The 55,589-nt window shown below is 74.1% G+C and carries 53 protein-coding genes and 4 pseudogenes (1 of these 57 running past the window's edge); 29 read left to right on the top strand and 28 right to left on the bottom strand.

The window, feature by feature from the left end; all coding sequences use genetic code 11:
- Together ACGFYH_RS30915 and ACGFYH_RS30910 are read left to right on the top strand one after the other, a co-directional pair.
- Positions 1–287: the final stretch of an exonuclease domain-containing protein gene (locus ACGFYH_RS30915; RefSeq protein ID WP_393806482.1), read on the top strand. 340 nt of this gene lie to the left of the window's left edge; only the last 287 of its 627 coding nucleotides appear in the window; its start codon lies off the left edge, out of view; the stop codon is at positions 285–287.
- 572 nt (positions 288–859) lie between these two features.
- A complete protein-coding gene (locus tag ACGFYH_RS30910) occupies positions 860–2,197 on the top strand; it encodes a lipase family protein (RefSeq protein WP_393806481.1) in 1,338 nt (445 codons plus the stop codon).
- Positions 2,198–2,857: 660 nt separating this feature from the next.
- Here the strand turns inward: ACGFYH_RS30910 and ACGFYH_RS30905 are convergent.
- From ACGFYH_RS30905 to ACGFYH_RS30870, 8 genes and pseudogenes are all read right to left on the bottom strand, one after another.
- Positions 2,858–3,349 carry an MSMEG_6728 family protein gene (locus ACGFYH_RS30905; RefSeq protein WP_393806480.1) on the bottom strand — a complete coding sequence of 164 codons (492 nt, stop codon included), beginning with the start codon at positions 3,347–3,349 and terminating at the stop codon, positions 2,858–2,860.
- A 16-nt stretch (positions 3,350–3,365) separates the two neighbouring features.
- A complete protein-coding gene (locus tag ACGFYH_RS30900) occupies positions 3,366–4,412 on the bottom strand; it encodes a DUF5914 domain-containing protein (RefSeq protein WP_393806479.1) in 1,047 nt (348 codons plus the stop codon).
- Complete coding sequence (locus ACGFYH_RS30895) at positions 4,409–5,407, bottom strand: phytoene/squalene synthase family protein (protein WP_393806478.1); 999 nt, start codon at positions 5,405–5,407, stop codon at positions 4,409–4,411. Before ACGFYH_RS30895 ends, ACGFYH_RS30900 begins: the two co-directional genes overlap by 4 nt.
- Entirely contained in the window at positions 5,404–6,921 is a 1,518-nt protein-coding gene (crtI, locus tag ACGFYH_RS30890; protein WP_393806477.1) for a phytoene desaturase family protein, read from the bottom strand. The genes ACGFYH_RS30895 and crtI overlap by 4 nt, the downstream gene beginning before the upstream one ends.
- Before the next feature lie 561 nt (positions 6,922–7,482).
- Positions 7,483–7,688, bottom strand: a pseudogene (locus tag ACGFYH_RS30885) (hypothetical protein); the annotation flags it as partial.
- A 178-nt stretch (positions 7,689–7,866) separates the two neighbouring features.
- Entirely contained in the window at positions 7,867–8,745 is an 879-nt protein-coding gene (locus tag ACGFYH_RS30880; RefSeq protein WP_393806476.1) for an SDR family oxidoreductase, read from the bottom strand.
- Between the two features lie 43 nt (positions 8,746–8,788).
- Complete coding sequence (locus ACGFYH_RS30875) at positions 8,789–10,408, bottom strand: phytoene desaturase family protein (protein ID WP_393806475.1); 1,620 nt, start codon at positions 10,406–10,408, stop codon at positions 8,789–8,791.
- Entirely contained in the window at positions 10,401–10,907 is a 507-nt protein-coding gene (locus ACGFYH_RS30870) for an SRPBCC family protein (protein ID WP_393806474.1), read from the bottom strand. The genes ACGFYH_RS30875 and ACGFYH_RS30870 overlap by 8 nt, the downstream gene beginning before the upstream one ends.
- Positions 10,908–11,129: 222 nt before the next feature.
- Between ACGFYH_RS30870 and ACGFYH_RS30865 the strand changes: the two genes are divergently transcribed.
- The 3 genes from ACGFYH_RS30865 (at position 11,130) to ACGFYH_RS30855 (ending at position 13,010) form a co-directional block, all read left to right on the top strand.
- Positions 11,130–11,264, top strand: a complete 135-nt coding sequence (locus ACGFYH_RS30865) for a hypothetical protein (protein ID WP_393806473.1) — start codon at positions 11,130–11,132, stop codon at positions 11,262–11,264.
- 92 nt (positions 11,265–11,356) lie between these two features.
- Positions 11,357–11,578 (top strand): hypothetical protein, encoded by a 222-nt coding sequence (locus tag ACGFYH_RS30860; RefSeq protein WP_393806472.1) that lies wholly within the window; start codon positions 11,357–11,359, stop codon positions 11,576–11,578.
- A gap of 265 nt (positions 11,579–11,843) precedes the next feature.
- Entirely contained in the window at positions 11,844–13,010 is a 1,167-nt protein-coding gene (locus tag ACGFYH_RS30855; protein WP_393806471.1) for a S1 family peptidase, read from the top strand.
- A gap of 96 nt (positions 13,011–13,106) precedes the next feature.
- Here ACGFYH_RS30855 and ACGFYH_RS30850 read toward each other — a convergent pair whose 3' ends face one another.
- The 4 genes from ACGFYH_RS30850 to ACGFYH_RS30835 all read right to left on the bottom strand — a co-directional run bounded on the left by ACGFYH_RS30850 (position 13,107) and on the right by ACGFYH_RS30835 (position 18,049).
- Positions 13,107–13,550, bottom strand: a complete 444-nt coding sequence (locus tag ACGFYH_RS30850) for a hypothetical protein (RefSeq protein WP_393806470.1) — start codon at positions 13,548–13,550, stop codon at positions 13,107–13,109.
- A 690-nt stretch (positions 13,551–14,240) separates the two neighbouring features.
- Complete coding sequence (locus ACGFYH_RS30845; RefSeq protein WP_393806469.1) at positions 14,241–15,284, bottom strand: polyprenyl synthetase family protein; 1,044 nt, start codon at positions 15,282–15,284, stop codon at positions 14,241–14,243.
- 1,619 nt (positions 15,285–16,903) lie between these two features.
- Positions 16,904–17,533 (bottom strand): hypothetical protein, encoded by a 630-nt coding sequence (locus ACGFYH_RS30840; RefSeq protein WP_393806468.1) that lies wholly within the window; start codon positions 17,531–17,533, stop codon positions 16,904–16,906.
- Positions 17,534–17,635: 102 nt separating this feature from the next.
- Positions 17,636–18,049, bottom strand: coding sequence for an SRPBCC family protein (locus ACGFYH_RS30835; protein ID WP_393806467.1), 414 nt, complete (start codon positions 18,047–18,049; stop codon positions 17,636–17,638).
- A 220-nt stretch (positions 18,050–18,269) separates the two neighbouring features.
- Between ACGFYH_RS30835 and ACGFYH_RS30830 the strand changes: the two genes are divergently transcribed.
- Entirely contained in the window at positions 18,270–19,454 is a 1,185-nt protein-coding gene (locus ACGFYH_RS30830) for a PP2C family protein-serine/threonine phosphatase (protein WP_393806466.1), read from the top strand.
- Positions 19,455–19,480: 26 nt separating this feature from the next.
- On the opposite strand, the gene ACGFYH_RS30825 is transcribed toward ACGFYH_RS30830, so the two are convergent.
- Complete coding sequence (locus tag ACGFYH_RS30825) at positions 19,481–19,807, bottom strand: hypothetical protein (protein WP_393806465.1); 327 nt, start codon at positions 19,805–19,807, stop codon at positions 19,481–19,483.
- 153 nt (positions 19,808–19,960) lie between these two features.
- Between ACGFYH_RS30825 and ACGFYH_RS30820 the strand changes: the two genes are divergently transcribed.
- The 3 genes from ACGFYH_RS30820 to ACGFYH_RS30810 are packed head-to-tail and all read left to right on the top strand — an operon-like array spanning position 19,961 to position 21,710.
- On the top strand, positions 19,961–20,683 hold the full coding sequence (locus ACGFYH_RS30820) for a nucleotidyltransferase domain-containing protein (protein WP_393806464.1): 723 nt from the start codon (positions 19,961–19,963) through the stop codon (positions 20,681–20,683).
- The gene (locus ACGFYH_RS30815; protein WP_393806463.1) at positions 20,680–20,985 is read left to right on the top strand and encodes a BON domain-containing protein; all 306 of its coding nucleotides are present in this window, start codon (positions 20,680–20,682) and stop codon (positions 20,983–20,985) included. The genes ACGFYH_RS30820 and ACGFYH_RS30815 overlap by 4 nt, the downstream gene beginning before the upstream one ends.
- Entirely contained in the window at positions 20,985–21,710 is a 726-nt protein-coding gene (locus ACGFYH_RS30810; RefSeq protein WP_393806462.1) for a metallophosphoesterase, read from the top strand. Before ACGFYH_RS30815 ends, ACGFYH_RS30810 begins: the two co-directional genes overlap by 1 nt.
- A gap of 15 nt (positions 21,711–21,725) precedes the next feature.
- Here the strand turns inward: ACGFYH_RS30810 and ACGFYH_RS30805 are convergent, their stop codons facing one another.
- Positions 21,726–22,364 carry a GNAT family N-acetyltransferase gene (locus tag ACGFYH_RS30805; protein ID WP_393806461.1) on the bottom strand — a complete coding sequence of 213 codons (639 nt, stop codon included), beginning with the start codon at positions 22,362–22,364 and terminating at the stop codon, positions 21,726–21,728.
- A gap of 110 nt (positions 22,365–22,474) precedes the next feature.
- Here ACGFYH_RS30805 and ACGFYH_RS30800 point away from each other — a divergent pair, with 110 nt between their 5' ends.
- The 4 genes from ACGFYH_RS30800 (at position 22,475) to ACGFYH_RS30785 (ending at position 26,799) form a co-directional block, all read left to right on the top strand.
- Entirely contained in the window at positions 22,475–24,964 is a 2,490-nt protein-coding gene (locus tag ACGFYH_RS30800; RefSeq protein WP_393806460.1) for a molybdopterin-dependent oxidoreductase, read from the top strand.
- Positions 24,961–25,452 carry a hypothetical protein gene (locus tag ACGFYH_RS30795; RefSeq protein WP_393806459.1) on the top strand — a complete coding sequence of 164 codons (492 nt, stop codon included), beginning with the start codon at positions 24,961–24,963 and terminating at the stop codon, positions 25,450–25,452. Before ACGFYH_RS30800 ends, ACGFYH_RS30795 begins: the two co-directional genes overlap by 4 nt.
- Before the next feature lie 149 nt (positions 25,453–25,601).
- Complete coding sequence (locus ACGFYH_RS30790; RefSeq protein ID WP_393806458.1) at positions 25,602–26,135, top strand: DoxX family protein; 534 nt, start codon at positions 25,602–25,604, stop codon at positions 26,133–26,135.
- A 100-nt stretch (positions 26,136–26,235) separates the two neighbouring features.
- Positions 26,236–26,799 (top strand): hemerythrin domain-containing protein, encoded by a 564-nt coding sequence (locus tag ACGFYH_RS30785; RefSeq protein WP_393806457.1) that lies wholly within the window; start codon positions 26,236–26,238, stop codon positions 26,797–26,799.
- 132 nt (positions 26,800–26,931) lie between these two features.
- On the opposite strand, the gene ACGFYH_RS30780 is transcribed toward ACGFYH_RS30785, so the two are convergent.
- Positions 26,932–27,993 (bottom strand): NAD-dependent epimerase/dehydratase family protein, encoded by a 1,062-nt coding sequence (locus ACGFYH_RS30780; RefSeq protein WP_393806456.1) that lies wholly within the window; start codon positions 27,991–27,993, stop codon positions 26,932–26,934.
- Between the two features lie 149 nt (positions 27,994–28,142).
- On the opposite strand from ACGFYH_RS30780, the pseudogene ACGFYH_RS30775 reads away from it, so the two are divergent.
- A pseudogene (locus ACGFYH_RS30775) lies at positions 28,143–28,265 on the top strand (MFS transporter); the annotation flags it as partial.
- A gap of 15 nt (positions 28,266–28,280) precedes the next feature.
- Here ACGFYH_RS30775 and ACGFYH_RS30770 read toward each other — a convergent pair.
- Complete coding sequence (locus tag ACGFYH_RS30770; RefSeq protein ID WP_393806455.1) at positions 28,281–28,808, bottom strand: hypothetical protein; 528 nt, start codon at positions 28,806–28,808, stop codon at positions 28,281–28,283.
- Between the two features lie 325 nt (positions 28,809–29,133).
- Between ACGFYH_RS30770 and ACGFYH_RS30765 the strand changes: the two genes are divergently transcribed.
- Complete coding sequence (locus ACGFYH_RS30765) at positions 29,134–30,423, top strand: SLC13 family permease (protein ID WP_393806454.1); 1,290 nt, start codon at positions 29,134–29,136, stop codon at positions 30,421–30,423.
- 33 nt (positions 30,424–30,456) lie between these two features.
- On the opposite strand, the gene ACGFYH_RS30760 is transcribed toward ACGFYH_RS30765, so the two are convergent.
- Both ACGFYH_RS30760 and ACGFYH_RS30755 read right to left on the bottom strand, forming a co-directional pair.
- The gene (locus tag ACGFYH_RS30760) at positions 30,457–30,825 is read right to left on the bottom strand and encodes a hypothetical protein (RefSeq protein WP_393806453.1); all 369 of its coding nucleotides are present in this window, start codon (positions 30,823–30,825) and stop codon (positions 30,457–30,459) included.
- Positions 30,822–31,145: a hypothetical protein gene (locus ACGFYH_RS30755; RefSeq protein ID WP_393806452.1), complete on the bottom strand. Its 324-nt coding sequence runs from the start codon at positions 31,143–31,145 to the stop codon at positions 30,822–30,824. The genes ACGFYH_RS30760 and ACGFYH_RS30755 overlap by 4 nt, the downstream gene beginning before the upstream one ends.
- 308 nt (positions 31,146–31,453) lie before the next feature.
- Between ACGFYH_RS30755 and ACGFYH_RS30750 the strand changes: the two genes are divergently transcribed.
- Positions 31,454–32,323 (top strand): fructosamine kinase family protein, encoded by an 870-nt coding sequence (locus ACGFYH_RS30750; protein ID WP_393806451.1) that lies wholly within the window; start codon positions 31,454–31,456, stop codon positions 32,321–32,323.
- A gap of 663 nt (positions 32,324–32,986) precedes the next feature.
- Here the strand turns inward: ACGFYH_RS30750 and ACGFYH_RS30745 are convergent.
- Complete coding sequence (locus tag ACGFYH_RS30745; RefSeq protein ID WP_393806450.1) at positions 32,987–34,516, bottom strand: helix-turn-helix domain-containing protein; 1,530 nt, start codon at positions 34,514–34,516, stop codon at positions 32,987–32,989.
- Positions 34,517–34,723: 207 nt separating this feature from the next.
- Between ACGFYH_RS30745 and ACGFYH_RS30740 the strand changes: the two genes are divergently transcribed.
- The 3 genes and pseudogenes from ACGFYH_RS30740 to ACGFYH_RS30730 all read left to right on the top strand — a co-directional run bounded on the left by ACGFYH_RS30740 (position 34,724) and on the right by ACGFYH_RS30730 (position 37,038).
- Positions 34,724–35,344: an L-threonylcarbamoyladenylate synthase gene (locus ACGFYH_RS30740; RefSeq protein WP_393806449.1), complete on the top strand. Its 621-nt coding sequence runs from the start codon at positions 34,724–34,726 to the stop codon at positions 35,342–35,344.
- Between the two features lie 5 nt (positions 35,345–35,349).
- Positions 35,350–35,433, top strand: a pseudogene (locus ACGFYH_RS30735) (dienelactone hydrolase family protein); the annotation flags it as partial.
- Positions 35,434–35,535: 102 nt separating this feature from the next.
- Entirely contained in the window at positions 35,536–37,038 is a 1,503-nt protein-coding gene (locus tag ACGFYH_RS30730) for a metallophosphoesterase family protein (protein WP_393806448.1), read from the top strand.
- 201 nt (positions 37,039–37,239) lie between these two features.
- Here ACGFYH_RS30730 and ACGFYH_RS30725 read toward each other — a convergent pair whose 3' ends face one another.
- The gene (locus ACGFYH_RS30725) at positions 37,240–38,265 is read right to left on the bottom strand and encodes a TauD/TfdA dioxygenase family protein (protein WP_393806447.1); all 1,026 of its coding nucleotides are present in this window, start codon (positions 38,263–38,265) and stop codon (positions 37,240–37,242) included.
- A gap of 112 nt (positions 38,266–38,377) precedes the next feature.
- On the opposite strand from ACGFYH_RS30725, the gene ACGFYH_RS30720 reads away from it, so the two are divergent.
- Together ACGFYH_RS30720 and ACGFYH_RS30715 are read left to right on the top strand one after the other, a co-directional pair.
- On the top strand, positions 38,378–39,208 hold the full coding sequence (locus ACGFYH_RS30720; protein WP_393806446.1) for an aldo/keto reductase: 831 nt from the start codon (positions 38,378–38,380) through the stop codon (positions 39,206–39,208).
- Between the two features lie 50 nt (positions 39,209–39,258).
- Positions 39,259–39,882 (top strand): DNA polymerase ligase N-terminal domain-containing protein, encoded by a 624-nt coding sequence (locus ACGFYH_RS30715; protein WP_393806445.1) that lies wholly within the window; start codon positions 39,259–39,261, stop codon positions 39,880–39,882.
- Positions 39,883–39,919: 37 nt separating this feature from the next.
- Here the strand turns inward: ACGFYH_RS30715 and ACGFYH_RS30710 are convergent, their stop codons facing one another.
- The 4 genes from ACGFYH_RS30710 to ACGFYH_RS30695 form a co-directional block, all read right to left on the bottom strand.
- Positions 39,920–42,268, bottom strand: a complete 2,349-nt coding sequence (locus ACGFYH_RS30710) for a SpoIIE family protein phosphatase (protein ID WP_393806444.1) — start codon at positions 42,266–42,268, stop codon at positions 39,920–39,922.
- Between the two features lie 60 nt (positions 42,269–42,328).
- Positions 42,329–42,796, bottom strand: a complete 468-nt coding sequence (locus tag ACGFYH_RS30705; RefSeq protein WP_393806443.1) for a peroxiredoxin — start codon at positions 42,794–42,796, stop codon at positions 42,329–42,331.
- A complete protein-coding gene (locus ACGFYH_RS30700; RefSeq protein ID WP_393806442.1) occupies positions 42,793–43,173 on the bottom strand; it encodes a DoxX family protein in 381 nt (126 codons plus the stop codon). The genes ACGFYH_RS30705 and ACGFYH_RS30700 overlap by 4 nt, the downstream gene beginning before the upstream one ends.
- A 274-nt stretch (positions 43,174–43,447) precedes the next feature.
- The gene (locus ACGFYH_RS30695) at positions 43,448–44,104 is read right to left on the bottom strand and encodes a TetR/AcrR family transcriptional regulator (protein WP_393806498.1); all 657 of its coding nucleotides are present in this window, start codon (positions 44,102–44,104) and stop codon (positions 43,448–43,450) included.
- Positions 44,105–44,333: 229 nt separating this feature from the next.
- On the opposite strand from ACGFYH_RS30695, the gene ACGFYH_RS30690 reads away from it, so the two are divergent.
- From ACGFYH_RS30690 to hemC, 4 genes are all read left to right on the top strand, one after another.
- On the top strand, positions 44,334–45,788 hold the full coding sequence (locus tag ACGFYH_RS30690) for an MFS transporter (RefSeq protein ID WP_393806441.1): 1,455 nt from the start codon (positions 44,334–44,336) through the stop codon (positions 45,786–45,788).
- Between the two features lie 98 nt (positions 45,789–45,886).
- Positions 45,887–46,867 carry an ATP-dependent DNA ligase gene (locus ACGFYH_RS30685; RefSeq protein ID WP_393806440.1) on the top strand — a complete coding sequence of 327 codons (981 nt, stop codon included), beginning with the start codon at positions 45,887–45,889 and terminating at the stop codon, positions 46,865–46,867.
- A gap of 141 nt (positions 46,868–47,008) precedes the next feature.
- A complete protein-coding gene (locus tag ACGFYH_RS30680; RefSeq protein WP_393806439.1) occupies positions 47,009–47,785 on the top strand; it encodes an NPP1 family protein in 777 nt (258 codons plus the stop codon).
- A gap of 71 nt (positions 47,786–47,856) precedes the next feature.
- A complete protein-coding gene (hemC, locus tag ACGFYH_RS30675) occupies positions 47,857–48,792 on the top strand; it encodes a hydroxymethylbilane synthase (RefSeq protein WP_393806438.1) in 936 nt (311 codons plus the stop codon).
- Positions 48,793–48,810: 18 nt separating this feature from the next.
- On the opposite strand, the gene ACGFYH_RS30670 is transcribed toward hemC, so the two are convergent.
- Positions 48,811–49,335, bottom strand: a complete 525-nt coding sequence (locus ACGFYH_RS30670; protein WP_393806437.1) for a hypothetical protein — start codon at positions 49,333–49,335, stop codon at positions 48,811–48,813.
- 301 nt (positions 49,336–49,636) lie between these two features.
- Between ACGFYH_RS30670 and ACGFYH_RS30665 the strand changes: the two genes are divergently transcribed.
- Positions 49,637–50,425 carry a SigB/SigF/SigG family RNA polymerase sigma factor gene (locus ACGFYH_RS30665; RefSeq protein ID WP_393806497.1) on the top strand — a complete coding sequence of 263 codons (789 nt, stop codon included), beginning with the start codon at positions 49,637–49,639 and terminating at the stop codon, positions 50,423–50,425.
- A gap of 25 nt (positions 50,426–50,450) precedes the next feature.
- Here the strand turns inward: ACGFYH_RS30665 and ACGFYH_RS30660 are convergent.
- A pseudogene (locus tag ACGFYH_RS30660) lies at positions 50,451–50,768 on the bottom strand (ANTAR domain-containing protein); the annotation flags it as partial.
- Between the two features lie 173 nt (positions 50,769–50,941).
- Between ACGFYH_RS30660 and ACGFYH_RS30655 the strand changes: the two are divergent.
- Positions 50,942–51,745, top strand: a complete 804-nt coding sequence (locus tag ACGFYH_RS30655) for a VOC family protein (RefSeq protein ID WP_393806436.1) — start codon at positions 50,942–50,944, stop codon at positions 51,743–51,745.
- Between the two features lie 10 nt (positions 51,746–51,755).
- On the opposite strand, the gene glgX is transcribed toward ACGFYH_RS30655, so the two are convergent.
- Both glgX and ACGFYH_RS30645 read right to left on the bottom strand, forming a co-directional pair.
- The gene (glgX, locus tag ACGFYH_RS30650) at positions 51,756–53,903 is read right to left on the bottom strand and encodes a glycogen debranching protein GlgX (protein ID WP_393806435.1); all 2,148 of its coding nucleotides are present in this window, start codon (positions 53,901–53,903) and stop codon (positions 51,756–51,758) included.
- Positions 53,900–54,415, bottom strand: a complete 516-nt coding sequence (locus ACGFYH_RS30645) for a pep a2 (RefSeq protein WP_393806434.1) — start codon at positions 54,413–54,415, stop codon at positions 53,900–53,902. The genes glgX and ACGFYH_RS30645 overlap by 4 nt, the downstream gene beginning before the upstream one ends.
- A gap of 276 nt (positions 54,416–54,691) precedes the next feature.
- Between ACGFYH_RS30645 and ACGFYH_RS30640 the strand changes: the two genes are divergently transcribed.
- Entirely contained in the window at positions 54,692–54,964 is a 273-nt protein-coding gene (locus tag ACGFYH_RS30640) for a DUF5133 domain-containing protein (protein WP_393806433.1), read from the top strand.
- A gap of 52 nt (positions 54,965–55,016) precedes the next feature.
- The coding region (locus tag ACGFYH_RS30635; protein ID WP_393806432.1) for a maltotransferase domain-containing protein at positions 55,017–55,589 on the top strand (573 nt) is incomplete at its 3' end.

Genomic DNA, 55,589 nt, shown 5'->3' with positions numbered 1-55,589 from the left:
AGCAGTTCGTCCGCCAGTGCGCGGCCGACGGGGTGCCCTACCCCTTCGGCCACCCGGCCGAACGCGCGCACACCAACGCCAAGGCGGTCTTCACCGAGGCTTACGGACTGCGCCGGCGCCCCGGCATGGCGCAGGCGCTGGAGATCGCCGGGCTGCCCCTGGAGGGACGGCACCACCGGGGCGTGGACGACGCCTGGAACATCGCGGCGCTGGTGCTCCGGCCGGCCGTCCGCGCTGCCTGGCCCGCTGCCTGGCGTCCCCGCGGGTCCGGCCGGTCCGGTGGGTGAGGCCGGGGGTGCCTCCGGGACCGCTCCGTGCCCGGCGTCCCGGCGTCCCGGTGCACCCGGGTTGCCAGCGGCGTCTCCGGGGTTCTCCGGCACGGCGGTGATGTTGACGGTCCGGCAGGTCACGCCGACGGGTTCGGCGACGTGGGGGCCTGCCGGTGGGACCGGTAGGTCACGGTCCTGTCTCGCGGGCCGTGGGGACGGATGGCCCCGGTGAGCGCGGTGCGGTGCTCGCGGCCGCCCTCCCCGCTGCGGCGGTCGCGGCCGGCACCCGCACCGGCTTGCCCGCGCTTCACCCTGTCTCCCGTCGGCGGAACCGTTTCCGGCGCGGGCGCACGTACTGGCCGTTCCCATACGTCGTCAGCGATGCGTCCACTCTGCTCCGTGCCGTCCTTGTTAGACGTCGCGTCAAGTTACTGAACCGTAATGAGCCGGGTGCTACCCCTGGTAACCCCCGGGCGGATACGGTCCCGACACTCCCCAGGAACAGCGCGACCACGGCTCTGACCCACTGGACCGCGGACGGCCGGTTCCAGCCTTTCCCGGCCCTCCCCTGCCCTCCCCCAGGAGATCCCATGTCCCCACGCCCACGCATGCTCGCCGCGGCGATCGCCGCCGCGCTGGCCCTCGGCGCCCAGGCCGTCCCGGCCGCCGCAGGCGACGGCCCGGCCGCCGGCTCGGCGGCCACGACGTCCCGCGGCGTCGAGATACCCGCCTTCTACACCCCTCCGTCCGAACTCCCCCACGCCGACGGCACGCTGATCCGCAGTGAGCCGCTGCCCCTCGCGCTGAGCCTGCCGGGACTCGACGGCCCGCTCCCGGGACGGGCGACCCGGCTGATGTACAAGTCCACCGACGCGAACGGCGAAGCGGTCGCCGTGACCGGCGCCTACATCGAACCGGCCGCGAAGTGGCGCGGCGACGGGCCGCGGCCCCTGGTCGCGGTCGCCCCCGGCACCATGGGGCAGGGCGACCAGTGCGCCGCGTCGATGGCCCTGGAACACCCGCTGCGGCTCAACGGGCAGACGGTCTCGGTCGGTTACGAGGACCTGTCGGTCTACCGGCTGCTGGTGCGCGGCGTCGCCGTCGTCGTCACCGACTACGTGGGCCTGGGCACCACCGACCGGCTGCACACCTACGTCAACCGCGTCGACGGAGCCCACGCGGTGCTGGACGCCGTACGCGCCGCACGCTCCCTCGGCTCGGCCTCCGTCACCTCCGGCTCCCGGGTGGGTCTGTTCGGGTACAGCCAGGGCGGCGGCGCCACGGCGGCGGCGGCCGAACTCCAGCCCTCCTACGCCCCGGACGTCCAGCTGGCGGGCACCTACGCGGGCGCCCCGCCCGCCGACCTCACGGAGGTGACCCGGGCGATCGACGGTGGCGACCTGGCGGGGGCACTCGGCTGGTCGCTCAACGGCTTCCTGCAGACCGAGCCGGCCCTGCGGCCCATCGCCGACCGCTACATCAACGCGGCGGGCCAGGAGGCGCTGAAGGAGCTGTCGACCATGTGCGTCGGTGACGCTCTCTTCGGCTACGGCGGCGACAGCAGCACCGGCTGGACGAAGACCGGGCAGTCCCTCGGCGACGTCATCCGGGCCGAGCCCGCGCTCCAGGCCTTCCTCGCCAAGCAGCGCATCGGCTCGCTGAAGCCCGGCAGCCCGGTCCGCGTGGCCACGGGCGTCAGCGACGACCTGGTCCCCCACGGCCAGGCCCGCCGGCTGGCCGTCGACTGGTGCGACAAGGGCGCCGAGGTCACCTACGTTCCCGTGCTGCTGCCGGGCGTGGGCAGCGGCCTGCTCAACCACTTCGCCCCGTTGCTCACCGATCAGGGCAACGCCATCTCCTGGCTCACCGGCCGGCTCTCCGGCAAGCCGGCCGACTCCAACTGCTGGAGCATGCCCGTACAGCCCTGAGCCGCCCCGCTGCCCCGCTGCCCGGAGCCTCCGCCCAGCGACCAGGTCGGCCGACGCCCGGTCCACGCCGTCGGCGCCGCGGCGATGCTCGTCCTCGCCGTCCCGGCCCTCCCGCTGTCGAAGGCGGACGGCAGCCGGGCGCCGGGGCCCGGCTGCCGTGCACCCTGCCGGCCCGCTTCGCCACGCCGGGCGCCGGCAGCCCGCCCGCGCTGTTCCGACTGCCGCGCGCCACGCGGTCGTGGCCATCGGCCTCGACTTCGCCGTCGCGGCCTTCGGCGGCACCACGCCTCCGGCCACCGAGACACCGGTGAGCGTCACCGGCGGCGACTTGATGCCCGCCTACTGTCCGATGGCCGCCGGTGCCATCGGCCTGACGGCCGTGAAGTTCCCGCCGAGAGCGCCCAGAGGCCGCCGAACGGCTCGCAGCGCATGGCCGGCTGCCGGCAGGCAGGAGCGGCGTGAGCTGATCACGACCTCGGAGGACGAGCAAGCCGTTCGAGGGACGGAGCACCGACGCCATCGCCGCGAGGGCCGTGGAAGCCGTGGAAGCCGCGAGGGCCGTGGAGGCCATGGAGGCCGCGGAGGCCGCGGAGGCCGTGGAGGCCGTGGAGGCCGCCCGGCAGGCGAAGAACTCGCGGGCGACCGGCAGACCCGAACGTCCTAGGCGCTCCCGCTCCCCGCTCCCCCGCGCTCACGGTCCGAACCCGGCCACACATAGGGCAGGTCGTCCGGCACCCCCGGGAACAGCTCGGCGTACACGGCGGGCTCCTTGCGGACCAGCGCCGAACGGTGGCTGCGGTGGAAGGCCTCGTCGCCCAGCCAGGGCGGCAGCTCCCCGGCGGCCGCCAGTTCCGCCTGGTCGCGCACCGGCTCACCCGGACGGCACGCGGCGAGCCCCGCGACGAGTGAGGCCGCGCAGCTGTCCTGGTGGCCCTGCTCGCGCCAGACGCGGCAGACGTCCAGGCCGTACCGGACGAGCGCCTCCTCGTAGCCCGTCCACATCCGCACCGCCGGGTGCCGGCGCCAGCCGTAGCCGGGGACGGTCAGGCCGCGCAGCACCTGAAGCGCCTCCACCCGCTGTTTGCCCAGGCGGCGGCGGTCCAGGGCGAGTGCCGAGTCCCGGAAACCGGGGTGGGGAAGAAAGGTCTGCATACCGGTGCCGCTCCGTTCAGCCGGGGAACCGGCCGCGGGCGCGCAGGTACCCGCGGCGTTCGGCGTAGGCGAGGTCGTCGCGCCACAGGCGGCCGGCGGCGGCGCGCATCAACGGGCGCAGGGCCGGTGCCAGGCGGCGGACCAGGGGGAAGCCGGGGCGGTCCGAGGTGGCGAGCACCGCCTCGACGACCGCGGTACGCGGCCGGCCGCTCCCGTCCGGGCCGAGCGGCGTGGCGTGGCTCTCCACGACGGACCCGGCGCCCTCGCCGTCGGCGATGCGCATGACGACGGTGCGGGGCCCGGGCGCGGTGAACTCGGCCCGTACGGGGACGACCAGGCGACCGGTCAGCCGGAAGGACACGTCCACGACGAAGCGGTCGTCCTCTCCCGCTCCGTGCCCTTCGCCGCCCCCGTCGGCGTGCGGGGTCTCTCCGGGTGCCTCGAGGACGGTGAGGTCCACGAAGGAGTACGGGTGGAACCAGGCGCCGTGCCACGGGTCGAGCCGGTTGGCGATCACGTCCTCGGGCTCGCAGGTCCCGGCCCCGCGCCACACGGACGTCAAAGCCGTGGCCCCGGGCGGCCGGGCGGGTACGAGGGGAGCCGGGGTCGGTGCCTCCTGCCCCACGCCGTCCAGCCGCACCCACACCAGAACGCCGTCGTCGTGGACCGGCAGGGGTTCCCAGCCGGCGAACGGGGCGCCGTCCAGGGCGAGTCCGTGCCAGTGGCACACCAGCGTGCCGCACCGTACCGGGCTGTCGGCCAGCGGGGCGCCGAGGTGGGGGCAGGCGCCCGGGCCGCCGACCGGACGCCCCCGCGCGTCCCGCCAGACGACGACCTCGACGCCGGCGACGGTGCCGGACAGTGGGCGGGCGGCACGTAGGTCCGTGCTCGCGCCGAGGACGTACCAGTTGCCGGAGGGGCGTGCCAGGGCGCGCTCGAGGGCCGCGGCGATGACGGCGGGGCGTGCCTCGCGCCAGGTCGGCCGCTGCCGCTCCCAGGGGACGGCACGGCGCCGCAGCCGCAGGGGACTGCGTCCCCGGCGGGGACGGGGACCGGCACTCATCCGGCCTCCTCCACGTCGTGGGCGGCGCCGCGGCACGCCACCGGCCCGGCGGAGGCGCGACGCGCGCCGAGCCGGGCGGCCAGCACGCGCACGAGCCCGTCGGCCGCGACGGCCGCGCGCCGTCCGCGGGGGACCACCGCGCGCCGGTGCAGTACCGCGTACCCGCCGTCCGCGATCGCGTCGAGGATGTTCCGGTAGAGCCGGTACGCGGTGCGGACGCAGGGGCGCGCGACGGGGTCGAGCATGGCCAGCCCGGGTTCGGCCTGGCGGTAGACGGCCCGGGTGAGGTCCTCGGCGGCCCGCAGCGCGGCGGTGACGCGCGGGTCGTGGCGGCCGGTGTGCCTGCTCCAGAGCAGCAGGTCCCGCTGGACGCCGTGCGCGGCCAGCAGGTCGGCCGGGAGGTAGATCCGGCCGCGGTCCAGGTCCTCGCCCACGTCCCGCAGGAAGTTGGTCAGCTGGAAGGCGACGCCCAGCGCGGCGGCGTGCGGGGCGGCCTCGGCGCGGCCGGTCACGGTGCCGAGTACGGGGAGCATCTGGAGGCCGATGACGGCGGCCGATCCGTGCATGTAGGCGCGCAGATCGGCGTAGGTGGCGTAGTCGGTGACCGTGAGGTCGGCGCGCATCGAGGCCATGAAGTCGGTGAAGTGCGCCGGTTCGATGGCATACCGGGCGGCGGTGTCGGCCAGGGCGAGCACCACGGGTTCGGCGGTCGGCCGGCCGCCGGTGAGTGCCCGCCGCAGCAGTCGGTCGAGGCGGGTCAGGGCGGCGGCGCGGACGGCGGGCGTGGCGTCCGCTCCCGTGTCGTCGACGATGTCGTCGGCCCACCGCGCGAACCCGTAGAGGGCGTGCACGGCCGGTCTGCGGTCGGCGGGCAGGAGGCGGGTGGCCAGGAAGTAGGTGCGTCCGTGGCGGGCGTTGAGGTTCCGGCACCGGGTGTAGGCGGCGCGCAGGTCCGGGTCGGTGATGCCGGCGGCGTCGAGTTCGCGTACGGTCATCGGCCCCGCCTCCGTGCGGCCGCGGGGCGGGCCGGCGGTCCGGTGATGCGGGCGGCGGCCAGCTTCCCTGAGATCAGTACGGTCGGTACGCCGACGCCCGGGGTGGTCCCGCAGCCCGCGAGGACCGCGTTGTCCGTGCCGCGCACCAGGTTGCGGGGGCGGAACGGCCCGGTCTGCGCGAAGGTGTGGGCCACCGAGAACGGGGTGCCGGCGGCATGCCCCTGTGCGCTCCAGTCGGCGGGTGTCACCAGGCACTCCTCCTCGACGGCGGCGGCGATACCGGTCAGTCCCCGGCGTTCCAGGGTGGCGAGCAGGCGGTCGCGGTAGCGGGGCGCGAGGTCGCTCCAGGCCCCGGCGCCGGGGCCGATGTCGGTGTTGGGGCAGGGCGCGAGGACGTAGTGGAGGTGGCGGCCCTCGGGAGCGAGGGAGGGATCGCCGGCGGTGGGCCTGGTGATCAGCAGCGACGGGTCGGTCATGAGGGTGCCGGTCCTGGTGAGCTCGTCGAAGGTCCGCCCCCATTCGGCGCCGAAGGAGAGCGTGTGGTGGGCGAGGTGCGGCCAGGTGCGGGTGGTGCCGGCGTGCAGCACGACGGCGGAGGGCGCGTGCCGCAGTGCGACCGGCCGGCGCGGGCGGCGGCCCAGCAGCCGGTGGGCGACGGGCAGGTCGGGGGTGAGGACGACGGCGTCGCACGGGATGCGTTCGTGGTCGGTGACGACCGCGGTGACGCGGTTGCCGGACCGTTCCAGGCGGGTGACGTCCCGTCCGAGGCGCAGGTCGGCCCCGGCGTCGACGGCGGCGTCGGCCATGGCGCGGGGCAGTGCGTGCATGCCGCCGCGCGGGAAGTACACGCCGGCCACCGTGTCCATGTAGGCGATGACGGCGTAGGCGGCCAGCGCCCGGGACGGTGCGACACCGGCGTAGAGCGCCTGGAAGGAGAAGACCCGCTTGAGCCGCTCGTCCGTCAGGAACCGTCCGATGCGGGCGTCCAGCCGGCCGAAGCCGCCGAGCGCGGCGAGCCGGGCGAGGTCGGGGGTGAGCAGGCCGAGCGGTGAGTCGAAGTTGGCGTCGATGAAGCGGCGCATCTGCACGGCGTACAGCCGCCGGAGCCAGTCGCGCAGCCGCCGGTACCCGGCCGCCTCCCGGCCCCCGGCGAAGCGTTCCACCTCCGCCTCCATCGCCTCGGCCTCGGTGTGCACGTCCAGGGTGCCGCCGTCGGCGAAGCACGCCCGGTAGGCGGGGTGCAGCGGCACGAGTTCCACGCGGTCGCGCAGCCGCTCGCCGACCGCGGCGAAGGCCTCGTCGGCCAGGTCCGGCATGGTGAACACGGTCGGGCCCGTGTCGAGGTGGTATCCGCCGAGTTCGCGGCGCCCGGCCCGGCCGCCGGGCAGCGGGTCGCGCTCCACGACCGTCACCCGGCGTCCCGCGCCCAGCAGGTGCAGGGTGGCGGACAGCCCCGCGAGTCCGGCCCCGACGACCACGACGTGGTCGGTGCGGCCGGTCACCGTCCGCGTCATCGCGCGCTCCGGCCCGCGGGCGGGGGCAGGCCCTGCCGCCGGTTGTCGTCGACCGTGCTGGGGCGCATCGCGGGTCCTCTCGTCGTCGACTGCGGCGGTGAGCCGGGCCGGGCGCCTCGGCCGCGTTGCCGCCGCTTCGGCCGGGCGGGCGGTGTGGTGCGCCGTCCGGTCTCGGCCCGGGCCGGGGATGTGGTCGGCGTCATACCTTCCCCCTTCGCTTCCGGCGCGACGCGACAGTGGCCCGTTCCCGCCCGGCAGTCCACCCGCCCGGCGGTACGGCGGCACCGGGCGGGTGCCCGTCCCGGTTCCGTCCAGCGCGCCGTGCGTCCACGGCCGCCACGGGCGCCCGTGGCGGCCTGATCGCCCGCTGTTGTTCACCGTGGGAGCCACCACGACCGTCCCACGGTCCGCACGCCGGCCCGGCCGTCGTCGCCGGGAGCCTGGTGCGACAGGTCTGCCCGTGCCGTGGCGCTGATGGAGCGCGCCGCCACCTCGGGCCGCTCACCGCCAACGCCCTGCCGGAGCGAGGGGGCGCGGGGCGGGACGCTGTGCACGGTGCCCGGCGCTGGAGACGAGGTCCTTCGGGTCGGGCGGGGGCGGGGCGCTGGTCGGGGCGAAGACGGCTCGGTCGCCGTCGAGCCGGGAATGTCCGCCGTCGGGGGGAGCTGCGAGGAGGGGCCGTCGGAGGCCTGGCCGGAACCGTTCGCCGAGACCACGGCCACGGCGGCGGCACCGGCTATCGCCACCGCCGCCAGCGCGCCGCCGCCCGGCCCGGGGCCGGTCCGCACCGCTGCGTGCCCTGGCGCGGCGGTCGGGGGCGCGCTGACCCGCGCCCGCCGCATCGCCGACGCCTCGCGCGAGCCAGGGCCGGGCGGGCCCCGCCTCGACGAGCCGCGACAGGCACGACGTGGCCCTCGCCGCGTCACCGGCCGCACCGCTGCGCTGCTACGTCCCCGTCTCCGCCGCGCGGTCGGCCCGCCCGCCGGCGCCGAGCGGGCCGGTGCGGCCCAGTGAGCCATCGGCCTCCAGCCGGGGCAGCTCACGGCGCGACAGCCGTGCGACCACGGACGGCAGCGCCGTGCGCCCCAGCTGTGCCAGGCGCAGCCAGTGCGGCACGTACACGGCGGTACGGCGGCGTTCCATGGCGCGGACCAGCCGGACGGCGACGTCGTCCGGCGGGAAGGCGCGGCGGGCCGGGGGCGGCATGTGGGCGCGCAGTTCGCGCAGGACCGGGTACCGGTCGGCGTCCCGGATCATGTCGGTGTCGATCCAGTTGAGGTAGGCGATGCCCACCGCCACCCCGCGGTGGGCCACTTCGGCGCGCAGTGAGTGGTTGAAGGCCTCCACGCCCGCCTTGGAGGCGCAGTAGGCGCTCATCATGGGGGCGGCGCCGAGCGAGGCCAGTGAGGCGATCTGGAGGTGGTAGCCCGCGGTGTCGAGCAGGTCGGGCAGGAAGGCCCGGGCCGTGTGGGCGCTGCCGGTCAGGTTCACGTCGACCACGCGGCGCCACTCGGCGGGGTCCGACGTGGCGAACGGGCCGCCGTGTGCGACACCGGCGTTCGCCACCACGACCGACGGCGTGCCCAGGCGCCGGCGTATCTCACCGGCCGCTTCGGCCAGCGCGAGGGGGTCGGTGACGTCGGCTCCGACGGCGAGCGCCGGGGTCGGCAGGTCCGCCGCCAGGGCGTCCAGTCGCGGTTTCTCGAGGCCGAGCAGCGCGAGCCGGGCGCCGCGGTGGGCGCAGGCGCGGGCCAGGGCGGCGCCGAGTCCGCGTGCGGCTCCGGTCACCACGACGGTGCGGTCTTGGAGGGGGCTGTCTGTCACCGGTCGGCCCTTTCCTCGGGACTTGGCGGACGGTCGTGGCCGGTCAGTGGCGGTCGCCGGCGCGGTCGCGCCGGGTCAGCGCCCGCTGCGCCCGGGCGAGGCCCGCGAAGCGGTGCTGGCGCAGCGCGGCGCGCGCGGCGTTGGCGCCGGGCGCGCCGTGCACTCCGCCTCCCGGGTGGGCGCCCGCGGAGGCGAGGAAGAGACCGGCCACCGGTGTCTCGGGCCGTCCGGTGCCGGGCACGGGCCGGAAGACGAGTTGCTGGTGCATGGCGGTGGTGCCGCCGTTGATGGCACCGCCCTCCAGGTTGGCGTTCATGGCCTGGAGCGTCGGCGGGGCGAGCACGCGGCGGGCCCGGACCAGCGCGCGGAAACCGGGCGCGAAGCGTTCCACCTGGCGCTCGACACGGTCGGCCATCAGTTCCTGTTCCCTGGCGTCCCAGCTGCCGGTGATGCCCTCCTCGCCCGCGTCGGCGCGGATGTCGTGGGGGACGTGGGTGTAGGCCCAGGCGGACTCGGTGCCGCGCGGTGAGCGGGTCGGGTCCGTGGTCGTCATCTGGCCGAACAGTGAGAAGGGGCGGTCGGGGACCTGCCGCATGGCGATCTGGGCGGCGAACCGGGTCAGCTCGTCGAGTCCGTCGGCGAGGTGCACGGTGCCGGCCCGGGCCGCGTCCTCGCACCGCCAGGGCACGGGTCCGTCCAGCGCCCAGTCCACCTTGAAGGTGGCGAAGTCCCACTGGAAGCGCCGCACGTCGCTGAGGACCTGGTCCGGCAGGTCCACCGGGGCGACGAGCCCCCCGTAGAGGGCGGGTACGGAGACGTCCGCGAGGACGGCACGCCGGGCGCTGACCGTCTCGCCGCCGGCGGTGCGCACGGCGACCGCGCGCCGGTCGCGGACCAGGACCTGTTCGACGCGCCGCCCGCAGCGCAGGGTGCCGCCGCGGGCGCGCAGCCGGTGGACCAGGGCGTCGGTGAGGGCGCCCGAACCGCCGACCGGCACGGGGAAACCGTAGGTCTGTCCGAGCATCGACATCAGCCAGCCGAAGCCGCCGCTGCCGGCCGCCTCGGGCGCGAGGTCGGCGTGCAGGGCGTTGCCTGCCAGGAGCAGTTTGCCGCCCTCTCCGCGGAACTCCTCCTCACCCAGGCGGCGTACGGGCAGGACCAGGGTGCGGGCGAGCCTGAGCCCGCCCGCGCCGCGCAGCCGCAGGGCCAGCCGCGCGGAGGCGCGCACCGGCGGGAAGGGGGTGAACAGGGCGTCCACGATGTCGGCCCGGTAGCGGTCCCACACCTCGTGCAGCCGCTCCCAGGCGGCGCCGTCCCCGGACGCGAAGGCGTCGAGGGAGGCGGCGGTGGTCGTGACGTCGCGGTCGAGGACGGCACAGGTGCCGTCGGTCAGCGGGTGGGCCAGTACGTGGGGCGCGTGGGCCCAGCGCAGCCCGTGGTCCTCCAGCCTCAGCCCGCCGAGCACCGGGGAGGCGGCGGCGAGCGGGTAGAAGGAGCTGAACAGGTCGTTGACGAAGCCGGGGGCCACCTCGCCGTCGTGGCGCACCGCGCCGCCGGGCTCGGGCTGCTCCTCCAGGACCTCGACGCTCCAGCCCGCGTCGGCCAGGAGGTTCGCCGCCACCAGTCCGTTGGGCCCGGCCCCGATCACGACGGCGTCAGGCACGGCCGGTTCCCGGCCGGTACTCCACGGACCCCACCGAGTTCGACGGGTCCGGTCGGCCCCGTTCACCGGCCCGGGACTCGCACAGGTCGGCGAGCCTGGCGAGCATGGCACGGTGCCGCACCTGGATCAGCGCCTCCACACCGACGTTGTGCAGCAGGCCACCGGGACCGCGCAGGGGGTGTTCGTCCACGATCACCAGGCACTGCTCTCCCCAGGGCCGCAGCTCGACGGCGATCCGGGCCGTGCCGAGCCGGCCCGCCTTCGCCTCCAGCTCCAGCTCGGAGCCCGCCACGCAGTGTCTGACCACCGTCTCGTTGTTCAGCCGCAGTGGCCCGAGCCGCACCTCGTACGTGATCGTCGCGCCGACCTCCGGCCATCTGCCGGCCTTGGGCACGGCCTGGGAGGGCCCCACCACCCACTCCACGTACAGGTCGCCGTCCGCGAGGACGTCCCAGACCGCGTCCGGGGTCGCCTGGATCAACCTATGCCGAACCGCCACGCGTGCCTCCCACGTCCAGTGGCCGCCATGTGCCCGTCTTCGCGCGGACGCAGCACTGGGTTCCCCGTCCGCGACCGGCCAACCCAAGCGGAAGGACCCCTACCGCCCTGACATCTGCCAGATACCGGGCGTCCTCGTGCCCGCCCAGCGTCCCGAAGGGGGCCATCGCCCCCTCCGATCCACCACCGGCTCGGCTGTTGCCGGCACAGGAGAAGAGGGCTCATGAGCCGACGATCACTGACGACGCTGCTGGCCGCCGGGGGCGCCGCCGCCGTGCTGGCGCTGTCCACCGTCCCGGCCCGGGCGGCACCGTACTCGGGCGGAAACTACGGCGCCTACGGCATGGAGGGGCAGTAGCCCACCGTTTCCAGCTGTGCGGGGACGTTCGGGCAGGCGGGGGCGACCCGGTACGCGGAGGGGACGGCGCTGACGTACTTCTACTCCGGTACGTGCGGGTCCTTCGCCCGGATCGAGAACTCCCGGGCCAACTGTGCCGCCGTCGTGGAGCGCTCGACTCCGGCGCCGGGCGTGCCGACGGCTGGGCCCCGGAGACCGTCGACCCGGGTATCGACTACGCCTACACGAAGATCGCCAACAACCTGAACGGCCGGGTCTCGCGCACCCGGCTCACCTGTGACGGCCACGTCTGGGCGCAGACCGGCTGGTGCTGAGAGCCCCGCCGCGCCCGCCGCGCCGGCCGCCCGTGAGGGAGGGCCGGCGCGACGGTGCCGGTGTCCCCGCACCGGCACGACGGTCTCCCGTGGACGGGGCGACCGGCCCGGCGCGAAAGCCGCACGGAAAGACACCGCATTGGCATGGACCTGATGACGCGTGCTGGCTAAGCTCGAAACGACCCGTTGAGAGCGCTCTCAGAACGCGGTTGCTCCACCCATCTGTTCCACCCCCACCTTGCTGGAACGACGAAGGGCAACTCCCGTGCGACGCAGCAGACTCAGGCACCTCGGCCTGGCCGGACTCCTCGTGCTCGGCGGCCTCACCGCCGTCGGCACCCTGCCGGCCTCGGCGGCCGACGCCCCCTCCGCCTCCCCCTCCACCGAACAGCCGGCCTCCGCCGGTCTTCTGGACGCCATGCAGCGGGACTTCGGCCTCACCCGGGCCGAGGCCGAGGACCGGCTCGCGGCCGAACGCCGCGCGACCGGCATCGAGCCCGCGGCACGCCGGGCCGCCGGAAACGCCTTCGGCGGCTCCTGGTTCGACGCCGACACCGGACGGCTGACCGTGGCCGTGACCTCGGAGGCGGCACCCTCCACCCTGCGGGCCGTCCGCGCCACCGGTGCGCAGGTCCGCACCGTCGAGCACACCGCACGCCGGCTCGACGCCGCCAAGGCGCGCGTCGACCGCCTCGACGCACCCGCCGGCGTGAGCAGTTGGCGCGTCGACCAGACCGCCAACAAGGTGGTCGTCGACGTGGTCGCGAGCGAGCGTGCTGACAACGATGTCCAGCGCTTCGTGAAACAGGCCCGCGAGGCCGGACCTGTCACGGTGCGGACGGTGGCGTCGGCCCCGCAGACCTTCGCGGCGGGCACCGTCGGCGGCGACCCGTACTACACCGGCAACGTCCGCTGCTCCATCGGCTTCTCGGTGCACGGCGGGTTCGTCACCGCCGGGCACTGCGGGCGGGCAGGAGCGGGGGTCAGCGGCTGGGACCGCTCGTACATCGGCACGTTCCAGGGCTCGTCGTTCCCCGACAACGACTACGCCTGGGTCAACGTGGGCAGCGGCTGGTGGACGGTGCCGGTCGTACTCGGCTGGGGCACGGTCTCCGACCAGCTCGTGCGCGGTTCGAACGTGGCACCCGTCGGCGCCTCGATCTGCCGCTCCGGGTCCACCACGCACTGGCACTGCGGCACCGTCCTCGCCCAGAACGAGACGGTCAACTACAGCCAGGGCGCGGTGCACCAGATGACCAAGACCAGTGTGTGCGCCGAGGGCGGCGACTCCGGCGGCTCCTTCATCAGCGGTGACCAGGCGCAGGGCGTCACCTCGGGAGGCTGGGGCAACTGCTCGAGCGGCGGGGAGACCTGGTTCCAGCCGATCAACGAGATCCTGAACCGCTACGGTCTGACCCTGCACACGGCCTGATCCGGCAGCGGCGGGGAGGGCCGACCGGTCTCCGGCCCGGTCCTCCCCGGCCGCCCGCGACCGGGGTCCCCTCCACGACCACGCCCTTCGGGCGGTTCAGACGTCGCCGGGGCCGGTCCCCGGCTCCGGCGCGCCGAGGCCCGTAGCCGCGGTCAGCCGCCGGTAGGCGGCCCGCGCGTGGACGAGACGGGCCAGCGCGGTGCCGACGAGGGCGGCACCGAGCAGACACGCCAGCCAGACCGGGTCCCGTCGGCCGGTCCAGGTGAGGGTGCCGGCCGGCGGTATGGCGAAGCCGTTGAGGGACAGCCAGCACAGGACGGCCGTACCCGGGGCCGCCGTGAAGCGGGCACAGAGCCCGAGCAGGGCCGCCAGCAGGGAGAGCGCGACCAGGGCGAGGCCCGGACGGCCCGCGCCCACGGTGCCGTTGAGGAGCGCGACCAGGAGCTGCGCGCCGCCGAAGGCCCCCGCCCACACCAGAGGGTCCGCGACCGGCCGGGGAACGGGTCTGGCACCGCTGCCCAGGGGCACCCACTCGATCATGCTGACGGCTCCTTCCGGTCCCGGACCCGTCCGCCCATCTGGCGTCGGACGGCGGCCCTGTGGGCGGATTGTCCCACCGGGAAGCGCCGTGCCATGCCGTCCGGGGGCGAGGACCGGCCACCCACGGCATCACCCCGGCGATGAAGGAAACGAGCCGTGCGTCCAGTGCGGCGCCCGCGGCCTTGGCGTCCGGGATCAGTGCGAACTCCCCGCGGACGCCAGGACGGTGGCGACCTCCGCGGCGAACTCGGAGCCGTAGCGGCTCAGGAGGGGAGGCGCCGCGGCCGACTCGGGGATCCCGGCCGCGGCGCGCCCTGCCGCCCCGGGCGCGGGAGGAATGCGCGCGCCGGGGCCTGAGCGGCGACTTCCCCGGCTCCCCACCGTGACACTGCACCAACCGAGTGATCGTTCGGCTACCGCACCCGGACTGCTGGCCGGACGCCGCGGAGTCAACCGTGCGACCGGCGCACCCGTCCCGGCCGGCACCGGCCACGGACCGGCCGACCTGCCTGCCTGCCTGCCGCCATTCGGTCGGGCTGCCGCCCCTCCGGCGGATCGGGTCCGCGATGGCCACGGCGTGTCCGGGGCGGCGGAACGGTGCGGTCACCGCCAGGACAACGGTCCGCCCGGCCCCGGGGCACGCGCCGGTGACGTACCCGCCGCGGCCGGTGCGCGGGGCGCGGGACGGGCTCAGGACTCGCGGCGGGTCATCGCCCAGGCGATGTCGCGCAGTTGGCGGTAGGCCTCGGCGGCCGGCCGGGCCAGTGACAGGAACCGCAGCGCGACCGCCAGGTGGCGGCGTGCCTCCTCCTCGGCCGCCTGCCGTCCACCGGCCTCCTCCACCAGGTGACGGGCCAGGTCCACGTCGGTCTCCTCCGGCCGGTGCGGTGTGCGGTACAGCTCGCGCAGCCGCTCGGCCGCGGCGCCCGGAGCGGCGAGGGCCGCCACCACCGGCAGGGACTTCTTCCGCGCGGCGAGGTCGGCACCGACCGGCTTCCCGCTGTGCGCGCTCCGGCCCCAGATGCCGAGGATGTCGTCCGTGCACTGGAAGGCGACGCCGAGGTGCCGGCCGAACTCCCGCAGGCCGCCCACCCGGACGGTGTCCGCGCCGGCGAGTACGCCGCCCAGCGCACAGGCACAGCCGACCAGTGACCCGGTCTTGCCTGCGGCCATGGCCAGGTAGTCCGCGACCGAAACCTCGTGCGCCCGCTCGAAAGCGACGTCGTGGCTCTGCCCCTCCACCAGTTCCAGGAGGGTGCCCACGAGTTCCCGCACGGCCGTGCCGGACCGGCCCGTCGGCGCCTGGGCCAGGGTGCGCAGCGCCGCCACCAGCAGCGCGTCCCCGGTCAGTACGGCCGCCGGGGTCCCGAACAGGGACCAGGCGGCGGGCCGGTGGCGGCGCAGCTCGTCACCGTCGATGACGTCGTCGTGCAGGAGTGTGAAGTCGTGGACCAGCTCGACCGCGACGGCGCCGGGCACCGCGGCCGCCGGGTCCGCCCCCACGGCCACCGCCGACAGCAGGGCGAGCGCAGGCCGTACCGCCTTGCCGCCGCCGGACGTGGACGCGCGGGGCGCGCCGTCGGCTTCGCACCAGCCCCGGTGGTACCGGGCCACGAGGCTCTCCGCGGCCGGCAGCGACTCGACCGCGGACCGCAGGGCGGGGGACAGCACGTCCTCCACCCAGTCCAGCCGCGGGAAGGCACCTGTCGGTGCCGAGTCGGTGGTCTGCGACACGTGTTACTCCTCACGATGGCGGGTCACGGGGCTCGTCAGCGCAATCGGACGGCGCTCACGCGCAGGGCGCCGCGCAGGCCGTTCAGCCAGTCAATCGACTGCCGCACCGCGAGGAGCGGCCGGGGCGCCCCACTCGGCGAAAGATCACCGCAGCGGCCCAGCTCCAGGCCCGGGGCCCCGGGCCGGGGGTCACGCCGGTCTCGGGACACCGTCCGCCCCGCCGCGGAGGCGGCGGGGCGGACGGCTTGCGGACGGTCCGTCAGCACGGTGTGGTTGCCATCAACTTCTCGAAGGAAGCCATGCAGTCCGGGCAGTGACGCGCCCGTTCACCGTCGGTTGTCTCCATACGTTCGCGGAGCTGCTGTCCGCACAGTGTGGCCGCGGCCTGTTTGGCCAGCACGTGCCACACCAACGCTCCGCCCGCCTTCTCCGGGCCCACGCACATTTCGTACATGATCGGCCTCCCAGCCTGGACGCCGCTGACACCCTCCAGGAGACACCGGTTCGGCCGTGACCAGTAGCGTGCGGGGGCCATTCGGGTGACGGGTGCCCCGGCCGCCCGGGGCGGTCGCGTACCCGGACGGCTGCAATCGAGCAGCCAACCGGCCCTTCACCGGTGGCCGTGTGACGCGTCGTCGGCGCCGGTGACCGGGGCCGACACGACGGGCGACACGGGCGTCCACCGGGACGGCTCCGCTGACGTAGCGTCAGGTCGTGCGGCGCCGGTGACGGCGGAGCCGCTGTGCGGGCGGGCCGGGATGCGGCGCGGCGGGATGCGCGGGTCCCGCTCCCGGACCTGTTGCTCCAGGCGCGCCGGCCGCACCGCCGGTGCGGGACGGCGCGGTGGTGGACGCGCTCCCCGTCGCGGAGGAGGCGCACGGCCTCCGGGCCCCGGACGGCCGGCGCGGGCCTGCCGGGCAGCCGGGCGGGCGGCACGGAGCCGCCGGTGCTGTCGCGCGTGCTGTCGCGCGTGCGGTCGGGCAGCCGGGCGCAGCCCTCGGCGAGCGGCGCCGGGGTGCGGTCCGGCAGCTGGCGGCGGTGAGCGGCCATGGCGGGTGGGTGCCCCGGGCCCACGGGCGGACACCCGGACCGTCCGAGGGCACGGTCCGCTTGGTCCGCGGGCCCTGTTGACACTTGTCAGGTGCACCGGCGCTCAGGGCGTCCCTAGAGTGCCGAGTGCAGGCCGGTTCCGCCCGGCGGCACCAACGGCACAGCGGGAATCACCACAGGACCGTTCGCCCGTTCACAGGGGCGCGCTCATCGGGGCCAGGCCGCTCCCGCCGCTCCGAGCGGCGGGGGCCCGGCCCTCACCGACGTCTACGTCTGGGCGACGAACGTCAACCTGCGCCAGCAGCCCACCACCGACTCCAACGTGCTCGCGGTCCGCTCCGCCTACTGGCTGGACGCCGTCCGCCAGAAGCGGGGGCAGTACGTGAACGACCCGGCCGTCGGCGGGAACAGCTGGTGAACGCCGTGCAGGAGTTCTCGGGCAGTGACATCGCCCGGGTCAACAACCTGTACCTGAGGGGCGGTGAGAAGATCGCCGGTGTTCCGGACTGCTGACGGGCACCGGAGCACGGACAGGGGGCGGGCCGGGCCACCGGCCCGCCCCGGCGCGTTCAGTACAGCTTGTCGACGGCCGTGACCGTGGTGTCCCTGAAGCCGGCCACTCGGGCGTCCTGGAAGGTTCCCATCTGTCCCCACCGGACGACGGTGACGGTCCTGCCGTCCCGGCCGACCGAGAACAGGCCGATGTCCGAGGCACCCCACTCGGTGACCGTGTGGACGCCGTAGACGTGGGCGCCCTCCTCCACGTCCAGCCGGCCGTAGTACTTCTGCGTGGCGGTGACGCCGGGATTTCGCTCCATCACCTCGCGCGCGCAGCCGGCCAGGTCCGCACGCAGCAGGGCGGCGAACTCACCGGCCCGCCGGGTGCTGCGCTCGACGACCGTCACCTGGAGGGCACCGGTGTCGTACTCGGTCCAGTACCGGCGGTGGGTCGCGGTGGACGGCAGCGCCTCGCCGACACACATCGGCAGCGGGTCCGGCTGCCCGGCGGTGACCGGTCCGGCGTACCAGTCGGAGGCGGGGTGCGGCGGCAGTTCGGCCGGTTCCAGGAAGGCGGGCGGGTCGAAGGCGGGCGGGTCGTCGGACGGTGTCGCGGCGGTCGCCGGGACGGCGGCCAGGGCGACCGCGCCGGCCGTCAGCGCGGTCACGGCGGCGCGGGCTCCTCGGGCACGGACGGGCATGTCTCCCCCATGTCGGCTGGTCGGTGTCGGTCTCGGTGTCGGTGTCGGTCTCGGTGATGCTCTCCTGTACGACACGACACGGCCGCCATGGGTTGCCCTCGTCTAGCCGGCCGCGTTGCCGGTGCGTGTGCGCACCTGCTCCTCCAGGCGCCGCAGGCTGCCGTCGAGGGCGTCGGCCACCGCACGCTGTCCCGGGTCGTGGCCCTCGTCGAAGAACGACAGGTGGACCGTGACCTCGCTGGTCCCGCTGTCCAGTCCGGCGACCTGCAGCCAACCGGCGTAACTGCCCTGGTCGCGGGTGCCCCATTCGAGCCGCAGCTGTTCGGGCCTGGCACTCAGCAGCGCGGAGGTGTCCTGGTCGGTGCGGTCCTCGTGCACGGTGACGGCTGGCGGCTCCTCCGGCTCCACGTGCAGGTCCCGGGGCAGCCAGGTGTCCAGCTGCCCGACGTTCGCGGCCTGGTCGAAGACCTGCTCGGGCCGGGCGGGCATGGTGCGGGAACGCTCGTACTCGGTCATGTGGCACCACTCCTCGTCGTTCGGGTCCTACGGGACTCCTCGTCGTTCGGGTCCCACGGGTTCTGCTGGTCCTACGGCTTCTACGACGTGACGCGTGCCCTCTCCGCCCGGTCCGAAGCGCCTGGCGGCTGAGCGGCCCGGCGGGCGGGCCGGGGCGCGCGGTGCCAGACTGCTGGCAGCGTTCCCTGTCCCGGCGGGTTTCTCGACGAGGGGAGACGAGGTGTCCACGTCAGAGGCGAGCGACATGCTGCTGCTGGAGTTCCTCGCCGACCCGGAGCACCTGACCCTGGACCTGGCCACCGCGGTGGCCCGGTGCGCCAAGGCGCTGGATCTGCAGCACGCCGTGGTCTACCTCGTCGATCTGCAGCAGCGGCACCTCGTACCGCAGACCGACGTGGCGCCGCCCATCTCCGTCGACGGTTCACTCGCGGGCTGGGCCTACCGGACGCAGGCGCTGCGCGTCGAGGAGTCCGACACGGGCGGTATCACGGCGTGGCTGCCGCTGCTGGACGGTGCCGAACGGCTCGGTGTCCTGGGGGTGCACTCGTCGGCGCTCACCGCCGCCACACTGACCCGGGGCCGGGCGCTGGCCTCGCTCCTGGCCATGATGATCACGTCGAAGAGGGCGTTCGAGGACTCTTTCGTCCGGCACACCCGCACCGAGCCGATGCACCTCCCCTCCGAGATGCTCCGCGCCTTCCTGCCTCCTCGCACCATCGGCAACTCGCACGTGGTGTCGACGGCCGTCCTGGAACCCGCCTACGAACTCGGCGGCGACGCCTTCGACCACTCGCTCACCCAGACGACACTGCACGTGTCGGTCGTCGACGCCATGGGACACGACCTCGCCTCCGGGCTGACCAGCGCGGTGGCGCTGGCCGCCTGCCGCAACGCCCGGCGCAACGGGGCCGACCTGCCCGCGCTCGTGCAGAGCGTGGACGACGCGCTGGCCAGGTGGCTGCCGGAGCAGTACGGCACCGCGGTCCTCGCCCAGCTGGAGTTCGAGACCGGACTGCTGCGGTGGGCCAACTGCGGCCACCCGGCGCCACTGCTCATCCGCGGTGACCAGCTGATCGTCGACGCCCTGGAACGGGAGGCCGACCCGCCGATGGGCGCGCCCGCCCAGTTGTCCGCCGAGCCGCGCCGGACACACGAGATGCGGCTGGAGCCCGGCGACCGGGTCCTGCTGTACACCGACGGGGTCACCGAGGCGCGCACCCGCGAGGAGAAGCTGTTCGGGCTCGAACGGTTCGCTGACTACGTCATCCGCGCCACGGCCGGTGGCGAGCTGGCCCCGGAGACGCTGCGACGGCTGATCCACTCGATCCTGGACTCGCAGGCCGGCGGGCAACTGCGCGACGACGCGACGATCCTGATGTTCGAGTGGCGGCCACCGGTCTGCTGACGCGGCCGTTCCAGGTGGTCCGGGCGTCAGACCCGGTGCCCCCGCGCGCGCAGCCAGTCGCGCACGGTGTCCTTGTCGGCCGGGGTGATCCGGACGGGCCCCTCCACGTAGGGGCCCTCGTCCTCGGTGAACCCGGTGTCCGTGATCCTCGCCGTGACCCACGTGGCCAGGTCCTGGGCGGCCCGCTCGGACAGCGTGCCCTGCTCCCAGCCCGTGCGCGCCTCGTCGGCCGCGGCGCGGTCGTGGCGTTCGGTCTCCGCGAGCCACGCCGCCACCAGCCGCTCCACGGTCCCGCTGTCGTCGGTCCCGCTGTCGTCGATGCCGGTCCGCCGCTGCGTGTGCTTGTCGTTCATGCCCACCGGGTGCCCCCCGTCGCCCCGGCTCCCCACCTCCGGGGCACCCGTCGTGTCGGTGGTGACGCGCCGGGTACCCGCAGGGCCGGAGGACGGCCGGCCGGGCCCGTTCCGCGCAAGGCGGCAGCCCGGACATCCGAAAAGGGGACAGCGATGACGCAGCCCGCCGACGACCACGCTCTCGACCAGCGCGCCGGCGTATCCGAACTCCGTCCGTCGACGCAGGGTCCCGGGTCACTCCCCCCGAAGGACGCACCCGGTGAGGACCTTCCGCTCGACCGCAACCAGGCGATCCTGCAGGCGGCCAAGCAGGTGGGCGCGGTCCTGAAACGGAGCGAGCACCCGTTCGCGCTGGCCGGCAGTGTCGCCGTCTACGCCCACGGCGGCACTCAGAACCTTCAGCACGACGTCGACTTCTGCATCCGTCCCGACGACGCGGCGGCCGTCGCCGAGACGCTGCGGGAAGCCGGTCTGGCGGTGTACACGCCCCCCGAGGACTGGCTGCTGAAGGCGGACTGCCTGGGACAACAGGTCGATCTCATCTTCGAGCTGGCCCACGAGCCCGTGGCGACTGAGCTGCTGGCCCGGGCCCGGGTTCTGTCGGTCGACTCGGTGCTCATGCCGGTCCTGGCACCGACCGACCTGCTGCGCGGCCTGCTGGCGGCCTTCTCCGAACACCACTGCGACTTCGGGGCGGTGCTGCCGATCGCCCGCACCCTGCGGGAGAAGATCGACTGGGACGAGTTGCGCCGGGACTGCGGCGACGCCCCGATGCCCGCCGCGTTCTTCTTCATCCTCGAACGGCTGGAGATCATCTCGCCGGCCGGTCCCCCGGCCGCCCCGGCGGCCACCGCCTCGAAGGAGGAGCAGCGATGAGCGACCCTGCCGGCCACCAGGGCCCCGCGGCGAGCGGCCCCGCCTCCGCGGCGGGGCAACCCGAGAACGTCGAATACCGGGTGGCCCACCTGCACGACCGGCTCGCCGCTGAGGAACTCGGTGAACTCGGCGTACGGGCCGAGATCCGGGCCGGGGCGATCGCGCTCACCGGCACGGTGCCCTCGGCGCGGTGCCGCGAGACCGCGCTGCGGATCGCCCGCGAGGCGCTGGCCGGGCTGACCGTGCACACCGACGTCGTGGTGGCGGAGACCACCCGCCCCGACCACGCGGAGGAGCTGTGATGATCCGCGTCGCCGCCGTCGGAGACATTCACATGGGACCCGACAGCGAAGGGCTGCTGCGGCCCGCGTTCGAGACCCTGCCCGACTGTGCCGACCTGCTGCTGCTCGCCGGGGACCTCACCCGGCACGGCAGCCCGGAGGAGGCGCGGGTGGTCGCCCGGGAGGTGCGCGGCCTGCCGGTGCCGGTGGTGGCCGTCCTCGGCAACCACGACCACCACGACGAACAGCCCGAGAAGGTCACCGCCATCCTCCGGGACGCCGGGGTGACCGTGCTGGAGGGCGAGGGGACCGTCGTGGAGTGTGCCGGTGGCCGGGTGGGAGTCGCCGGGGCCAAGGGGTTCGGCGGCGGGTTCGTCGGGCGCAGCGCCGGTGAGTTCGGCGAGCCGGTCATGAAGGAGTTCGTGCGCACCACCCGTCGCTCGGCGGACAGTCTGCACGCCGCGCTGAGGGAACTGGACGAGCAGGACTGCGCGGCGCGGGTGGCCCTGACCCACTTCTCCCCCGTCGCCGACACGCTCGCCGGGGAGCCGCCGGAGATCCATCCGTTCCTCGGCAGCTATCTGCTGGCGGAGGCGATCGACACGGCCGGCGCCGACCTGGCCGTCCACGGCCATGCCCACCTGGGCACGGAGCACGGGATGACGGCGGGCGGAGTGCGGGTGCGCAACGTGGCCCAGCCGGTCATCCGCCGGGCCTTCAACGTCTACCGGCTGGGCGCGGCCTGACCGCCTTCCCGACCGTCAGTTCTGTGCCGGGTCCCGCGTCGTACGTCCCAGGCAGGTGACGTCGTCCGGGTCCGGTCCGGCCGCCTCGACGAGGTGGAAGCCCAGACGGTCGTAGAAGGCCCTGGCCGGTGTGTTGGCCGTCGCCATGACCAGGTGGACGGCCGGAACGGCGCGTTCCCGCAGGGCCCGCCAGAACGTGCGCATCAGGGTCCGGCCGTGTCCCCGCCCCTGCCAGCCGGGCAGCAGGTCGATGTGCAGATGCGCCGGGTAGGCCGCCAGTTCGGGGACCAGCATGCGCTCCGGGTCGTGCAGCAGCCCGGCCATGACCTCGTCCGGGGTGCCGGGCGGGCCGCCCGGCGCCGGGTGGCGCTCCGCGACCCGCGGCAGCCACTTGGCGCGGAACTCCTCGACGAAGCGGGGGGTGTCCGCCGTTCCGAGGATGTAGCCGACCGCACGGCCCGCTCCGTCGTCCAGTACGAAGGCCAGGTCCGGGTCCAGGTGGACATAGGGAGCGGCGAAGACGGCCGGCAGGACGGCGGGGTCGGCGTACACGGGCCTGCTGTCCCGGCCGTTGTGCGCGGTCCGGATGCAGATGTCGTCGAGGGCCGGGGCGTCGGCGGGGCGGTAGGGGCGTACGGCGGCAGTCTGGGTCACCGCAGCATCCTGCCCGCCTGGGAGCGCTCCCACAAGTGGTTCGCTTCGACCGGGGGCGCCCGGGTACTCGGCGCCGGGCAGTGCGACGGGCAGTTGGCGGGAGGCCGGCGATGGAGGATGCGACGGACCGGATCGCGCGGCCGTGGGGCGGCAGGACGCCCTACGGCCGTCACGAGACCTGGCCGGCCCGGGTGGACACGTTCCTGGCGGACGGAGTGGAGCCCGCGGCGGTGCAGCGGTGGGTGCAGTCCGCGTCGATCCTCCACTCGGACGGGGACGCCATGGACATCGCCGTGGCCGACGGCCGGATGGTGGGCGTGCGGGGCCGGGACGTGGACCGTGTCAACCGGGGGCGGCTCGGCCCCAAGGACCTGTTCGGCTGGCAGGCGAACGCCTCCCGCGACCGGCTGACCCGGCCGCTGGTACGGCGCGGCGGGCGGCTGGTGGAGACGGACTGGGACACGGCGATGGACCTGGTGGCCGCCCGCTCGCGGGAACTGCTGGACCAGCGCGGGCCGGGCTCGATCGGCTTCTACACCTCCGGTCAGCTGTTCCTGGAGGAGTACTACACGCTAGCGGTCCTGGCACGGGCCGGCATCGGCACCAACCACCTGGACGGCAACACCCGGTTGTGCACGTCGACGGCCGCGGAGGCACTCAAGGAGACGTTCGGCTGCGACGGACAGCCCGGCAGCTACGACGACTTCGACCACGCCGACGTGATCGCGCTGTTCGGCCACAACATCGCCGAGACCCAGCCCGTGCAGTGGATGCGGCTGCTCGACCGTTTGGAGGGGGCCGACCCGCCGCGCCTGCTGTGCGTGGACCCGCGCCCCACCCGCGTCGCCGAGCACGCCGCCGTACACCTCGCACCGCGCGGCGGCACCAACGTGGCCCTGCTCAACGCGCTGCTGCACGAGACGATCCGGCACGGGAGGATCGACCACGCTTTCATCGCCGCGCACACCGTCGGCTTCGAGGAACTGTCCGCCCGGGTCGCCGACTGCACGCCCAAGTGGGCTGCGGAGATCTGCGACGTCCCCGCCGCCCGGATCGAGGAGGCGGCCGAACTCGTCGGCACCACCGACGCGTTGGTCTCCACGGCCCTCCAGGGCGTCTACCAGTCCCACCAGGCCACCGCCGCCGCGGTCCAGATCAACAACCTCCATCTGATCCGCGGCATGCTGGGCCGCCCCGGCGCCGGCCTCCTCCAGATGAACGGCCAGCCCACCGCCCAGAACACCCGCGAGTGCGGCGCCAACGGCGACCTCCCGGGTTTCCGCAACTGGCAGAACGACGCTCATGTCGCCGACCTGGCCAAGGTGTGGAACGTCGAGCCGGAGACCATCCCGCACTTCGCCCCGCCGACCCACGCGATGCAGATCTTCCGGTACGCCGAGCAGGGCTCGCTGCGGATGCTGTGGATCAGCGGCACCAACCCCGCCGTGTCGATGCCCGAACTGTCCCGCGTCCGCTCGGTCCTGACGCGGGAGCGGCTGTTCACGGTCGTACAGGACCTCTACCTGACGGAGACGGCCCAACTGGCCGACGTCGTGCTCCCCGCGGCGACCTGGGGCGAGAAGACCGGCGCGCTCACCAACGCGGACCGCACGGTGCATCTTTCCCAGAAGGCGGTGGAACCGCCCGGCGAGGCCAAACCCGACCTGGACATCTTCCTGGACTACGCACGGCGCATGGACTTCCGGGACAAGGACGGCGGCCCGCTGATCACCTGGGACGACCCCGAGTCGGCGTTCGAGGCGTGGAAGCGGTGCAGCGCGGGCCGTCCCTGCGACTACACGGGCCTGTCCTACGCCAAGCTGCGCGACACCAGCGGCATCCAGTGGCCCTGCGACGAGCGGGCGTCCGAGGGCACCGCACGGCTCTACACGGACGGCATCGACTGGGCCCACCCGGACCTGTGCGAGAGCTACGGCAAGGACCTGGAGACCGGGGCGTCCCAGGAGGTCGTGGAGTACCGCTCCCTCAACCCCGGCGGCAAGGCGATGCTGAAGGCCGCCGCCTATCTGCCGCCGCACGAGGAGCCGGACGAGCAGTACCCCTTCCAGCTCACCACCGGCCGGACGATCTACCACTTCCACACCCGTACGAAGACCGGGCGGGCGCCTCAGCTCAACGACGCCGCCCCGGACGTGTGGGTGGAGATCTCCACCGGCGACGCGGAACGGCTCGGCCTCGGCGAGGGCGACCTGGTCGAGGTCGCCGGCAGGCGAGGCTCGCTGCGCGGTCGACTGCGGGTGACCGGTATCCGCGCGGGACTGCTGTTCGTGCCGTTCCACTACGGCTACTGGGACACCGAGGGCGGGTCGGGGCCGGGCCGGGACACTTGCGGACGGGCCGCCAACGAGACGACCGTCACCGACTGGGATCCGGCCTCCAAGCAGCCGCTGTTCAAGACGGCCGCGGCCGCGCTCACCCTCGTGGAGCGCGGTGACGGCCGGCCGTCCCCGGCACCGACCACCACCGCGTCGGCGCCGGTCACCGACGGCGCCTTCCGGCCCACGGCGGGCGGAGCGGCGGCGCGCACGACACAGGAGCCCGCCGAGTTCCCGCACGGCCGTGAGGAAGGCGCCCAGTGAACGGCATCACCCTGACCCTGCGTACGCTGCACCGCGGCGAGCGGCACCTGGCGCACGACCTGGTGACCGTCGCCGAGCGGCACCGTACCGAGCACGAGGTCCACCACGTCGCCACCGACCTCGCCCGCTGGTCCCGCGAGCACATGCGACGGCTCGCCGAGGCAGCCGCACAGCACGGGGCGAGGCTGGGCGATCCGCCGGACCACTCCTCGGACGGCGTCTTCGCGACGCTGCGGAAGAAGGCGTCCGAGGCGGTCGTACACCGGCCGGAACCCGGCCTGCTCCTCCTGCGCGACCTGCGGGAGCTGCACGTCGCCGCGGCCGAGAACTCACTGCACTGGGAGATGCTGGCCCAGGCGGCGCAGGCGAAGAGGAACAGCGAACTGCTGGGGCTCGCGTCCTCCTGTCACCCTCGGACACTGCGCCAGATGCGCTGGACCAACACCATGATCAAGAACCTGTCGCCTCAGATCCTCACCAGTCTGTGACCTGCGCGTTCCCTGCCCGGCGCGGTGCGGTGAAGCGCCGGACGGGGGACGGGCGCCGAATGGCGCCGACGGGTCCGGGCACCTGATGATCCTTGTAGGCGCCCCACCCCTTCACCCTTGTTCACCCTTGGAGAGAGCGAGACAGCGTCATGAGTCTTCTGCGTCTGGTCGGCCGTCCCATGCTCGCGTCGATGTTCGTCGCGGGTGGTCTGCAATCGCTGCGCAGGCCCGAGGACGTGGCCCCGGCGGCCGAGCCGATCGTGCGGCCGGTGGCCGATCGCGTGCCGGTCCTGCCGGACCGCACCGAGCAACTCGTACGGCTCAACGGCGCCGTACACGTGGTGGGCGGGATCATGCTCGGAATCGGCCGCTGCCCGCGGCTGGCCGCGCTGGCCCTCGCGGCGACGCTGGTCCCCACCACGCTGGCGGCGCACCGGTACTGGGACGCTGAGGACCCGTCCGACCGTGCCCAGCAGCGCATCCACTTCCTCAAGAACCTGTCCATGATGGGCGGGCTGCTGATCGCGGCCGACGACACGGGCAGCGCGCCCTCGTTGCTGTGGCGTGGCCGGCACGCCGCCCACGACCTGCGCCACGACGCCCACTTGGTGCACCGCTCGGTCCGGGCCGCGGCCCGCCCCGCGGTGCGGGCGGGTGGCGTCCGGGCCAGGGTGGGCATCTGAGCCGGGGGCCGAACGGGCGTTAGCGCGCCGCGTGTGGGGGGACCCGATGCCCGTGGCGGGACGGTTCCGTAACCGCCACGAACCATGCTGGAGGTGGAACATGGGACACGGAGGAAACGTCATCGACGAGCTGACGACCGATCACCGTGAGGTCGAGGAGCTCTTCGGCAAGATCGAGGCACTGCCGTCCGGCCACAAGGACCGCAAGCTGTACGCCGATCAGGCCACGATCGAGCTGATCCGGCACTCGGTGGCGGAGGAGGCGTATCTCTACCCGGCCGTTCGCGAGCACGTGGCGAACGGGGGTGCCCTCGCGGACAAGGAACTCGAGGACCACGCCGGAGCCGAACAGATCATGAAGGATCTGGAGGGCTGCGCGGCGGACGACGCCGAGTTCGACCGGTTGATCGGCATGCTGATGAGCGAGATCCGTGAACACGTCGCCGACGAGGAGGACAACCTCTTCCCACGGCTCCGCGAGGCGTGCCCCGCGGAAGCCCTGGACCAGTTGGGCGACAAGGTCCGCCAGGCGAAGAAGACGGCGCCGACCCGACCGCACCCGGCCGCCCCGGACAAGCCCCCGATGAACAAGCTCCTCGCCCCCGGCGCGGGAATGGTCGACCGGGTGCGGGACGCGATGTCGGGCCGGGGCAAGTCCGACTGAACGACAGTGCCGGCACCACGTGGGAGGGGCCCGTCGCCACGGCGACGGGCCCCTCCCACGTCGCATGTCTCGTGCCGGTCACTTCGCGCGTGCCGTGCCGGTCACGTCGCGCGTGCCGTGCGGCGAGCGCCCTCACGCCCACCACTCCTCCGTCTTCTCGTCGGGCCTCTCCTCCGTCCCCCCGGCAGTCGTCCGCACGGCCGCCGTCGGGAACGGCTCGGGCCGTCCGCGGAGGGCTGCGACGGTGCGTTCCAGGCCGTCCTGCCAGGTGACGCTCGGCAGCCAGCCGAAGATCTCGCGGGCGAAGCCGGTGACCGGCCGGGGTTCGGCGCGCCCGTCCCCCGAGTCCTCGACGAAGGTCAGCGGTGAGTCGGAGCCGGTCAGGCCGATCACCAGGCGGGCGATCTCCGCGGCCGTGGGTTCCTCGTCGCCGCCGATGTCCACGGGCCGTACCGAACGGCCGGACGCGACCCGCAGGATGCCGTCGACCATGTCGTCGACATAGCAGAGGGGATGCGTCCGGCTGCCGTCCCCGGCGACCGTGACGGGCCGGCCGGACAGGGCCTGCTCGATGACGGCGGCCGGTGTCCCCCCGCCGTCCGTGCGCATGCCGGGCCCGTAGCCGGTGAACAGCCGGACGATCCCCGCGTTCGAGCCGTGGGCGCCCGCGTGCGCGGCGACCAGGGCCTCGGCGAACCGGACGGCCTCGGCGCGGACACTGTGGGGGCCGACCGGGTCGGCGCCGTCCGCGGTGCCACCGCGGCGGGCGTCGGGGCACACCGGCGGCGACGAGGCGAGCAGGAACCGGGCGTCGTCCCGGTCGGCCACGGCCAGCGCGGTACGGGTGCCGAGGCTGCCGGCGTCGAGGACCTCCACCGGCCGGTCCGGCCAGGCTGCCGGGGACGCGGGTCCCGCCAGGTGCAGGACGAGGTCGTAGGGGCCGGTGAGCGCCTCCGCTGAGCCGGGTGCGGAGATGTCCCGTTCCAGGAAGCGGAAGCCGGGGCGGCCCGCCAGGTGGGCCACCTTCTCGGCCCGCCCCGTGGAGAGGTTGTCCAGGCAGTCGACCTCGACTCCCGAGTCGAGCAGTCGGGTGCACAGGTGGGAGCCGAGGAATCCCGCACCTCCGGTCACCAGGGCACGGGCCCAGGGCGGGCGGACCTCCCCGCGCGGGCTGGACAGCGCCATCGGCATCATGAGGACGACCTTTCTCCCTCGGCGAGGCACTGACGGAGTACTCACGGAGCACTCACGGAGTGCTGAAAACGTGCCCCGAGTGCCCCACCGGGCCGTTCACATGCTCTGACGCCTGCCGTCGCCCGCCGTACCCCCGCCCCCAGGCGCCGGTGGAGCCCACCGTGCAGAACCTGCTGATCGCGCGGATCACCGGCTCGGCCGCCGCGACGGGTCCTTCGATGTCGGTCCATACCGCGCCCGCGCCGCTGATCAGCGTGTTCGGCGGTGCGGCCCGGCCGGGCGCGGGATCAGGCGACGAGGGCCTGGCCCGGATCCAGTCGGGCCACGAGCTGGGCCTGGTGCAGGCCGGCGATGGGAGCGAGGAGGTCGGGGTGACGCAGCAGAGCCGCTGCCCGGCGGTCGTCCTCGTCGGGCGCGAGCAGGCGGCGGAACTCCACCGGCCCCCCGGGCGGGGAGCCGCCCCCGGCCAGCGCCGCCACGGCCGGCGCGGCGAGTGCCGGGTCGGTCAGCAGGCAGGCCGCCCAACTGGCGACGACCTCGTCCACCCAGGTCCGCCAGGCCTCACCGTCCGGTCCGGCGGGCGCCGCCCCGTCCGCACCGGTGATCCAGTCGAGCCGGGCGGCGCCTCCGGGGCCCGCGACGCCAAGGAGCGCCACGTCCATCGGGGTCGGATAGCGCAGCCGGGCCGCGACCGTCACGGCCTGCCGGGCCTGCACCTCGCACAGGGCGCCGGCCAGTGCGCCACCGGACGCCGGATAGGCGCGGGTGAGCCACTGGGCGGTCGCCGCGATGACGGGGGAGAGATCTGTCTGCACTGCCGGGCCGTCCGAACTGCTCGTCGTGGGAAACGCCGGTCCGGGAAGACGGTAGCCCGCGGCGCACCGCGCGGAACATGGCCCGGCTCTCGTCCACGGCGTGGCCTCGGCCACAATCGGGCGGCCGGGCCCGGCATCGTCACGGCGCCCGGCCGACCGTCCCGTCACTTGAGCCCCCTCCTTACCCGGGGGTGCGACCCTGGGCCGCGTCCGCCGATCACCGGGTTGGTGCCCGGGCCACCGGTGGGGAGGAGAAGTCCTGAGTAACGCCATCCTTTCCGAGGCCGTCCCGGTCGTCCTGCTGCTGGGCGTCCTGGCCTTCGCCGTGCTCCGTCCCCGGGGCCTGCCGGAGGCGGTGGCGGCCGTGCCCGCCGCCGTGCTCGTCGTGGCGCTGGGCACGGTCACTCCGCACCGGGCGTGGGAGCAGACCCGCACGCTGCTGCCGGTCGTGGCCTTCCTCGCGCTGGTGCTGATGCTGGCGTACCTGTGCGCGAAGGAGGGCCTGTTCGAGGCCGTCGGCGCGGCCGTGGCCCGCCGGTGCGGTGGCAGTCCGCGGCGGCTGCTGGCCGGGGTGTTCGCCGTGGCCTGCGCGGTCACGGCGGTGCTGAGTCTGGACGCCACCGCCGTACTGCTCACGCCCGTGGTCCTCGCCACCGCTTCCCGGGCGGGTGCCAGGGCCCGCCCGCACGTGTACGCCACGGCGCATCTGGCGAACTCCGCCTCGCTGCTCCTGCCGGTCTCCAACCTGACCAACCTGCTGGCGTTCGCGGCCAGTGGGCTGACCTTCACCCGGTTCGCCGCGCTGATGGCGCTCCCCTGGCTCGCCGCGATCGCCGTCGAGTACGCCGTGTTCCGCCGCTTCTTCCGCGCGGACCTGGCCGAGCCCGTACCCGCCGCCCCCACGCGCGTCGGTACGGTACCGGCCGGCTCCGCGCGGGCCGCTCCGGTGCCCGCGAAGGCGCCGGGCGCCCCCGGTGCCTCTCCGCCCGTGCCGGACGCGCCGCCCGTGCCCACCGTGCCCCGTTTCACCGTGGTCGTCGTGGCCCTGACCCTGGCCGGGTTCGCGGTGGCCTCGCCGGCCGGGCTGGACCCCGCGTGGGCGGCGCTCGGCGGTGTCCTGGTGCTCGGTGGGCGGGCACTGGCCCGGCGCCATGTCACGCCCCGGGACTTGGCGGGCGCCGCGTCGCCGCTGTTCTGCCTGTTCGTGGTGGCCCTCGGCATCGTGGTGCAGGGTGTGGTGGCGGGCGGTCCGGCCGCGGGGCTCGGGCGGCTGCTGCCGGACGGGGACTCGCTGCCGGCGCTGTTCGGGGTGGCGGCGGTGGCCGCGGTGCTGGCCAACCTCGTCAACAACCTGCCGGCCGTGCTCGCCCTGCTCCCCCTGGCCGCGCCCGCCGGGCCGGGCCAGGTCCTCGCCGTGCTGATCGGTGTGAATCTGGGCCCCAACCTGACCTATGTGGGTTCGCTGGCGACCCTGCTGTGGCGGCGCGTCCTGCACCGGCACGGCGTCGAGGTGGAGCTCGGCCGGTTCACCCTGCTCGGGATGCTCACCGTGCCGGCCACGGTCGTCGCGTCGACGGTGGCCCTGTGGGGGACGCTGCGCCTCACCGGCATCTGACGGCCCGGGCGCCGCCCCGCGCCGGGCGTCCGCTCACTGGGTCGCCACGACGATGCAGCGCCGCAGCTCCTCCACGGCCTCCGGAGCGCCCTCGGTGGTCGCACCGCCGTCCCCGTCGGCGTCCGCCCGGTTCCACAGCGCCCGCAGCACGCCCTCCGGGGAGCCGCTCAGCGTCACGTCGGCCGTGCCGTCGCCCGCGCCGTCCGTGACGGTGAACCCGCCGGGGCCGGTCCGCACCCGCCACGCCGCTTCGTCACCGGCCCGCACCAGGAACGTACGTCCCGGCGAGCCGTCCAGGATCTCGGCGAAGTAGTCGCCCCACTCCGCCACGGAGCACGCCGCCGCGGTCACCGCGTTCCGGTGCCCTCGCGCACGGGGCGCGCCCACCGGGCTGTGGCTCACCAGGCTGTGCTGGGCACCGCGGGACGACGGACCGCCTCGGCCGCGTCCCGCAGGTGCAGGGCGACGGTGATCAGGGCGCGGAGCGCGGAGGGCCGCAGGCTCTGGGCGCTCTCCGCGGCCAGCACCAGCAGGCATCCCGCGGCCTGCTCGACGACCGGCACGGAGAAGGCGAAGTCGTCGCCGTCGGCGCCGCGGAACGCGCGCCAGGGCGTGGCGGCACCGTCGATGGCCTTGTGCACCGCCTGCTCCAGGTGCTGTGCGGCCTGCCGGCACAGGGGGGCGGGCAGGGTGATGGTGCGATGGAACGCTGAACTGGTCATAGTCCCACTGCTCCCCCGCGCCCGGGGTGTTCGATCGGCGTACCGGACGGTATTCACCAGGTCGGCGGCAGCGGGCCCCGGTTCGGCCGCGGCGGGTCGCGGCCCGTGCCGTGGCCGGGTGCCGGACGGACTCGGAACGGTCCCGGTCCGGGCCGCGGCGGGCCCCCGGACACACCCGCAACCGTCCCGACCCAAACCGCGCCAGCCCCCGGACACACCCCCAACCGTCCTCGTCGGCCGTGGCGGGTCCCGGACGGCCGCGGTGCGCTCCTCGTCGGCCGCGGGGTGGAGGTCCTAGGCTCGTGGGCATGTCTCCCACCACCTCGTCCTCGGCCGCCGCGTCCCGGTTCACCGGCCGGGCGGTGACCGGTGAACGCCCGCTGTCCGGGTCGCTCACCGAAGTCGCCCTCGATGACGGCCGGACGGTGGTGGTCAAGGTCGCGGACGGCCCCGGTGCGGCGCGGGCCGAGGCCGCGGGGCTGCGCTGGCTGGCCGACGCGGGCACGGTGCGGGTCCCGGCGGTGCACGGTGTGGACGAGCACCGGCTGGTCACCGAGCGGGTGGCGCGGGGGCCGGCGGGTGCCGCGGCGGCGTTCCGGTTCGGCCGGGACCTCGCCGGGCTGCACGCCGCCGGGGCGCCGGCGTTCGGTGCCGCGCCGCCCGGCGGGCCCGAGGAGGCGTACATCGGGCTCGCCCCGATGCGCAATGTCACCGGTGACGACTGGCCGCGCTGGTACGCCGCTCACCGGGTGCTGCCGTACCTGCGCCGCGCGGTCGACGCCGGCACCGTCCGGGCGGCCGAGGCGGCCGGTGTCGAGCGGGTCTGCGAGCGGCTCCCCGAGCTGGCGGGGCCCCCGGAGCCGCCCGCCCGGTTGCACGGGGACCTGTGGAACGGCAACGTGCTGTGGGGCGCCGACGGGCACGTCCACCTGATCGACCCGGCCGCGCACGGCGGCCACCGGGAGACCGACCTGGCGATGCTGCGCCTCTTCGGCTGCCCCCACCTGGACCGGGTCCTGGCGGGCTACGAGGATGCGGCGCCGCTCGCCGACGGCTCGGTAGCCCGCGTCGGCGTGCACCAGCTCTTTCCGCTGCTGGTGCACGCCGTGCTGTTCGGGCGCGGCTACGCCGAGCAGGCCCTCGGGGCGGCCCGGGAGGCACTGCGGCACGCGGGGTGAGCACCGTACGGGCCGACGCATCGGGGTGCATGCCCCATCACGTGCCCGTCGGCGGTCCCGTCGGGCCGCATGTCCCATGGGGACATGTGCGACGACCGGGGCGTGCGCCCGGCCGTAGTCGTCGACGCCGCCGCCGGAGTCCTGATCGCCGCCCCGCGTCTGTGGGCGCGCGGCGGCGAGGCGCACGCGGGAGCGGCGGACCTCGCCGCCCTCGTGGAGAGGCCTACGACGACGCCCTGGTCTCGGAGGCCGCGGCCGCGACCCCCGACCGCACCACCGAAGAGTGAGAACAGCACCCCGGCACCCCGGCACCACCGCACCCTCGCCGCCGCGCCCACCGACCACGCCCGCCGAGTTCACCCGCACCGCCCTCGTCACCGGCGCCGCGTTCGGCATCGGCCCGGCCACCGCCCGCGGGATCGGTGCCGGCGGCGCGGGTGTCGTCAGCGCCGACTGTCCACGAGCGGCAGCGAGCGGGCAAGGTCAGCGGCCGCGCGGTGATCCTGCCCCGCGGCTGAGCGTCCGCCCGTCCCGGTGTGCCGAACCTTGCCGAGGAGGCGCGACCGGTCCCCCGTTCCGGTCGTGCCCCCCGGCCCGTCGAACCTACGTGGACGGCTGCGCCGTTGTGAATCGTGTCCATGCCCGCTACCGGGGCGTAATGACTCACCCGTGCACAGGTGCGTCCGGATGGCCCGGTTTCGTCCCGTGCAGGAGCGGTTGGCCGAGGTCTCCGGCCACCAGGTGGGCCAGCACGACCTCGTACAGGTCGCTGCCCGCGGCGAGCAGTTGGCGTTCGAGGACGGGCTCCGCGCTGCGGACGTGCTCGCGGACGGTCTGGGCGTGCACGCCGAGCTTCTGGGCGGCACGCTCGGCGTTGCCGCCGACGGCGATCCAGGTGCGCAGGGTGCGCCGCAGGTCCCGGCCGTCCGGGTCGAGGCGGCCGAGCAGGCCGGCGGCCCAGGAGCGCAGCGCGGGCCCGGACAGCAGGTCGCCGAGGCGGGCCGCACCGGGCCGCGCACCGACACCGGGCGGGGGCTGGGCGAGGCCGACCTCGGCGTTCAGGGCGAGGTGCACGGCGGCGCGGACGGTCAGGTCGGCGAAGTCCGTGCCCAGCAGTCCCTCGACCCGGTCCATGCGGGCGCGGACCGTGTTGCGGCTGACCCCGAGGATCTTCGCCGTGTTGACCGCGGTGAACTCCAGACCGAGCCGGGTGGTGGCGAGGAGTTCGGCGCGGGTGGGGTGGGACAGGGTGTCCAGCGGGCTCAGTACACGGGCCGTCCAGTCGTGCAGGGCCGCGGGGTCCATCAGACGCTCGGGGCGGGTCCGCTCGGCGTACACGGCCGCCTGGTCCGGACGGAACCGGGCGACGGCCAGGGCGCTGACGGCCTGTCCGTACGCGGCGGCGGTGCGGGCGAGGTCCTGCCGGGCGCTGCCGCCCACGAAGACGCCGGGGAAACGGCCTACGAGGGTGCGCAGTTCGCGCCCGGCCGCGTCGCGGGGAGCGAGGACGATCACGTGTCCGTCCATCGCCGGGCACCGCACGACCAGCGCCCGTTCCCCCGTCAGCGACAGGCACTCCTCGGCGAGGCGGTCCCGTTCACGGGGGCTGCTCTCCACGACGTACACACACGCCGTGTCGGTGTCGAGGAGACCCGGCCAGAGTCCGGCGGCCACGCGGCGGGCCGAGACGGTGTCCTCCACCATCAGCAGCTGCAGGATGGCCAGGCGCAGGTCGGAGGTGGCCCGCCGCAGCCGGTGCCCGGCCGCGCTCGACTCGTGGCCGGCCAGCAGCAGCTCCATCACCTGGGCCGCGTGCGTGACGATGTCGGAGACGCGCCGGTCGAACGGCTGCTCGCGCGCCACCGCGAGGACGGCGGCCGGCGCCGGGTGGGACCGATCCACGCGGACGAGCCGCAGATGGCGGCCCCGGTCCTCCAGCGCGGCGGAGGCGATCCGGCCGGAGGTGATGTCGGCGATCAGGTCCTCGTCCAGCGGGATACGGGTGCCGGCCAGCAGCGGGCCGGGGCCGGCCTGCAGCGAGACGGCCGCGTGCGCCGTGCCGGCGAGCCAGGCCACGACCCGGTTCAGGTCGCGCCCGGCCGGCCGCAGGTGCTCAAGCAGTTCCTCCGCCCATCCCACGCGCTCACCGGCCCCGGATGTCCGCTGCCCTCTCCCGTACTCTCGGCCCGCCACGTCGGCCTCTCCTCGTCTCGCCCCGGCCCGAGCCCGAGCCCGAGCCGGGGACGTTACCTCATGGCCCTACCCGGAGCCCTCCCGGCGGGAGCGGAAGGCCGGCGGGGGCACACCGGGCTGCCGGCCGGAAGGGTCGGACGGGGCTGGTGCCGCCGGACGGTGGCGGGCCTGTCGGACGGGGCGGGCGAGCGGGCATAAGCTCGGTGAATGGCGAAGTACTTCGACGTGCACCCCGACAACCCCCAGCCGCGCAGCATCGCCCAGGTCGCCGACAGCGTCCGCTCCGGCGCGCTGATCGCGTATCCGACGGACTCCTGCTACGCGCTGGGCTGCCGGCTGGGCAGCCGCGACGGGACCGACCGCATCCGGTCGATCCGGCAACTGGACCACCGGCACCACTTCACCCTGGTCTGCCAGGACTTCGCGCAGCTCGGTCGGTTCGTGCAGATCGACAACGACGTGTTCCGGGCCATCAAGGCCTCGACCCCCGGCAGTTACACCTTCATCCTGCCGGCGACGCGGGAGGTGCCGCGCATGCTCCAGCATCCGAAGAAGAAGACCGTGGGCGTGCGCATCCCCGACCACGTCGTCACCCAGGCCCTGCTCGCCGAACTCGGTGAGCCGCTGCTGTCCAGCACGCTGCTGCTGCCCGACGAGGAGGAGCCGATGACCCAGGGCTGGGAGATCAAGGACCGGCTCGACCACGTGCTGGACGCGGTCATCGACTCCGGGGACTGCGGCACCGAGCCGACCACGGTCGTCGACTTCTCCGGCGGCGAGGCGGAGATCGTACGGCGGGGCGCGGGCGACACCGCCCGGTTCGAGTAGCGGACCAGGACGACACCTCCGCGTACGACCCGGAGGCGACCGAGCGGCACTGGGCGGCACTGCTCGACCTCCTGAAGCGGACGTGGTGAACCGGGCGCCCCGAAGCGGCCGGGCCGGGAAGGGAGCCGGCGGCCCGTCGGCGGCCTCTCCCCTCCTCCAGCCCCCGGCCCGGGCGTTGTTACCGTGCCCGGGTGTCCAACTCCTCACGTGATTCCGCCGAAGGCGCCGGCTGGGGCTCCGCCGAGCGCGGCGCCTATCGAGCGCTCATGCCGCAGCACACCGAAAAGCTGTCCTGGCTGAGCCCGAGAACCCTGTGGACCGCCCGCAACGGCATGCTGGCCTCCTGGTTCGGGGACCCCACGGGCCGGACCCGCTCCCGCTGGGTGGCGCAGCGGGCGGCGGCCGGGGCGCCGGCCGACAAGGTGATCCGGCGGGCGGACCCGGACCGGTTCTCCTTCCTGGTCATCGGCGACACCGGGGAGGGGGACGACCCCCAGTACGCCGTCGTGCCCGGGCTGCTGAAGGCCGGCGGGGACACCCGGTTCGCCGTCCTCGCCAGCGATGTGATCTACCCGGTGGGCAGTGCCGACGACTACGGCACGAAGTTCTTCCGCCCGTACCGCGACTATCAGGCGCCCATCTACGCGATACCGGGCAACCACGACTGGTACGAGGACCTCGACGGCTTCATGCGCGTCTTCTGCGACGACGCCCCGCCCCTGCCGCCCGAACCCGCGCCGCGCCCCCTCACCCGGGCCCGGCTGCGGTCCCTGTTGTGGCACCGTCCCCGCCCGCGGGACGGCCGGCACCTGGACGAGGCCCGCAGGCTGCGCCCGGCCCCCGCCCAGCAGGCCGACCAGCCCGGACCGTACTGGGCCGTCGACGCCGGTCCGGTGCGGATCGTCGGCATCGACACGGGGCTGCTGGGCACGCTCGACGCCGAGCAGGGCGCCTGGCTGAGCGAGGTGTCCGCCGGTCCCCGGCCGAAGATCCTGGTCACCGGATCGCCCCTGTACGTGGACGGCGAGCACCGTCCGTGCCCGATCGACGGCGGCGGCACGGTCGACGACATCGTGCGCGACCCCGCCCACCACTACGTCGCGGCGATCGGCGGCGACATCCACAACTACCAGCGCTATCCGGTCGACGTGGACGGCCGCACCGTCCAGTACGTCGTCGCGGGCGGCGGCGGCGCGTTCACGCACGCCACGCACACCATCCCGCGCGTCTCGGTGGCCGGCGTCACCGAGGACGACTTCCGCTCCTATCCGCTGCGCGGCGACTCCCTCGCCTTCTACAGCGCCCTCTACGGCCGCCGACTCGGGCTGCGCCGCCTCTTCACCCTCACGGAGGCGGAGGCGACGGCCGTGATCGCCGAACGCCTCGGCATCCGCACCGGCCGCGCCCCGGGGAGCGACGCCCGGGTCACCCGGCGCACCCGGCTGGTCGCCGGGCTGCTCGGCACGGCACTGCGGCCCGGGCGTCGCAAGCGGTTGCGGCTGCCGGTGCGCAAGACCTACACGCAGGTGTTCTCGCCGGGTTCGGCGACCTACAGCCCGCCCTTCTTCAAGTCCTTCCTGCGGCTGGACGTCTCGCCGGAAGCGGTCCGGCTGCGCTGTTACGCGGCCACCGGCAACCGGGCGCAGGAGGAGGACCCGCCGGTCGAGGACGAGGTGACGATCCCGCTCGGCTAGGCCCTGTCGTCGAACTCCCGTCTGCCCGGCGGCGTCATGCACGCACTCTCGCCGTACCGGGCTCCGACCCGAGTACATCCCGTACGAGGCGCGGGACCCGGCACGCCGAGATCACGCACCTGACGCCGCGGGGGCCGCCCTCCGGGCGACGACGCGAGTTGGACGACAGGACCTAGACCAGCCGTCCGGGCCGGGCCCGGCTCACCAGTGTCCCGCCGCACTGCCGACGAGCGGTTCGGACGGGGTGCCGTCGACGCCCGCCGGTACGTCGCCGGTGAGCATCACCCGGTGCATGGTCCGACGGTGGTCGAGGTGGGCGTTGTCGCCGGGAGCGAGGTGGATGGTGGCCCGGTTGTCCCAGAAGGCGACGCTGCCCGGCTCCCAGCGGAAGCGGACGGTGTACTCGGGGCGGGTGGCCTGTTCGAGGAGCAGTTCGAGGACGGCCGTGCTCTCGGGGCGGGAGAGGCCGGTGATCTGCTCGACGTAGTAGCCGTTCACGTACAGCACCCGCTCCCCCGTCTCCGGGTGGACGCGCACCAGTGGATGCACGGTCGCGGTCTGGTGGTCGAGCAGATGCCGGACGTAGGCGTCGTCGCCGGGCCGGGGCTGGTAGCCGACGCCGAGGCGGTGTTCGGCGCGCAGTCCGTCGACGAAGGCGCGCATGGGGGCGGACAGTCCGGCGTAGGCGGCGGCGAGGTTCGCCCAGGTGGTGTCGCCGCCGTAGGGCGGTACCGTCTCGGCGCGCAGGATGGTGGCGGCCGGCGGGTCGACGCGGGCGCCGTGGTCGCAGTGCCAGCCGCGCAGCAGTGTGTGGCGCCGGCGCCGCAGCCACTCGTCGTGCTCCATCCCGAACCGCCCGCCCAGTTCCAGCCGGTCGGCGGTCGTCTCGATCTCCGGGAAGCCGGCCGGTGACGCCTTGCCGCGCCGGGGCAGGACGACCGGCTCGCCGAAGAGGCGGGCGAACGCGACATGGCCGGCGTGGTCGAGGCGCTGGCCGCGGAAGAACACCACCTTCCAGCGCAGTACCGCCGCCCGTACCGCCGCGACCTGCGCGGCGTCGGGGCCCGCCGCCAGGTCCACGCCGCGGATCTCGGCGCCGATGTGCCCGGCGACGGGTCGCACCTCGATCCCCGCCGCCGCGGCCGCTCTGCGTTCCGCCGTCGCCGTGTCCGTCGCACTGTCCCTCGCGCTGTCCCTCGCGCTGTCCTTTGCCCTGTCCGTCGTCATGCGGAGATCGTGGCAGACGCTCCGCCGCGTCGTCCGGTTGATCACCGGCCCGCCGGTGGGCGAGGCTGGAGGGGCGGCACACCGCCGCGCACAGTCGAGGGAAGGTCCCACGGTGATCAGCATCCCGGCGTACACGCTCAACGACGGCACCACGCTCCCCGCCCTGGGCCTGGGCACCTGGCCGATGGGGGACGACGAGGCCGAGCGGGCGGTCCGCGAGGCCCTGGAGACGGGGTACCGCCTGATCGACACGGCGACGAACTACCGCAACGAGACCGGCGTCGGCCGCGGCGTGGCCTCGGCCGGTCTCCCCCGCGAGGAGATCGTGGTGACGACCAAGCTGCCCGGCCGGCACCACGGCTACGAGGAGACGCTCGCCTCGTTCGAGGAGTCCCGCGCCCGGCTCGGCCTCGATTACGTCGACCTGTACCTGATCCACTGGCCGCTGCCCCGTGTGGACAAGTACGTCGACTCCTGGAAGGCCATGATCAAGCTGCGTGACGACGGCCTCGTGCGCTCGGTGGGTGTCTCCAACTTCACGGCGGAGCACATCGAGCGGCTGGAGAAGGAGACGGGTGTCCTGCCGTCCGTCAACCAGATCGAGCTGCACCCGCTCCTCCCGCAGGACGGACTGCGCGCCTTCCACGAGCGCAAGGGTGTCCGCACCGAGAGCTGGAGCCCGCTGGGCCGGGGCAGCGACCTGCTGGACGATCCCGCGGTCGCCGCCATCGCCGACGCGCACGGCGTGACACCCGCCCAGGCGGTCCTGCGCTGGCACACCCAGCTGGGCTCGGTGCCGATCCCGAAGTCCGCGGACCCCGCGCGGCAGCGGGCGAACCTGGACGTCTTCGGCTTCGAGCTCGACGCCGACCAGATGCGCACGGTGGCGGACCGCGCCCACCGGCGGATCGGCGGCGACCCGGAGGTGCACGAGGAGTTCTGACGGGGGTACCCGGTCCCGGTCGGCGAGGATCTGCCGGGAAGGAGCTGCGGGTGGACGGCGAGGGCGACGGACTGCGGGACTACCACGGCAAACGGGACTTCGGCCGGACCGGCGAGCCCGCGGGGAGAGAAGCGCCCGGCGGGCACGGGAGACCCCGTTTCGTCGTGCAGATCCATGACGCGAGCACCCTGCACTTCGACTTCCGGCTGCAGGTGGCCGACGTGCTCAAGTCCTGGTCGGTGCCGAAGGGACCGTCGGCGGACCCGAGCGACAAGCGGCTCGCGGTGCCGACGGAGGACCACCCGCTGGAGTACGAGGAGTTCGAGGGCGTGATCCCCGCGGGCGAGTACGGGGGCGGCACGGTCATCGTCTGGGACCACGGCACCTACGAGCCGCTGAGTCACGACCGGCGGGGGCGGCCGGTCGACTTCGCCGAGTCGCTCGCGCACGGACACGCCCGGTTCCGGCTGCACGGCGCGAAGCTGCGCGGCGAGTACGCGCTGACCCGGTTCCGCGGCGGCCGGGACGGCGCCACCGGCGAGGCCCCGGCGTGGCTGCTGGTGAAGACGGCCGGCGGCGGGCGCGGACACGGCACCCCGGACCCCCGGCGGGCCCGGTCCGCGCGCACCGGCCGCACGCTGGCGCGGGTCGCCGAGGAGGACCGCGACGGATAGGCGGCGGGCCGGGAGGGGCAGGCGGCGCGCGGGCGGGTCACCGCGCGGGCAGTGGCTGTTCGGCCCAGATGGTCTTGCCGTTCCCCGTCTGGCGGCTGCCCCAGCGCTGGGTGAGCTGGGCGACCAGGAGCAGGCCCCGGCCGCCCTCGTCGTAGGCGTGGGCGCGGCGCAGGTGGGGTGAGGTGGAGTTGGCGTCGGAGACCTCGCAGATCAGGGCGCTGTCGCGGATGAGGCGGAGCTGGATGGGCGGCTCGCCGTACCGGATGGCGTTGGTGACGAGCTCGCTGACGACGAGTTCGGTGACGAACGCCGTCTCGTCCAGGCCCCACCGGGTCAGCTGCTCCGTGACTGACCGCCGGGTGGCGGCCACGTGCGACGGGTCGGGCCGGACGTCCCAGGTACGGATCTGGTCGGTGCCGAGGGCCCGGGTGCGGGCCAGGAGCAGTGCCACGTCGTCACCGGGCTCCTCCGGCATCACGGCCTTGAGGACGGTGTCGCACAGGGCGTCGAGCGAGTTCGCGGGAGCGGTGAGCGCGCGGCACAGTTCCGCGGTGGCGTGGTCGACGTCACGGTCGCGGCCCTCCACGAGGCCGTCGGTGTAGAGGGCGACGACGGAGCCCTCGGGCAGTTCCAGCTCGGTCGCCTCGAACGGCAGGCCGCCCACACCGAGCGGTGGGCCCGCGGTCATGTGGATGAGCCGTGTGCTGCCGTCGGGCAGGACGAGGGCCGGGGCGGGGTGCCCGGCCGCGGCCAGGGTGAGGCAGCGGGAGACGGGGTCGTAGACGGCGTAGAGGCAGGTGGCCCCCAGCTCCGCGACCTCGTCGCCCGTGTCGTCGTCCGGGGCTGTGGCCGCGAGGTGGGTGATCAGGTCGTCGAGGTGGGTGAGCAGCTCGTCGGGGGGCAGGTCGACGTCGGCGAGGGTGCGGACGGCGGTGCGGAGGCGGCCCATCGTCGCCGTGGACGGGATGCCGTGGCCCACGACGTCACCGACGACCAGGGCGACCCGGCTGCCGGACAGCGGGATCACGTCGAACCAGTCGCCGCCGATGCCGGCCGCCGACACGGAGGGCAGGTAGCGGTGGGCCACCTCGAGCGCCGCCTGTCCGGGCAGGTCCCTGGGCAGCAGGCTGTGCTGGAGCGCCAGGGCGGTGGAACGCTCGCGGGCGAAGCGGCGGGCGTTGTCGATGCAGACCGCCGCCCTGCTGGCGAGTTCTTCGGCGAACACGGCGTCCTCGGTACCGAACTCGTCCGGCTGTTCCATGCGCACGGCCACCGCGACGCCCAGCGTGATGCCGCGGGCCCGCAGGGGCACCGCCATCATCGAGTGGGCGCCCGAGCGGTAGCGGCGTCCCGCCGGGGCGCGCGCGTTGCGCTCGGCTACCCAGCGCGTGAACGACGGCTCCCCCGCCTGGCTGACGAAGACCCGCCCTTCCCGCACCGCCCGGGCGGGCGGCGAGAGGGCGGGGTGGGCGCCGACGTTCCCGAGGCGCACGGCCGCCTCCGGGGTGCCCTCGCTGACGGAGCCGTGGGCGACCCGGCGCAGCTCGATCTCGTCGCAGGACACCGGCGGCGGCTCCTGCGCGCCCAGAACCCAGTCGAGCAGGTCCACACTGGCGAAGTCGGCGAACCGCGGCACCACCACCTCGACCAGTTCCTCGGCGGTGCGCACCAGGTCCAGCGTGGTGCCGATGGCGGCGGCCGCCTGGTTCAGCAGGGCCAGCCGCTCCCGCGCCCGGTACTGCTCGGTGCTGTCGAAGGCCGCCAGGGCGGTGCCCAGCATTTCACCGGAGGCGTCCCGCACGGGCCACATCTCGGTGGTCCAGGCGTGGTCGCGGTTCAGGGCCGGTGCACCGGTGAAACTCTCGTAGCGGACCGGGCGGCCCGTCTCGGCGACCTGTCGGAGGTGGCTGAGGAAGCCCTGGCTGTGCTCGGCGTCCTCGACGGAGTCCGAGAAGTAGCGGCCGAGCAGGGCCTCTTCCGGTACGCCCATCACCTGACAGGCCGCGCCGTTGAGCCGCAGGTAGTGCTGGCGGGTGTCGAAGACGGACATCGACATGGCCGCCTGCTCGAAGGCCAGCTCCGCCACCGGGGCCCGCCCGCCCGGGGGTTCGACGGTGACGGCGTATCCGGCGGGCCCGCCGTCGGAGCCCGTCAGGGCGCGGGCCCGCAGGTGGAGAGCGACGAGCGGGCCGTCCCGGTGCCGCACGCGCGCGACGCCGGACAGCGCGGCCAGGAAGTTTGGCGGCACGTCCTCGCCCAGCAGTGCCCGGGCGGCCCGTCCCACGGCCTCCTCGGCCGGGTAACCGGTCAGCCGGCGGGCGCCCTCGCTCCAGCCCGTCACCGTGCCGTGGATGTCCAGGATCGCCACAGCGGAGGCATGCTCCATAACGTCCAGGATTGACCCATTACGGCATGGTTTCAACCGCGGCGGACCCGGGGCGCGGTCCTATCCGCGGTGAGCGGCGAGCGCGGCGAGGGCGCGGTCGGCGTGCGTGTTCATCCTCAGTTCACTGCGGACGACCTCCAGCACGGTGCGGTCCTGCCCGATGACGAAGGTGACCCGCTTGGTGGGAGCAAGGACGATCCCCCGTCTCACCCCGAAAAGGTCACGGACCGCGCCGTCGGCGTCGGACAGCAGCGGCATACCGAGGGTGTGGCGCCCGGCGAACTCCTGCTGCCGTTCGACGGGGTCGCCGCTGACACCGACGGGACGGGCGCCCGCCGCGGCGAACTCGGCGGCGAGATCGCGGAAGTGACAGGCCTCCGCGGTGCAGCCGGGGGTCAGGGCGGCGGGGTAGAAGAACAGGACGACCGGTCCCTCGGCGACCAGTTCGGACAGGCGGCGCGGGGTGCCGGTCTCGTCCGGCAGCGCGAAGTCCTCGACGGTGTCGCCCACGGACAGGGGCCGGCTCACGACCGGCCCTCGCTGCCCTCGGCGACGGCACGGGCCCACAGTACGAGCGGCACCTGCGCCGGCAGGCGGCCGAGGGCGGCGGCCTTCTGCGGGGTGGGACGGTGCCGCCAGTCCCAGGCCATCTTGACGTTGGCGGGGAACACCCCGACGAAGAAGGCGGCCGCCGTCAGCGCGGCGGCCTTGCGGGTGCGCGGCAGGGCGAGCCCCGCGGCCAGTGCGAGTTCGGCGACGCCACTGGCGTACGTCCACGCCCGGGGCGTGCCCGGCAGGGAGCGCGGCACGGTCGCGTCGAAGGGGCGGGGCCGGGCGAAATGGGCGACGCCCGCGGTGGCCAGCAGGCCGGCGAGCAGCAGGGGTGAGCGTTCGGACCGGGACACGGTTCCTCCTCCGGGGGCCTGCCGCGCGATATTACTCGACGGTAAGGACTGGGTGACGGCCGGCTCCCGTACGACGGTCGCGGGTGCCGGTCGGGAGCCGAACGCGCGGCGGAAGACCGCGGGGCACGCGCCGACGGCACCGCCCGCCGCGGTGCGCCGACCGCGAGCGAGGCCGACGCGCGCCGAGTCCTGGCCGGACCCGGCGGTGAGCCCGGGGGGCGTCGCCCGCGTCCACTCCCCCGCCGGCCACCCGTCGCCCGACGCCCGTCCCCCGTCAGGCCCTGCCCCGGGGAGTGACGGGCGCCAGCCACATGCCCACGATCGCGTCGACGAGGCCGTCGGCCGCGTCCTGCCAGCTGGCGCGCGGGGTCGGGCGGTTCTCGGCCAGGGCCCGCTCGCGCTCGGCCGCGGTGTGCACGATGAGATGGCGGGCCATGTCGCCCCGCTCCGCGCGGACCTCGTCCGGCAGCGCGGGCATGCACCGGTCGCGCCTCTCGATGATCGCCCGCAGGGAGGCGGAGGCGCGGGACTCCCCGGTCATGATCTGCCGCAGCGCCGGGTCGGTCATGACCTGGGCGCAGAACCGCGCGTACCAGGTGGGACTGCCCAGCACCGCCAGGTGGTCGAACTGCGGACGGACCAGGCAGTCCACCCAGTCGCGCAGGTCCGCCGAGTCCCCCAGGGCGACGAGCTGCCGGGCGCGCAGGTCCTCGACGCGTTCCGAGTGGCGCTGCGCGATGGCCCGGACGAGATCCGCCTTCGTACCGAAGTGGTAGCCGACCGCCGCGTTGTTGCCCTGCCCGGCGGCCTCGCTGACCTGGCGGTTGGAGACCGCGTACACCCCGTGCTCGGCGAACAGCCGCTCAGCGGTGGTCAGGATCAGCTGCCGGGTCGCGCCGGCCTGTTCCGCCCGTACCGCCCTGCCCACCATGCTCACCGCCACGCCGGGACCTTCCTCGCGCCCGCAGCGGCCGGTCCCCAGAGTCGCCGCGGGTCCGCCGTCGGACGGCGCTTTCCCGGAAAGCCTACGCAACACCGCCCACCCCGCCGGGTGCGGCCCGGATGCGGCGGCTCCGCCTCTCGGCCCTTAGAGTACGTCAAGCGACTGACTTAATATTTGCGCGGCGCGTTCTCCGCGCCGGTGACTCGAAAGGCTCCTCATGCCCGCTTCTCCCGCCGCACCGAGGCCGAACGCCGTGGTGGCGGTCCTGGCCATGGCAGGGATCGTGGTCTCCCTGATGCAGACCCTGGTCATCCCGATCGTCCCGGAGCTGCCCGAACTGCTGGACGCGCCGGCCTCGGACGCCGCCTGGGCGGTGACCGCCACGCTGCTCGCCGCCGCGGTGGCCACTCCGGTCTTCGGCCGGCTCGGCGACATGGCGGGCAAGCGGCGGATGCTGCTGCTCAGCCTGGGACTGCTGATCGGCGGCTCGGCGATCTGCGGACTGAGCGACACTCTGGTCCCGATGGTCGTCGGCCGCGCCCTGCAGGGCCTGTCCGCCGCCGTGATCCCGCTCGGCATCAGCATCATGCGGGACGAGCTGCCCGCCGAGCGGCTGGCCGGTGCCACCGCCCTGATGAGCGCCTCGCTCGGCGTCGGCGGCGCGCTCGGCCTGCCCACCGCCGCGCTGATCGCGGACAACCTCGACTGGCACATGCTCTTCTGGCTCTCCGGCGTCCTGGGCGCCGTCGCCCTGGTGCTGGTCCTGATACTCGTGCCGGAGTCGGCGGTGCGCACCGGCGGCCGTTTCGACGCGCCCGGCGGCCTCGGCATGGCGACCGGCCTGGTCTGCCTGCTCCTGGCGATCTCCAAGGGCGCCGACTGGGGGTGGGGCAGCGGCACCACGCTGGGCCTGTTCGCGGCTGCCGTGGTGATCCTGCTGGTGTGGGGCTGGTGGGAACTGCGCACCCCGCAGCCGCTGGTGGACCTGCGCACCACCGCCCGCCGCCAGGTGCTGTTCACCAACCTGGCGTCGATCGCCGTCGGCTTCTCCATGTTCGCGATGTCCCTGGTGCTCCCGCAGCTGCTGCAGCTGCCCGAGGCCACCGGTTACGGCCTGGGCCGCTCCCTGCTGACCGCCGGTCTCGTGATGGCGCCGTCCGGCCTGGTGATGATGGCGTTCGCCCCGGTGTCCGCGAAGGTCTCGAAGTCCAGGGGCCCGAAGGCGACCCTGATGATCGGCGCCCTGATCGTCGCGGCCGGGTACGGGCTGAACATCGTGCTGATGTCCGAGGTCTGGCACCTGGTGCTGGTCTCCTGCGTCATCGGCGCGGGCATCGGCTTCACCTACGGCGCCATGCCGGCCCTGATCATGGGCGCCGTGCCGGCGAGCGAGACGGCCGCCGCCAACAGCCTGAACACCCTCATGCGGTCCATCGGCACGTCGGTCGCCAGCGCCATCGCCGGTGTGATCCTGGCCCAGATGACGGTCGGCCTCGGCGGCTTCGCACTGCCGTCCGAGAACGCGTTCAAGGTGGTCATGGCCCTCGGCGTCGGCGCCGCCCTGCTCGCCTTCGTGATCGCGTCGTTCGTCCCGCGCCACCGCCCGGCCGGCGGCGCGGCGAGCCCGGCACCGGCCGGCGGTGTCGCGGCGCGGGCCGCCTCCGCCCGCTGACCGGGAGGGCGCCGGTCCCGCGTCCCGGACCGGCGCCGTTCAGGCGAACCTGGCGGGCAACGCGCGTGACGGTGGCCGGGCACGTCGAGAACTGACCCGTGGAGCTGCCGCTGATCCCCCCGATGCTCGCCACTCCCGGCGCCCTGCCGCCCTCCGGGCAGGACGCGCGCTGGGCCTACGAGACCAAGCAGGACGGCCAGCGCGTGGTGGTCTACCTGCCCGGCGACGACACCGTGCTGCTGCGCGCCCGCTCCGGGCAGGACATCACCGCCGCCTATCCGGAGCTGGCGCCACTCGCCACCGCGCTCGGCGACGTCCCCGCCGTACTGGACGGCGAGGTGCTGGCCCTGGACGAACAGGGCCGCGCCGACTTCCAGTTGCTCCAGTCCCGTATGGGCCTCGCGCACGCCCCGGGCCGGGCGGCGCGCCGGGCGGCGAAGGTCCCCGCGCATGTGGTCCTGTTCGACGCCCTGCACCTGGAGGGCCGCTCCCTGTTGCGCACGCCGTACACCGGCCGCCGCGAGCGGCTGACGGACCTCGGCCTGAACGGGCCGTCGTGGTCGACCCCGGCCGCGCTGGTCGGGCACGGCGAACAGGCCCTGCGGGCCACCCGCGAGCACGGCCTGGAGGGCCTGGTGTGCAAGCGGCTGGACTCGCTGTACGAGCCCGGGGTCCGCTCCCGGGCCTGGATCAAGATCCGCAACATGCGCAGCGAGGACGTCGTGGTCGGGGGCTGGCTCCCCGGCAAGGGCCGGCTCAGCGGCCTTCCCGGTGCCGTCCTGGTGGGCCAGCGGGCCGCGGGCCGGCTGCGCTACGTCGGCGGGGTGGGTACCGGCTGGAGCGCGGACGAGCGCACCGAACTGGCCGCGCTGCTGCGGGCCGCCGCGTCGGACGCCTGCCCCTTCGATCCGGTGCCGTCGGTACCGGGGGCGCGCTGGGTCGTTCCCCGGCTGGTCGGCGAGGTCCGATACAGCACCCGCACCAGGGAGGGCATGCTGCGACAGCCGTCCTGGCTCAGACTCAGGCCGGACCTGGCGCCCGAGGAGTCGGCCGCGGACATCCCGGACGACCTGGTGTGAGCGTGTGACGACAGGCCGAGGGTTCGGCTGTCCTTCACCACGGGGACGCCCGTGCCCCCTTGGCGCGGAAGGGAAAGGGCGGGACTCTGAACTCCCCTTCCCTTCACAGCCGTTGGGCTGCGCCAGCCAGAGGAGGACGCGATGCCGTCGCGCACCGCCACGACGCCCCGCAGGAGATGGCTCACCGTACCGCTCGGTGCCCTCGCCCTCGTCGTCACCTTTCCCGCCACCGCCTTCGCAGCCCCGCCGCCGGGGCTGCCAGGAAACGCCGACAGCCTGGAGCGCGCCTACCAGCCCGCCTACGACTACGACACGGACGGCTGCTACCCGGCCCCGGCCATCGGCGCCGACGGAGCGGTCAACGGCGGACTCAGGCCGACCGGCGCCCTCAACGGCAACTGCCGGGACGTTTCCGACCTGGACAACACCAACGGCTACTCGCGTGCCAAGTGCGACCACGGCTGGTGCGCCTACCTGTACGGCCTCTACTTCGAGAAGGACCAGGCGCTGCCCGGCGTCAGCCTCGGCGGGCACCGGCACGACTGGGAGCACGTCGTGGTGTGGGTGGCCGACGGCGCCGTGCAGTACGTGTCGACCTCCAACCACGGCTCGTTCAGCGTGCACGCGCGGTCGGCGGTCCGCTTCGACGGCACCCACCCGAAGATCGTCTACCACAAGGACGGCATCAGCACCCACTGCTTCCGCCCGGCGACCTCGGGCGACGAGCCCCCGGAGAACCACAGGGGCACCTGGCAGTACCCGGCCCTGGTGGGCTGGAACGGCTACCCGGCGGGCCTGCGCGAGAAGTTGAGCGCCCACGACTTCGGCAGCGCCGGCTTCGGCCTCAAGGACGGCAGCTTCGCCTCCCACCTGGCGGCCGCCGAGCCCTCGGGCATCCCCTTCGACCCGAACGCCTGAGGCGGGGCGGCAGCGGGCCGGTCGGGCGAACCGTGCGCCGAAGGCACCGCGCCGCCCGCTATCGTGTCCGCATGTCCGCCCCCGAACCGATCCGCATCGTCTCCCGCGACTCCCCGATGGCCCTGGCCCAGGTCGAGCGGGTCCGGGCCGAGTTGGCGGCCCTCCACCCCGGCGTGCGTACCGAGGTCGTACCGGTGAGGACCACCGGCGACAAGTGGCTCGGCGACCTGTCGCTGGTGGAGGGCAAGGGCGCGTTCACCAAGGAGGTCGACGCCGCGCTGCTGTCGGGCGAGGCCGATCTCGCGGTGCACTGCGTCAAGGACGTACCCGCCGACCGGCCGCTGCCCGCCGGTACGGTGTTCGCCGCGTTCCTGAAGCGGGACGACGTCCGGGACGCGCTCGTCCACCCGGGCGGGCTCACCCTGGACGAGCTGCCGGACGGCACGCGCGTCGGCACGTCCTCGGTGCGCCGTGCCGCCCAGCTGGCCGCCACCCACCCGCACCTCCGGTGCGTGCCCTTCCGCGGCAACGCCAACCGGCGGCTGGCGAAGCTCGCCGCGGGTGAGGCGGACGCGCTGCTGCTCGCGGTCTCCGGCCTGGAGCGCATCGGCCGCGGTGACGTGATCAGCGAGGTCCTCTCCCCCGAGACGATGATGCCGCCGATCGGCGCGGGCATCCTCGCCCTGCAGTGCCGCGAGGGCGACGGCGCGCTCATCGAGGCGGTCAGCGCTCTCGGCCATCCGCGGACCCACCGGGAGGCCACGGCGGAGCGGATGTTCCTGCATGTCCTCCAGGGGCACTGCAACAGCCCGATCGCCGGGCACGCGCACGTGGACCGGAGCGGCGAACTCTCCCTGCGGGCCTGCGTCTTCACCCCGGACGGCAAGACCCGGCTGAACGCCCACGAGTGGGCGGGCCGGCTCGACCCGGCGACCCTCGGCACGTCGGTCGCCGTGGCGCTGCTGCGGCAGGGCGCACGGGAGATCATCGACGGCATCGCGCACTGAGGCGCCGCGCCCGCCGGGTCAGGCGGGGCCCTCCTCCGACCGGCCCCGCAGGAAGGCGCTCACCTGGTGTGCGAGGCCCTCGTCCCGCACCGCGCCGCACGGGGCACCGACGGCCCCGTCGGGCAGCCCGAGGCCGCCGGCCCACAGCCGGCGCTCGGCCCACTCCTCGTCCACCCGCAGCTGTACCTGGACATCCACCTGGCACAGGCCGGCCTCCGGGCCCGCCGCGTAGACAACGGCGGTGGCGCGGCGCAGCGGGTAGACGTCGAAGCCCTCGATGAACTGGGAATTGCGCCAGTCGAGGAAGGCGCTCTCCCCTTCCGGGCCAATCCGTACGTCGATCTGGCCGTCCTCCAGGTGGACGCCGAGGTGCCGCCCGCCCCGGTTCTCGACGGTCACCCGGACGCGGAAGTACGTCAGCCCCTCGGCGGCGTCGTCGCGCCCACGCGGCGGCTCGGCCGGTTCAAGACGGTGGACGCGCACCCGCAGGCCGGCGTGCTCGTCGTACTCCTGCCAGTCCCCGACCACGTTCGGCTCGTACACGGTGCCCCTCTCGACCTCTCGACGCTGCTTCCTATCTGCGCGCTCAGCGCACTGTCAAATGAGCGGAATGCGCTGTGGCCAGGGACTTCACCCCTTTTGATCGGTGATCAAGCGTTGCGCAGTAAGTATCCGCCGGCGGCCGGCCGGGGTGGTCACCCGGAGCGTGCCGCACATCACGTCCGGCGACGGGGCCGCACCGGTCACCGGTCCGCAGCCGTTCGAGTGGCCGTTCAGGGCATTCGCGCTCAGTATCCATATATATGAGGACTTGCCAGCACCCCTGCTGAGGGAGGTGCGCGTGATGCGTGTCGCCGGCAGAACCAAGCACCCGCACGACGACGCCCCCGACACGGCCGCGGCGTTCGACCGGCTCGCCGGGCTGCCCGAGGGACCGGAGCGCAAGGCGCTGCGGGACGAACTGATCCGGACCTGGCTTCCCATGGCGGAGCGGATCGCCGTCCGCTTCCGGGGCCGCGGTGAGAACCTGGAGGATCTCTATCAGGTGGCGGCCCTGGGCCTGGTCAAGGCCGTCGACCACTACGACCCGGAACGCGGCCACGCCTTCGAGGCGTACGCCGTACCGACCGTGACCGGCGAGATCAAGCGGCACTTCCGCGACCACATGTGGACGCTGCACGTGCCGCGCCGGATCCAGGATCTGCGCAACCGGGTCCGCAGATCCACGAAGGAGCTGGCGCAGATCACACCCGGGCGTGCGCCGACCGTCGAGGAGATCGCCGAACACGCGCAGCTGACCACGGTCGAGGTGCGTACCGGCATGGAGGCCCTGGAGTGCTTCTCCGCCCTGTCACTGGAGGCGGAGATGCCCGGCACCGACGGCTACGCCCTCGGTGACGCGCTCGGCGGCCCCGACCCCGCTTTCGACGCGGTCGTTGACCGGGTGGCCGTCCGGCCCTGCCTGGAGGCGCTTCCCGAGCGCGAGCGCACCATTCTCTACCTGCGCTTCTTCGCGGGGATGACCCAGAGCCGCATCGCCCAGCAGCTGGGCATCTCCCAGATGCACGTCTCACGGCTGCTCACCGGCTGTTTCGACCGGATACGCGAGGAGATCCTCACGGAGGCCCGCTGAACGGAGGCCCGCCGAGAGGGGCTCACCGCCCCAGGCGGTCCTCCAGAGCGGCCAGGAGCTGCGGCGGCATCACTCCGGTGCGCCCCCAGATGAGCACCGCTTCCGCGACATTGCGGAGTTTGATGTTCGTATGCTGGGAAATCTCCTTCAGTACCATCCATCCCTCGTCCGGTGTCACTCTGCCGAGGATGATGATCACACCGATGGCCTGGTCGACGACGGCGTGGGAGACGACCGCCTCCTTGAGCTGCCGGACCTGCTCCTGCAGCCGGAAGATCTGGTCCGAGTCCGAGTCCGAGTCCGGGCCCGGCCGCGAGCCCGGGTCCAAGTCCGTGGGGGGCATGGTCACCTCCGGATTCCCATCCTGGCCAGCCGCGCCGTGCCGCGCCACCGGGCCGCCCGGCCCTCCGTTTCGGCGCCGCCTGCGGGGTACTCGCCAGGCGCCCGCCGCACTCCCGGCCGGACACTGGTGTGGAGCCGGTGACGGCCGGTGGACGAGACCAGGACACGACTGCCATGAACCACGACATGACCTCCCGCGACAGCGGGGAAAGCCTCCTGTCCACGCACTCCGTGTACGGGGCCCCCTGCTGGGTGAGTCTCACCAGCCGTGACCTGAAGGCCACCGAGGAGTTCTACTCCGCTGTGCTGGGCTGGCAGTGGCGGCCCGCCAGGCTGGGCGAGCCCTTCCGGATCGCCCTGGTGGACGGGGTGCCGGTCGCCGGCATCGCCGCCGTGGCCGCGATGTGGCAGATGGCGGTGGCCTGGACGCCGTACTTCGCCGTGCGCAGCGCGGACGAGGCCGTGTCGCGGGCCCAGGAGCGGGGCGGCACCACCGCGGTCGGGCCCATCTCCCTGCCGCCGGGGCGGGCGGCGCTGCTCGCCGACCGGGACGGCGCGACCTTCGGGATCTGGGAGGGCGAGCTGTTCACGGACTGGGACGCCTGGCGCACCGCGCGCCCCGCCTTCATCCGGCTGCACACGCGTGACGCCTTCGACGCCGCCATCTTCTACGGCGAGATCTTCGACTGGGCCTCGGGGCAGGGCTGCTGCGAGGTCCGGTACGAGGGCGAGGAGGTGGTCCTGCGCAACCAGGGCGACGTCGTGGCACGGATCGAGTCGGGGGCCCTCGGAGCCGCGCCCGACCCGGCCGTCCGGCCGCACTGGCAGATCCACTTCGCGGTCGAGGACGTGACGGCCTGTGCCCGCACCGCGGAACGGCACGGCGGCAGCGTGCTCTCCCTCACCGGTGAGGAGGCGGTGCTCCGGGACGCCGACGGCCCGCAGTTCACGGTGACCGCGCGCCGCCTCGGCAGCTGACCTCACCGGCTCACCGGCCGGTGCGGGACGGCCGGGAGAGCAGCACCAGGCTGCGCTGCTCGACGGTCAGTCGGGTGCCGGCCTTGTACTCGGCCTCGTCGGGGACGCCCTCCGGGTCGGCGGTGTCGACCAGGGTCGCCCAGCGCTCACCGTAGGTGGTGCCGGGCAGCCGGAAGTCGGTCGGCTCCCAGTGGCTGTTGAACAGCAGCAGGAAGGAGTCGTCGACCACGGGGCGGCCGCGGGGATCGGGTTCGGCGATGGCGTCGCCGTTGAGGAAGACGCCGACGGCGTGCGCGTCGGAGCGCTGCCAGGCGTCGTCGGTCATCTCCCGCGCGTCCGGCAGCAGCCACACCAGGTCGGGCAGCGGCTGGTCCGCGTGGGTGAGGGTCTCGCCGTGGAAGAAGCGGCGCCGGCGCAGCACGGGGTGGCCGGCGCGCAGCGCGATGAGGCGCCGCGAGAAGTCCAGCAGCGCGCGCTGCTCGTCGCCGAGCCGCCAGTCGATCCAGGAGATCTCGTTGTCCTGGCAGTACGCGTTGTTGTTGCCGCGCTGGGTACGGCCCAGTTCGTCGCCGTGGCAGAGCATAGGGATGCCCTGCGAGAGCAGGAGCGTGGCGAGGAAGTTGCGCTGCTGCCGGCCGCGCAGCTCCCGGACGGCCGGATCCTTGGTGCCGCCCTCGGCGCCGCAGTTCCAGGAACGGTTGTGGCTCTCGCCGTCCCGGTTGTCCTCGCCGTTGGCCTCGTTGTGCTTGTCGTTGTAGGAGACGAGGTCGCGCAGGGTGAACCCGTCGTGCGCGGTGACGAAGTTGACGCTTGCGCGGGGACGGCGGCGGCTGTGCTGGTAGAGGTCGGAGGAGCCGGTCAGCCGGGAGGCGAACTCGCCGAGCGTGTGCTCCTCACCGCGCCAGAAGTCCCGTACGGCGTCACGGTACTTGCCGTTCCACTCCGACCACAGCTGTGGGAAGTTGCCCACCTGGTAGCCGCCCTCTCCGACGTCCCAGGGCTCGGCGATGAGCTTGACGCGGCTGATCACCGGGTCCTGCTGGATGAGGTCGAAGAACGCGGACAGCCGGTCCACCTCGTGGAACTGCCGGGCCAGGGTGGCCGCGAGGTCGAAGCGGAACCCGTCGACGTGCATCTCGGTGACCCAGTACCGCAACGAGTCCATGATGAGCTGCAGTACGTAGGGGTGGCGCATCAGCAGGCTGTTGCCGGTGCCGGTGGTGTCGTAGTAGTGCTGCCAGTCGCCGTCCACGAGGCGGTAGTACGAGGCGTTGTCGATGCCGCGGAAGGAGAGCGTGGGGCCCCTCTCGTTGCCCTCGGCGGTGTGGTTGTAGACCACGTCGAGGATCACTTCGAGGCCGGCCTCGTGCAGGGTCTTGACCATCGACTTGAACTCGGTGACCTGCTGACCGCGGGTGCCGCGGGCGGCGTAGCCGTTGTGTGGCGCGAAGAAGCCGATGGTGTTGTAGCCCCAGTAGTTGGACAGGCCGCGGTCCTGGAGCACCCCGTCGTGCACGAACTGGTGCACCGGCATCAGCTCCACGGCCGTCACGCCGAGGGACGTCAGGTGCTCCACGACCGCCGGGTGCGCGAGCCCCGCGTAGGTGCCGCGCAGTTCCTCGGGCACGCCGGGGTGGGTGCGGCTGAGCCCGCGGACGTGGGCCTCGTAGATCACGCTCTCCGAGTAGGGGCGTGCGGGCGGACGGTCGTCGCCCCAGTCGAAGAACGGGTCGGTGACCACGCCGAGCATGGTGTGCCCGGCGCTGTCGCCCGGGTCGGCCCTGCCCCTGGCACGCTCGAAGAGGGAGGCGTGGTTGTCCACCAGCCCGTCCACGGCCCTGGTGTACGGGTCGAGGAGCAGCTTCGCCGGGTTGCAGCGGTGGCCGACGGCGGGAGCCCACGGACCGTGGACCCGGTATCCGTAGCGCTGTCCCGGACCCACGCCGGGCAGGTAGCAGTGCCAGACGAAGCCGTCGACGTCGGGCAGCGGGATGCTGTGGTGACCGCCGTCGTCGTCGACGAGCACGAGGTCGACACGTTCGGCGACCTCGCTGAAGAGGGCGAAGTTGGTGCCCTGCCCGTCGTACGCGGCGCCCAGCGGACAGGGGTGCCCGCTCCACACGGGCGACCCCTTCCAGTTCGGCCTGGCGCGGGTCACCGGGCCTCCTCCAGAACGCCGTTGCCCGTACGGGCCCGGCCGGCCGCTCGGGCCACCGGCATGGTCTCGCGTGGCACTTCCAGCCCCTCCTGCGTGATCGGCTCGGGTGGCATCGCCACCAGCGGAACGCGCTCGCCGGCCCGGGCGCGGCGCGAGAACCAGATGACCCTCGCCCCGGTGTCGGTGGCGCAGCAGCCCCAGCCGTCGCTGTTCGCGGCGAGGTGCTGCAGACAGGTGCGCAGGTCCTGGTCGGGACGGAGCGCGTGGTCCTTGCCCCCTACGGCCGTGATGAGGTGCTGGTGGTTCCACCACATCTCGATCGACGTGTTCTTGTCGCCGGCGTGCTCGTCGATCGCCCGGAGCAGCATTTCGGCGCCCGAGCAGACGGGTTCGACGAGGTTCTCCAGGTTCCAGAACCGGAGGTGAGCGGCCAGGATGCGGCTGACCTGTCCGACCCGTTCCGGGCTCACTTCCACGTCGAGGTGGTAGTAGCAGGGCACTGCGGTCTTCATCGTCGTGGCTCCTCACCGCGAAGGCTCTCGCTCCTCCTCGTCCCTTGGGGGACGGGCTCCCCGATCACGAAGCGTGAGCGTTGATCGCTTCTGAGTCACTCCAGAGTGGGAGCAGTAGTCCATTCGTGCAACACGAGCACCAAAAGGGCGGAACCGGGCGGGAGAGCGACCGTGAAAGCGGTTGAAGATCCAACAAGACGGCGCGTCACCACCCGTGCACCATGTGTGAAGAACTCGATCGTCCATATCACCGGACCGTCCGGAAGGTGACCGGCCATGCTGCTACCCGCGAAGAGCGAAGTCGCCCGGCAGCTGCGGCATTACCGCGCCTGGGAACGCTCGATGCTGGCATCCCCCACGGACGTCACGGTCCGGACCACCTTCGAGGACTCCGGCTACACCCTCTGCGTGCTGATGGGAAAGCGGTGCGCACGCGAGGCCGCGGACGCCGCCGAAAGGTATCTGCGGACCAACCTGGTCACCCATGCGCAGGAGCGGACGGAGCACCTCGCCCCGTCGGGGCGGAAGACCCCCTCGGGCGCGGCCTGAACCAACAGGCCGGGCCCGCGCCCGGCCCCGAGCACGGCGGAGGTGAGAACGGATGACTACGACCGTGGGGATCGGACGTATCCCGGTACGGGACGTCCACCCGGTGGTGGAGAACGGCAGGCGCCCGGCGAAGGCCGTGACGGGAGAGACGTTCGAGGTCACCGCCACCGTGTTCCGGGAGGGGCACGACGCGGTCGCCGCCAACGTCGTGCTGAAGGACCCCGAGGGCCGGCCGGGTCCCTGGACGCCGATGCGGGAGCTGGCCCCGGGCAGCGACCGCTGGGGTGCCGAGGTCACCCCGGGCGCGCCGGGCAACTGGACGTACCGGGTGGAGGCGTGGAGCGACCCCGTGGCCACCTGGCAGCGGCATGCGCGGATCAAGGTCCCGGCCGGCATAGACGCCGGCCTCGTTCTCGAGGAGGGCGCCGAGCTGTTCCGGCGCGCCGCCGCGGGCGTACCGGCGGACTCCGGGCGCACGGTGGCGCTGGCCGCGGCGGAAGCCCTGCTCGACGACACGCTGCCCGTGGCCACCCGGCTGGCGGCGGCGTTGACGCCCGAGGTGGACGCGGTCCTGGCCCGGCACCCGCTGCGGGAACTGGTCACCAGCTCCGACCCGCTGCCCCTG

The sequence above is a fragment of the Streptomyces sp. NPDC048392 genome, assembly GCF_043200575.1.
GTDB lineage: Bacteria > Actinomycetota > Actinomycetes > Streptomycetales > Streptomycetaceae > Streptomyces.
The sequence above is the reverse complement of the archived record's forward strand: the minus strand, read 5'-3'. Positions and strand labels throughout refer to the sequence as shown.

Excerpts from the sequence above, each read along its gene's own strand:
- ACGFYH_RS30865 (WP_393806473.1), top strand. The coding sequence starts at position 11,130 with ATGAGCCGACGATCACTGACGACGCTGCTGGCCGCCGGGGGCGCCGCC.
- ACGFYH_RS30640 (WP_393806433.1), top strand. The coding sequence starts at position 54,692 with ATGCTGCTACCCGCGAAGAGCGAAGTCGCCCGGCAGCTGCGGCATTAC.
- ACGFYH_RS30835 (WP_393806467.1), bottom strand. The coding sequence starts at position 18,049 with ATGACCGAGTACGAGCGTTCCCGCACCATGCCCGCCCGGCCCGAGCAG.
- ACGFYH_RS30910 (WP_393806481.1), top strand. The coding sequence starts at position 860 with ATGTCCCCACGCCCACGCATGCTCGCCGCGGCGATCGCCGCCGCGCTG.
- ACGFYH_RS30825 (WP_393806465.1), bottom strand. The coding sequence starts at position 19,807 with ATGAACGACAAGCACACGCAGCGGCGGACCGGCATCGACGACAGCGGG.
- ACGFYH_RS30810 (WP_393806462.1), top strand. The coding sequence starts at position 20,985 with ATGATCCGCGTCGCCGCCGTCGGAGACATTCACATGGGACCCGACAGC.
- ACGFYH_RS30840 (WP_393806468.1), bottom strand. The coding sequence starts at position 17,533 with ATGCCCGTCCGTGCCCGAGGAGCCCGCGCCGCCGTGACCGCGCTGACG.
- ACGFYH_RS30820 (WP_393806464.1), top strand. The coding sequence starts at position 19,961 with ATGACGCAGCCCGCCGACGACCACGCTCTCGACCAGCGCGCCGGCGTA.
- ACGFYH_RS30800 (WP_393806460.1), top strand. The coding sequence starts at position 22,475 with ATGGAGGATGCGACGGACCGGATCGCGCGGCCGTGGGGCGGCAGGACG.
- ACGFYH_RS30780 (WP_393806456.1), bottom strand. The coding sequence starts at position 27,993 with ATGATGCCGATGGCGCTGTCCAGCCCGCGCGGGGAGGTCCGCCCGCCC.
- ACGFYH_RS30680 (WP_393806439.1), top strand. The coding sequence starts at position 47,009 with ATGCCGTCGCGCACCGCCACGACGCCCCGCAGGAGATGGCTCACCGTA.
- ACGFYH_RS30785 (WP_393806457.1), top strand. The coding sequence starts at position 26,236 with ATGGGACACGGAGGAAACGTCATCGACGAGCTGACGACCGATCACCGT.
- ACGFYH_RS30850 (WP_393806470.1), bottom strand. The coding sequence starts at position 13,550 with ATGATCGAGTGGGTGCCCCTGGGCAGCGGTGCCAGACCCGTTCCCCGG.
- ACGFYH_RS30895 (WP_393806478.1), bottom strand. The coding sequence starts at position 5,407 with ATGACCGTACGCGAACTCGACGCCGCCGGCATCACCGACCCGGACCTG.
- ACGFYH_RS30695 (WP_393806498.1), bottom strand. The coding sequence starts at position 44,104 with ATGGTGGGCAGGGCGGTACGGGCGGAACAGGCCGGCGCGACCCGGCAG.
- ACGFYH_RS30900 (WP_393806479.1), bottom strand. The coding sequence starts at position 4,412 with ATGAGTGCCGGTCCCCGTCCCCGCCGGGGACGCAGTCCCCTGCGGCTG.
- ACGFYH_RS30655 (WP_393806436.1), top strand. The coding sequence starts at position 50,942 with ATGAACCACGACATGACCTCCCGCGACAGCGGGGAAAGCCTCCTGTCC.
- ACGFYH_RS30740 (WP_393806449.1), top strand. The coding sequence starts at position 34,724 with ATGGCGAAGTACTTCGACGTGCACCCCGACAACCCCCAGCCGCGCAGC.
- ACGFYH_RS30750 (WP_393806451.1), top strand. The coding sequence starts at position 31,454 with ATGTCTCCCACCACCTCGTCCTCGGCCGCCGCGTCCCGGTTCACCGGC.
- ACGFYH_RS30790 (WP_393806458.1), top strand. The coding sequence starts at position 25,602 with ATGAGTCTTCTGCGTCTGGTCGGCCGTCCCATGCTCGCGTCGATGTTC.
- ACGFYH_RS30645 (WP_393806434.1), bottom strand. The coding sequence starts at position 54,415 with ATGAAGACCGCAGTGCCCTGCTACTACCACCTCGACGTGGAAGTGAGC.
- hemC (WP_393806438.1), top strand. The coding sequence starts at position 47,857 with ATGTCCGCCCCCGAACCGATCCGCATCGTCTCCCGCGACTCCCCGATG.
- crtI (WP_393806477.1), bottom strand. The coding sequence starts at position 6,921 with ATGACGCGGACGGTGACCGGCCGCACCGACCACGTCGTGGTCGTCGGG.
- ACGFYH_RS30905 (WP_393806480.1), bottom strand. The coding sequence starts at position 3,349 with ATGCAGACCTTTCTTCCCCACCCCGGTTTCCGGGACTCGGCACTCGCC.
- ACGFYH_RS30815 (WP_393806463.1), top strand. The coding sequence starts at position 20,680 with ATGAGCGACCCTGCCGGCCACCAGGGCCCCGCGGCGAGCGGCCCCGCC.
- ACGFYH_RS30710 (WP_393806444.1), bottom strand. The coding sequence starts at position 42,268 with ATGGAGCATGCCTCCGCTGTGGCGATCCTGGACATCCACGGCACGGTG.
- ACGFYH_RS30690 (WP_393806441.1), top strand. The coding sequence starts at position 44,334 with ATGCCCGCTTCTCCCGCCGCACCGAGGCCGAACGCCGTGGTGGCGGTC.
- ACGFYH_RS30665 (WP_393806497.1), top strand. The coding sequence starts at position 49,637 with ATGCGTGTCGCCGGCAGAACCAAGCACCCGCACGACGACGCCCCCGAC.
- ACGFYH_RS30755 (WP_393806452.1), bottom strand. The coding sequence starts at position 31,145 with ATGACCAGTTCAGCGTTCCATCGCACCATCACCCTGCCCGCCCCCCTG.
- ACGFYH_RS30725 (WP_393806447.1), bottom strand. The coding sequence starts at position 38,265 with ATGACGACGGACAGGGCAAAGGACAGCGCGAGGGACAGCGCGAGGGAC.